This is a genomic window from Streptomyces morookaense (assembly GCF_013030945.1).
Lineage (GTDB): Bacteria > Actinomycetota > Actinomycetes > Streptomycetales > Streptomycetaceae > Streptomyces > Streptomyces morookaensis.
On the sequence record NZ_JABBXF010000021.1, the window covers coordinates 113314 to 165328 of the forward strand.

The following is a 52015-nucleotide window of genomic DNA, read 5'->3' on the forward strand; positions in this document are numbered from 1 at the left end:
TCCACGAGGTGGGCCTGGGGTACGTGCGGCTCGGCCAGTCCGCGCCCACGCTGTCCGGCGGCGAGGCGCAGCGCGTCAAGCTCGCGAGCGAGCTGCAGAAGCGTTCGACGGGCCGCACGGTCTACGTGCTCGACGAGCCGACGACGGGCCTGCACTTCGAGGACATCAGCAAGCTCATCTCGGTGCTGTCCGGCCTGGTCGACAAGGGCAACAGCGTGATCGTCATCGAGCACAACCTCGATGTGATCAAGACTGCCGACTGGGTGATCGACATGGGTCCCGAGGGCGGCAGCGGCGGCGGCCTGGTCATCGCCGAGGGCACCCCGGAGGAGGTGGCCGCCATCCCGGCGAGCCACACGGGCAAGTTCCTGCGGGAGATGCTGGGGAACCGCGTCAGCGATGCGGCTCCGGCGCGGACCAGGAAGAAGGCGGCTTCGGCCAAGGCGGTTGCCGCCAAGGCGGCGCCGGCCAAGCGCACCGTCTCCGCGAAGACGGGTGCCGCCAAGAAGACGGCGCGGGCGCGCCGCGCCTGACACCCCGGCCCGTCCACCCGATCGATGCGGGTGGGCGGGTCCCCGTCGGCGGGCCGGGGGAGCCCCAGTATCGTCGGTCCGACAGCACCGCCGTACCCCCTGGAGCCCCCATGACCAGCCAGTCCGCATCCCGTCGCACCGTGCTCCTCAGCGGAGCGGCACTGGCCGGGGCCGCGGGGCTCGGCGTCACCGGCTGCGACCCCTCCAGCGCCGGGGCCAAGGGCCCCGCCACGCCGACCGCTCCGGTGGACCTCGGCGCGGCGGGTGACGTGCCGGTCGGCGGCGCCAAGCTCTACCGCGAGCAGAAGCTGGTCGTCGCGCAGCCCGCCAAGGGCGAGTACAAGGCGTTCAGCGCGGTGTGCACGCACGCGGGCTGCGTGGTCGACAAGGTCGAGGACGGCAAGGTCAGCTGCCCGTGCCACGGCAGCAAGTTCGACGCGCAGACCGGCAAGGTCCTCCAGGGCCCGGCGGGCGCACCGCTGCCCGCCGTCCCGGTCAAGGAGTCCGGCGGCAAGCTCGTCGCCGGCCCGGAGTCCTGACCCGTCGGTCGTGACCGTCGGGTCAGGACCGACCGTCACGACCAGTCCCAGGCGATCCCCAGGATCCCCGGCCGCACCGCCTGTTCGGCCAGGTGTACGCCGTGGTGCCGCCCCGAGAGCGTCAGCTCCTGCTGCCCGGTGCGCGGCGAGGATGCCGACGCCTGGACGAAGCGGCGGCAGCGCACCGGCAGCGCGGCCTCGTCGAAGCGGACCTGCAGCACATACTGCCCGGCCGCGAAGCTGAAACCGCGCACGTACTCGGTGCTCGGCCCCGCGGTGCCGTCCTCGAAGCCGTAGCCGAAGACATGGGTCTCCCCGGCGCGCAGCCGCACGTCGAAGAGCAGCTCGGCGACGAGCACCCCGGCCGCGGTGTGCCAACGGACGCGCCCCACCCGGCAGTTCTCGTCCGCCCGGACGGTCACCCGCTCCGGGTCGCAGCCCGGGTCCCCGTGGTGGATGGCCAGGTAGCGGTCCACCCCGTCGCGGTGCGCCCGCACCACGTGGTGCGAGGCGCGCCCGCGCAGCTCGCGGCCCGCGCCGATGCGGACGTGCTCCAGGTGGCAGACCGTGTGCAGCCCGCCGTCGGCCGGTGACTCCAGCTCGGCCAGCAGCCGTTCGAGGGCCCGCGACTCCTCCACCAGCGAGCGGAACGACCGGCCGGCGGGCCGGCCCGGGTCCGTCCGCGGCACGGGTTCGAGCAGCCGGGTGAGCGCCTGCGCGGGCAGCTCCAGGACCTCCTCCAGCATTCGCACCGCCCTGAGCGACTCGGGCCGCCGCGGCCGCCGGGCTCCCTGCTGCCAGTAACTCAGGCTTGTCACCCCGACCTTGACGCCCCGCTGGGCCAGCCGGTGCTGGACCCGGTGCAGGGCCAGTCCGCGCGCCGACAGCGCGGTGCGCAGTGCGAGGTGGAACGGTCCCGTCCGCAGGGCCTGGGCCAGTTCGGCCTCGGCGGTCCCGGTGCCGGTGGGTGTACGTGCCATCCGCCGCTCCTCTGTGAATATTCACAACGGTGGCAGAGGGGCCGGCGGACAGGAGCGCCGCATTCCTCCTGGGCGGGCACAGGCTGTTCACAGGCAACGCCGTCTGTTCACACCGCGGTTTCACAGAGCATTGAAGCCTGTTGACCAGCACCCGACAACACTTGATGCTCCTCAGCAGCGTCCGGACGCGCTCCTCCACCACAACCCCCCGCCACGGGAGGAACGCCATGACCCGTGCCTCGGCATCGGCACCATCAGCACAGCACTCCAGACCTCGGATACGCGGCAGAAGGCTGTCCGTCGCGGCCCTGATCGCCTCCGCACTGCTCGCCGTCCCCACCACGGCGAGCGCGGCGAGCGACAGTCACCCCGCTCTGCTCGCGTCCAAGCAGCTCAACATCAGCATGCAGGCCCAGCAGAAGAGCAACTGGTGCTGGGCGGGCTCCGGCAACACCATCGCGACCTGGTTCGGGCGCAACTACAGCCAGAACCAGTTCTGCAACGCCGCCTTCAACCGCCAGCAGGGCACCACGTGCCCCAACAACCAGGCCACGCTGGGCAATGTGCAGAACGCCCTCGACTGGGCCGGCATCAACTCCGGTTCGTACGTGAGCGGCTGGCTGCGCTACTCGACCGTGCAGACGGAGATCGACAACAACCGTCCGATCGAGACGCGCATCCAGTGGTCGTCGGGCGGCGGGCACATGCACGTCCTCTACGGCTATGACGACAGCAACAGCTGGGTCTACTGGGGCGACCCGTGGCCGTCCAACGACCGCTACAACTGGGCCTCGCACGACTGGTACGTCAACAACGACCAGTTCTCCTGGACCCACTCGCTCTACCGGATCGGAGCGTGAGGGCGATGACCGATCACACGTACCCCCGCAGGAACGTCATGCGCGCAGCGGCCGCCGGCGCCCTCACCGCCGGACTGTTCTGCCTGACGCCCCTCGCCCAGGCCGCCCAGGCCCCGGCCCCGCCGCCGGCCGCCGGGATCGCCGCCGCGCACAACGCCGCCGCGGCGCCCTCGACGCTCGACACGCTCTCCCGCTTCTTCACCCGCGACGGTGCGCACAGCGCAGTCGCCAGGAGTGCGGTACAGCCGAGGATCGAAGGCGCGACCGTGCCGGTGTACACGCTGTCCCCGGAGTTCGTGGCGGGCAAGGCGGATGCGCCGGTGGCCAAACTCGAGTACCTCGCCAGCACGGCCGTGTCGTCGGACGGGCAGAAGGCCTCGGTGTGGACGGTGCGCAGCGGCGGCAGCTGGAAGGTCGTCAACATCGCCACCGGTGACGACGAGACGCGCTACGCGGCCGAGGGGGCGAAGAAGCTCAGCGGCGGCACGGTCTTCCGCGAGCCGCAGATCAACGCGTGGTACGTCCAGCGCGGCGACCGGGTGCTGCCGCTCGACCAGGACGCCGTGCGCGCCGTGGGCACGGGCGGTACCACGGTGGCCGCCTATCGGGACCGGGTCCACAAGGCCTATGGCGACAAGCTGCCGGGTTCCGCCTACGCGGAGAAGGGGTTTGCCGGTGGGTACGGCGAGGCTGCGGCGCCGGCCGCCGCGGAGCGCGGCTCCTCGTCGCCGGGCCTCGCTCCCGTCGCGGCCGCCGGCGGGGCGGCGCTGGTGCTCGGGCTCGGTGCGGTGACGGTGCGCAGGGTTCGTCGTCGGCCGCCGGTTGTGCGTGGCTGATCGCGCAGTTCCCCGCGCCCCTCACGGGGCGCGGGGATACGGGGCGTGGGGAACCGGCGCCCCCGATTGTCGGTGCCCGCAAGTAGGGTTGGTGGCATGGCCGACCCCAGCAGCTACCGACCCAAGCCGGGACAGATCCCCGACTCGCCGGGGGTCTACAGATTCCGGGACGAGCACGGCCGCGTGATCTACGTCGGGAAGGCGAAGAGCCTGCGCCAGCGGCTCTCCTCGTACTTCCAGGATCTCGCGGGCCTGCACCCGCGCACCCGCACCATGGTCACCACGGCCGCCTCCGTCGAGTGGACCGTGGTCTCCACCGAGGTCGAGGCGCTGCAGCTGGAGTACTCCTGGATCAAGGAGTACGACCCCCGGTTCAACGTCAAGTACCGCGACGACAAGAGCTACCCGTCCCTGGCGGTCACGCTCAACGAGGAGTTCCCGCGCGTGCAGGTCATGCGCGGCCCCAAGAAGAAGGGCGTCCGCTACTTCGGCCCGTACGCCCATGCCTGGGCGATCCGCGAGACCGTCGACCTGATGCTGCGGGTCTTCCCCGTCCGCACCTGCTCCGCAGGCGTGTTCAAGCGCTCGCACCAGATCGGCCGCCCCTGCCTCCTCGGCTACATCGGCAAGTGCTCCGCCCCCTGCGTCGGCCGCGTCAGCCCCGAGGAGCACCGCGAACTCGCCGAGGAATTCTGCGACTTCATGGCCGGGCGCACCGGTGCGTACATCCGCCGTCTGGAACGGCAGATGCACGAGGCCGCCGAGGAGATGGAGTACGAGAAGGCCGCCCGGCTGCGCGACGACATAGAGGCGCTCAAGCGCGCCATGGAGAAGAACGCCGTCGTCCTCGCCGACGCCACCGACGCCGACCTCATCGCGGTCGCCGAGGACGAACTCGAGGCGGCCGTGCAGATCTTCCACGTCCGCGGCGGCCGGGTGCGCGGCCAGCGCGGCTGGGTCACGGACAAGGTCGAGGCCGTCGACACCGCGGGCCTCGTCGAGCACGCCCTGCAGCAGCTCTACGGCGAGGAGCGGGGCGACGCGGTGCCCAAGGAGGTCCTCGTCCCCGCCCTGCCCGAGCCCGTCGGGCCCGTCCAGCAGTGGCTCACGGAGCGCCGCGGCGCGGCCGTCAGCCTGCGCATCCCGCAGCGCGGCGACAAGAAGGACCTGATGGCCACGGTCCAGCGCAACGCCCAGCAGGCGCTCGTGCTCCACAAGACCAGGCGCGCCTCCGACCTGACGACCCGTTCGCGCGCCCTGGAGGAGATCGCCGGGGCCCTCGGTCTGGACTCGGCGCCGCTGCGCATCGAGTGCTTCGACATCTCCCACCTCCAGGGGCAGGACGTGGTGGCGTCGATGGTCGTCTTCGAGGACGGCCTGGCGCGCAAGAGCGAGTACCGGCGCTTCCAGATAAAGGGCTTCGAGGGACAGGACGACGTCCGGTCGATGCACGAGGTCATCGGCCGCCGCTTCCGCCGCTATCTGCAGGAGAAGCAGAAGGAAGGGGAGTGGTCCGAGGAGAACGCGGTGGAGGCGGAGGACAGCCGCCTCGACGACGACGGCCGCCCCAAGCGCTTCGCCTACCCGCCGCAGCTCGTCGTCGTCGACGGCGGGCAGCCGCAGGTGGCGGCGGCCCGGCGCGCGCTCGACGAGCTCGGGGTCGACGACGTGGCCGTGTGCGGCCTCGCCAAGCGGCTGGAGGAGGTCTGGCTGCCGGGCGAGGACGACCCGGTCGTCCTGCCCCGCACCAGCGAGGGCCTCTACCTGCTGCAGCGCGTCCGCGACGAGGCCCACCGTTTCGCCATCTCCTACCAGCGCGGCAAGCGCTCGAAGACGATGAAGGCCGGCGCGCTGGACGCGGTCCCCGGCCTGGGGGAGACCCGCAGGAAGGCGCTGCTCAAGCACTTCGGCTCGGTGAAACGGCTGCGCGCCGCCACGGTCGAGGAACTGTGCGCCGCGCCCGGTATCGGCCGCAAGACCGCCGAGACGATCGCCGCGGCCCTGGCGGCGGCCCCGGCCCCCGCCCCCGCGGTCAACATGGCAACTGGCGAGATCATGGACGACACAGAGGAATGATGGGGGCGTGGCGTACGCCGGTCCATGCCGCGCACGCCGCGAGACCGCAGTATGGAAGACGTGACCGCACCTGCGGCGCGTCAGGGAAACGGGGGAAGACGGCATGAACGGCACCGAACGGGACGGAGCACAGGTGAGTACGGGCACGACGGCGGATGCGACCGCTGAGGCGGCGGGCATCCCCGAGCTGGTGATCATCTCCGGTATGTCGGGGGCGGGCCGCAGCACCGCCGCCAAGTGTCTGGAGGACCTCGGCTGGTTCGTCGTCGACAACCTGCCGCCCGCCCTGATCCCCACCATGGTGGACCTGGGCGCCCGCTCGCAGGGCAATGTCGCCCGCATCGCCGTCGTCGTGGACGTCCGCGGCCGGCGCTTCTTCGACAACCTCCGCGAGTCCCTCGCGGACCTGGAGGCGAAGAAGGTCAAGCGGCGGGTGATCTTCCTGGAGGCCTCCGACGACGCCCTGGTCCGCCGCTTCGAGTCCGTGCGCCGCCCGCACCCCCTGCAGGGCTCGGGCCGCATCGTCGACGGCATCGCCGCCGAGCGCGACCTGCTGCGCGAGCTGCGCGGCGACGCCGACCTCGTCATCGACACCTCCAGCCTCAACGTCCACGAGCTGCGCGCCAAGCTGGACGCCCAGTTCGCCGGCGAGGAGGAGCCGGAGCTGCGCGCCACCGTGATGTCCTTCGGGTTCAAGTACGGCCTGCCCGTCGACGCCGACCTCGTCGTCGACTGCCGCTTCCTGCCCAACCCCCACTGGGTCCCCGAGCTGCGCCCCTTCACCGGGCTCAACGAGGAGGTCTCCGGCTACGTCTTCAACCAGCCGGGCGCCAAGGAGTTCCTCGACCGCTACACCGAGCTGCTCCAGCTCATCGCCGCGGGCTACCGCCGCGAGGGCAAGCGCTACGTGACCATCGCCGTCGGCTGCACCGGCGGCAAGCACCGCTCCGTCGCGATGTCCGAGAAGCTCGCCCACCGCCTGGTCTCCGAGGGCGTCGAGACCGTCGTCGTGCACCGCGACATGGGGCGCGAGTGACCGGCCGCACCTTCCGGCTCCGCCGCGTACGGGTCCCCGGCCGGCCCCGCGGCGGCTCCGGCGCGCAGCCCAAGGTCGTCGCCCTCGGCGGCGGCCACGGGCTGTCCGCCTCCCTGGCCGCCCTCCGCCGGATCACCGGCGACCTGACGGCCGTCGTGACCGTCGCCGACGACGGCGGCTCCAGCGGCCGGCTGCGCGACGAGCTCGGCGTGCTGCCCCCCGGCGACCTGCGCAAGGCCCTCGCCGCCCTCTGCGGCGACGACGACTGGGGCCAGACCTGGTCCCGGGTCATCCAGCACCGCTTCGAGAGCCGCGGCGAGTTGCACGGCCACGCCGTCGGCAACCTGCTGATCGTCGCCCTCTGGGAGCAGCTCGGCGACCACGTCCAGGCCCTGGACCTGGTCGGCAAGCTGCTCGGCGCGCACGGCCGGGTGCTGCCCATGTCCGCGGTCCCGCTGGAGCTCCAGGCCCTCGTCAAGGGCCACGACCCGGCCGCGCCCGAGGAGATCGGCACCGTCCGCGGCCAGGCCACCGTGGCGCTCACCCCGGGCGAGGTGCAGTCCGTGCACGTCGTCCCCGAGGACCCGCCCGCGGTGCCCGAGGCCGTCGAGGCCGTGCTCGACGCCGACTGGGTCGTGCTCGGCCCCGGCTCCTGGTTCTCCTCCGTCATCCCCCACCTGCTCGTGCCCGAGCTGCTGCAGGCCCTGCAGGAGACGAAGGCCCGGCGCGTCCTGTCGTTGAACCTCGCGCCGCAGCCCGGGGAAACCGATGGCTTCTCACCGCAGCGTCATTTGGAGGTTTTGGCCCGACACGCCCCTAAACTCGCCCTGGACGTGGTGCTGGCCGACGAGGCCGCCGTGCCCGACCGCGAGAGCCTGACCGACGCCGCCAAGCGGCTCGGGGCCGCGGTGGAGCTGGCGGCGGTCGCCGCGCCCGGCAGTTCGGCGGTGCACGACCCCGAGCTGCTGGCCGCCGCGTACGACCGTATTTTTCGGATGCATGGAAGGATCGGCCCATGGCGATGACGGCAGCGGTGAAGGACGAAATCTCCCGGCTCCCCGTCACCCGGACCTGCTGCCGGAAAGCGGAGGTCTCGGCCATCCTGCGGTTCGCCGGCGGGCTGCACCTGGTCAGCGGCCGCATCGTGATCGAGGCCGAGCTGGACACCGGCATCGCCGCACGGCGGCTGCGCAAGGACATCCTGGAGATCTTCGGACACGCTTCCGACCTGGTGGTGATGGCCCCCGGCGGGCTGCGCCGCGGCAGCCGGTACGTGGTGCGGGTGGTGGCGGGCGGTGACCAGCTGGCGCGCCAGACCGGCCTGGTCGACGGCCGCGGCCGGCCGATCCGCGGGCTGCCCCCGCAGGTCGTCTCGGGTGCCACCTGCGATGCGGAGGCCGCCTGGAGAGGCGCCTTCCTGGCCCACGGTTCCCTCACCGAGCCCGGCCGCTCCTCCTCCCTGGAGGTGACCTGCCCCGGCCCGGAGGCGGCCCTCGCCCTGGTCGGCGCGGCCCGCAGGCTGCAGATCGCGGCCAAGGCGCGCGAGGTGCGCGGGGTCGACCGCGTGGTCGTCCGCGACGGCGACGCGATCGGCGCCCTGCTGACCCGGCTCGGTGCGCACGAGTCCGTGCTGGCCTGGGAGGAGCGGCGGATGCGCCGCGAGGTGCGGGCCACCGCCAACCGCCTGGCCAACTTCGACGACGCCAACCTGCGCCGCTCGGCACGGGCGGCCGTCGCCGCGGGCGCCCGTGTGCAGCGCGCGCTGGAGATCCTCGGCGAGGAGGTCCCCGAGCACCTCGCGGCCGCCGGCCGGCTGCGCATGGAGCACAAGCAGGCCTCCCTGGAGGAGCTGGGCGCCCTCGCCGACCCGCCGCTCACCAAGGACGCGGTCGCCGGCCGGATCCGCCGGCTGCTCGCCATGGCGGACAAGCGCGCCCAGGACCTGGGCATCCCCGGCACCGAGTCGAACCTCGCCGAGCTGACCGAGGAGATGGCCGAGGGCATGGTCGGCTGACCGTCCCCCGTTCTTCCGAGCCGCCCCCGCACCGGTCCGACCGGGCGGGGGCGCTTCAATGTCGGTTACAGGCAAGGGAGTTGGGGCGATCAGGGGCCGCATCGCCCCCTGTCGTCACTGTGCGTGATGATGAGCCGATTCATACGCCTCGCGCGAGTGAGCAGACCCATGCACAAACGGGCTCCAAGCCGCTTTGTCAAGGGTTACGGGACGAGCGATGCCAATGTCACGTCCCCGCCCTGTTGGAGGTAGGGTCGGTGGTGGTCGGGGACATCCCAATACACCGCCGGCGGACAGCCCGGCACACCAACGAGGAGATCGGTTCGTGACGATCCGCGTAGGCATCAACGGCTTTGGCCGTATCGGTCGTAACTACTTCCGCGCGCTCCTGGAGCAGGGTGCGGACATCGAGATCGTCGGTGTCAACGACCTGACCGACAACGCCACCCTGGTGCACCTGCTGAAGTACGACTCGATCCTGGGTCGTCTGCAGCAGGAGGTCAGCCACACCGACGACACGATCACCGTCGGTGACATGACCTTCAAGACGATGGCCGAGCGCGACCCGGCCGCCCTCCCGTGGGGCGAGCTCGGTGCCGACATCGTCATCGAGTCCACCGGTATCTTCACCAAGCGCGAGGACGCCGCCAAGCACCTCGCCGCCGGCGCCAAGAAGGTCCTGATCTCCGCCCCCGCCAAGGGCGAGGACATCACCATCGTGATGGGCGTCAACCAGGACAAGTACGACGCGGCCAACCACCACGTCATCTCCAACGCCTCCTGCACCACCAACTGCGTGGCGCCGATGGCCAAGGTCCTCGACGAGAACTTCGGCATCGTCAAGGGCATGATGACGACGGTCCACGCGTACACCAACGACCAGCGCATCCTGGACTTCCCGCACTCCGACCTGCGCCGCGCCCGCGCCGCCGCGGAGAACATCATCCCGACCTCGACCGGTGCCGCCAAGGCCACCGCCCTGGTCCTCCCGCAGCTCAAGGGCAAGCTGGACGGCATCGCCATGCGCGTCCCGGTCCCGACCGGCTCGGTCACCGACCTGGTCCTGGAGCTGGACCGCGAGGTCACCAAGGACGAGATCAACGGCGCCTTCCAGAAGGCCGCCGAGGGCCAGCTCAAGGGCATCCTCGAGTACACCGAGGACCCGATCGTCTCCTCCGACATCGTCAACTGGCCGGCCTCCTGCACCTTCGACTCGCAGCTGACGATGGTCCAGGGCAAGCAGGTCAAGGTCGTCGGCTGGTACGACAATGAGTGGGGCTACTCCAACCGCCTGGTGGACCTGACCGTCTTCGTCGGCGGCCAGCTCTGATCCGAGCGATGTAAAGGACGGGGCTCGTACGGCGCACTGGCGCGCAGTACGGGCCCTGTCGCATGGCTGTTACTCACGGAAGTCACCGGAGTCACCGTATGAAGACGATCGACGAACTCATCGAGGGCGGCGTCGAGGGCAAGCGGATCTTCGTCCGCGCCGACCTCAACGTTCCCCTGGAGGGCACGACCATCACCGACGACGGCCGCATCCGCGCCGTCGCGCCCACGATCGCCAAGCTCGCCGAGGCGGGCGCCAAGGTGATCGTCGCCTCCCACCTGGGCCGTCCCAAGGGCGCCCCGGACCCGCAGTTCTCCCTGGCCCCGGCCGCGAAGCGGCTCGGCGAGATCCTGGGCAAGAACGTCTCGTTCGCCGCCGACACGGTCGGCGACAGCGCGAAGGCCACCGTTGCCGCTCTGGCGAACGGCGAGGTCACGCTGCTGGAGAACCTCCGTTTCAACGCGGGCGAGACGAGCAAGGACGACGCGGAGCGCGGCGCCTTCGCCGACGCCCTCGCGTCGCTGGCCGACCTCTACGTCGGCGACGGCTTCGGTGCCGTGCACCGCAAGCACGCCTCGGTCTTCGACCTCCCCAAGCGGCTCCCGCACGCCGCCGGCGACCTGATCGCCACCGAGGTCGGCGTCCTGAAGAAGCTCACCGAGGACGTCAAGCGCCCGTACGTGGTCGTGCTGGGCGGCGCCAAGGTCTCCGACAAGCTGGGTGTCATCGACAACCTGCTGGAGAAGGCCGACCGCATCCTCATCGGCGGCGGCATGTCCTACACCTTCCTGGCCGCCAAGGGCCACGAGGTCGGCATCTCGCTGCTGCAGAAGGACCAGATCCCCGTCTGCCAGGAGTACCTGGCCCGGGCCGAGGCGCGCGGCGTGGAGTTCCTGCTCCCCCTCGACGTCCTGGTCTCCGCCGACTTCCCGGACCTGAAGACCAAGGCTCCGGCCAACCCCGAGCTCGTCGCCTCGGACGCCATCCCGGCGGACAAGGAGGGCCTGGACATCGGCCCGAAGACGCGGGAGCTGTACGCCTCGAAGCTGGCCGACGCGGGCACCGTCTTCTGGAACGGTCCGATGGGCGTCTTCGAGCACCCCGACTACGCCAACGGCACCAAGGCCGTGGCCCAGGGCCTGCTGGACTCGCCCGGCTTCACCGTCGTGGGCGGTGGCGACTCGGCCGCGGCCGTGCGCATCCTGGGCTTCGACGAGAACGCCTTCGGCCACATCTCGACCGGTGGCGGCGCGAGCCTCGAGTACCTCGAGGGCAAGACGCTCCCCGGCCTCGCCGCACTGGAGGACTGAACCGCTGTGACTGCACGCACCCCGCTGATGGCGGGCAACTGGAAGATGAACCTCAACCACCTCGAGGCCATCGCACACGTCCAGAAGCTCGCCTTCGCGCTCGCCGACAAGGACTTCGAGGCCGTCGAGGTCGCGGTCCTGCCCCCCTTCACCGACCTGCGCTCGGTGCAGACGCTGGTCGACGGCGACAAGCTGAAGATCAAGTACGGTGCCCAGGACATCTCGGCGCACGACTCCGGTGCCTACACCGGCGAGATCTCCGGCACCATGCTGGCCAAGCTCAAGTGCAGCTACGTGGCCGTCGGCCACTCCGAGCGCCGCCAGTACCACGGCGAGTCGGACGAGCTCTGCAACGCCAAGGTCAAGGCCGCCTTCCAGCACGGCATCACGCCGATCCTGTGCGTCGGCGAGGGTCTGGACGTCCGCAAGGCGGGCAACCAGGTCGCGCACACCCTGGCCCAGGTCGACGGCGGCCTGAAGGACGTCCCGGCCGCACAGGCCGAGTCCGTCGTCATCGCCTACGAGCCCGTCTGGGCCATCGGCACCGGCGAGGTCGCCACCCCCGAGGACGCCCAGGAGGTCTGCGGGGCCATCCGCCGCCGTCTGGCCGAGCTGTACGGGCAGGAGACGGCCGACAAGGTCCGTATCCAGTACGGCGGTTCCGTCAAGGCCGGCAACATCGCGGCGATCATGGCGCAGCCCGACGTGGACGGCGCGCTGGTCGGCGGTGCCTCGCTGGACGCGGACGAGTTCGTCAAGATCGTCCGCTTCCGCGATCAGTAGCGACTAGGACGAGGGGCGGCCCTCGTCGTACCCTGTCGGGGCCGGGACCGGCGTATCTGCGCCCCCGGCCCCGTGTCGTATTCAGTCCGAGAGAGTTGGTCCAGCCGTGGTCATCGGGTTCTCGATCGCCCTCATCGTCTTCAGCCTGCTGATGATGATGCTGGTGCTCATGCACAAGGGGAAGGGCGGCGGCCTGTCCGACATGTTCGGTGGCGGCATGCAGTCCTCCGTCGGCGGCTCCTCGGTCGCCGAGCGCAACCTCGACCGGATCACCATCGTGGTCGGTCTGCTGTGGTTCGCGTGCATCGTCGCGCTGGGTGTCCTGATGAAGCTCAAGAGCTGACGTACCGTCGTATCAGCGGCCTATGATGGAGACTCGCGTCTTCGCGGCCGGGCTGTAACTCCTGCCACTGGACGCGCGTTGGGCCTTACGTAGACTGGGGCGCCCGCAGCGGAGTGGACTGTCACGCTCCGCGGCACCATCACGCAGGGAGTTACGACCGTGGCAAGTGGCAACGCGATCCGGGGGAGCCGGGTCGGGGCGGGGCCGATGGGGGAGGCCGAGCGGGGCGAGTCCGCGCCGCGTCTCCGCATCTCCTTCTGGTGCTCGAACGGGCACGAAACACAGCCGAGCTTCGCCAGCGACGCACAGGTCCCGGACACCTGGGACTGCCCGCGCTGCGGCTTCCCGGCCGGCCAGGACCGGGACAACCCGCCGGACCCCCCGCGCACCGAGCCGTACAAGACGCACCTGGCGTACGTCCGCGAGCGGCGCAGCGACGCGGACGGCGAGGCCATCCTCGCCGAGGCGCTCGCCAAGCTGCGCGGCGAGATCTGAGCCGGAACCCTTGACCGACGGCCCGTCCGTACTCCCCTGCGGGGGTGTGCGGACGGGCCGCTCGCGTTGGTCGGCTAGGTTGGTGCATACCGCAGCGAGAAGGAGAAATGGGCTGAGATGAACGTCGATCAGATGCCTGAGTGGAATGCGCTGGCCAAGCACCGGGACGAGCTGGGGGAGGTGCAGCTGCGCAGGCTCTTCGCCGACGACCCGCGCCGGGCGGAGAAGTACACGCTCTCCGTCGGCGACCTGCATCTCGACTACTCCAAGCACCTCGTGACCGACGAGACCCTGCGCCTGTTGCGCGAACTCGCGGCGGCCCGGGGCGTGGCGGAGCTGCGCGACGCCATGTTCCGCGGCGAGAAGATCAACACCACCGAGGGCCGCGCCGTGCTGCACACCGCGCTGCGTGCCCCCGAGTCGGCCGTCGTCGAGGTCGACGGGGAGAACGTCGTCCCCGCCGTGCACGCCGTCCTGCGCAAGATGCAGGTCTTCTCCGACCGCGTCCGTTCGGGTGATTGGAAGGGCCACACCGGCAAGCGCATCCGTAACGTCGTCAACATCGGTATCGGCGGCTCCGATCTCGGTCCGGCGATGGCGTACGAGGCGCTGCGCGCCTTCACCCACCGCGAACTGACGTTCCGTTTCGTCTCCAACGTCGACGGCGCGGACCTGCACGAGGCCGTGCGCGACCTGGACCCGGCCGAGACGCTGTTCATCGTCGCCTCGAAGACGTTCACGACGATCGAGACCATCACCAACGCCACCTCGGCGCGGAACTGGCTGCTGGCCGGTCTGGGGGCCGGCGAGGAGGCCGTCGCACGGCACTTCGTCGCCCTGTCGACGAACGAGGAGAAGGTCGCCGAGTTCGGCATCGACACGGCCAACATGTTCGAGTTCTGGGACTGGGTCGGCGGCCGCTACTCCTACGACTCGGCCATCGGCCTCTCCCTGATGGTCGCCATCGGCCCGGACCGCTTCCGCGAGATGCTGGCGGGCTTCCACCTGGTCGACGAGCACTTCCGCACGGCCCCGCCGGAGCAGAACGCACCGCTGCTGCTGGGCCTGCTGGGCATCTGGTACGGCAACTTCCACGACGCGCAGTCGCACGCGGTGCTGCCCTACAGCCACTACCTGTCGAAGTTCGCGGCCTATCTGCAGCAGCTGGACATGGAGTCCAACGGCAAGTCGGTCGACCGCGACGGCAACCGCGTCAACTGGCAGACGGGCCCGGTGGTCTGGGGCACGCCCGGCACGAACGGGCAGCACGCGTACTACCAGTTGATCCACCAGGGCACCAAGCTGATCCCCGCGGACCTGCTCGGCTTCGCCAAGCCGGTGGACGACCTGGAGCCGGGGCTGGTGGCCCAGCACGACCTGCTGATGGCCAACCTGTTCGCCCAGGGCCAGGCGCTCGCCTTCGGCAAGACCCCGGAGGAGGTCGCGGCGGAGGGCGTCCCGCAGGAGCTGATCCCGCACAAGACGTTCCGCGGCAACCACCCGACGACGACGATCCTGGCGAGCGAGCTGACTCCGTCGGTTCTGGGCCAGCTGATCGCGCTGTACGAGCACAAGGTGTTCGTACAGGGGGCGGTGTGGAACATCGACTCGTTCGACCAGTGGGGTGTCGAGCTGGGGAAGGTCCTCGCGAAGCGGGTCGAGCCGGCCTTGACGGCCGGCTCTGAGGTGCCGGGACTCGATGCGTCGACCGCTGCGCTCGTGCGCCGGTACCGCGAGCTGCGGGGGCGGTAGCCCCGACCCGCGCCCCGACAGGGGCGCGGGGAACTGCGCGACCAGCCACGACGCGCCCGCAGCCGGCGTACCCGGGGCTCCGCCCCCGGACCCGGCAGTGCGCCGCCTGCGGGCTCCTCGGTGGCTGATCGCGCAGTTCCCCGCGCCCCTTACGGGGCGTACGGCAATGGCCCGGTCCCCTTCCCAGGGGACCGGGCCATTGCCGTGAGGCACCGTCAGGCCGAAGCCGGGGGGTACAGCCCCCGCGGCAGCTGCGCGGCAGCGCTCTGGTCCAGCAGCCACAGGGTGCGGCGCCGCCCGTACGCCCCGGCCGCCGGGGCCTGTACCTCCCCGGCACCCCCGAGCGCGAGTGCAACGGCCCCGGCCTTGTCCTCGCCCGCGGCGAGGAGCCAGACCTCCTGGGCCGCCCGGATCGCCGGCAGGGTCAGCGAGACCCTGGTCGGCGGCGGCTTCGGCGCGCCGTGCACGCCGACGACCGTGCGCTCGGTCTCCCGCACGCCCGGCAGCTCGGGGAAGAGCGAGGCCACGTGCGTGTCGGGGCCGACGCCCAGCAGCAGGACGTCGAAGGACGGCACGGAGCCATGGTCCTCGGGCCGGGCGGCGGCGGCCAGTTCGGCCGCGTACGCCTCGGCCGCCGCATCCGCGTCGTTGCCGTGCGCCCCGCCCGAGGGCGGCATCGCATGGACCCGCGCCGGGTCCAGGTCCACCGCGTCCAGCAGGGCCTCGCGGGCCTGCGTCTCGTTGCGGTCGGGGTGGCCCTCCGGCAGGAACCGCTCGTCGCCCCACCACAGGTCGAGCCGCGACCAGTCGACGGCATCCCGCGCGGGAGCCGTGGCCAGGGCCGCGAGCAGGCCGTTGCCGTTGCGTCCGCCGGTGAGCACCACCGAGGCGGAGCCGCGGGCGGCCTGCGCGTCCACGATGCGGGTGATCAGCCGGGCGGCCGCGGCCTGGGCCATCAGCTCCTTGTCCCGGTGGACGACGACCTGGGGCGTGCTCACTTGGCCGCTGCCTTCTTGCTCGTGGCGGCGGCCTTCTTCGCCGGAGCCGGAGCCGGCTTCTCCTCGGCGGCCTCGGCGGCGGGAGCCGCCGCACCCGGCGTGCCGAGCCTGGCCACCCCGTACTTCAGCGCGGACGCGTACGTGTCGTCCGGGTCGAGCCGGCGCAGCTCCTCGGCCATCAGCTCCGAGGTGTCGCGGCGCTTGAGCGCGACCGCACGGTCCGGCTGGCCCTGCATGGTGAGCGTGGCCAGCGAGCCGTCGACGCGGTCGAGCACAATCGGCCCGTTCGCGGTCTCCAGGCGGACGGCCGTGAGGCCGGGGCCGTTGGAGACGGAACGCGTCACCGGCACGCCGAGGCGGTCGGCGAGCCACATGGCGAGCAGCTCGGCGCTCGGGTTGTAGGCCTCGCCCGCGACCTCGGCCGCGGTGATCCGGACGCCCGGCTGCTGGTCCAGCGCCGCCGCCAGCATCGAGCGCCAGGGGGTGATGCGGGTCCAGGCCATGTCGGTGTCGCCGGGGGCGTAGGTGGCCGCGCGCCGCTCGAGCTCGGCGACCGGGTCCTCACAGGCGTAGGTGTCGGTGACACGGCGCTGCGCGAGGGCACCCAGCGGGTCCTTGGCCGGGTCGGCCGGGGCGCCCACCGGCCACCAGACCACCACGGGGGCGTCCGGCAGCAGCAGCGGCAGCACGACCGACTGGGCGTGGTCTATGACCTCGCCGTGCAGGCGCAGCACCACCGTCTCGCCGGTGCCCGCGTCGCCGCCGACGCGGACCTCGGCGTCCAGGCGGGCCTTGGCGCGGTCGCGGGGCGAGCGGCTGACCCGCTTGATGACGACGAGCTTGCGCGAGGGGTGCTCGCGGGAGGCGTCGTCCGCCGCCTTGAGCGCGTCGTAGGCGTGCTCCTCGTCGGTGACGATGACCAGGGTGAGGACCATGCCGACGGCGGGGGCGCCGAGGGCCCGGCGCCCCTGGACCAGGGCGTTGTTGATCTTGCTCGCCGTGGTGTCCGTGAGATCGATCTTCATGGCCGGCGCCAGCTCCGTCCGTCTCGTGCCAGCATCGCGTCAGCCTCGGCCGGACCCCAGGTGCCGGCCGGGTACTGCGCGGGCTTGCCGTGCTTGTCCCAGTACTCCTCGATCGGGTCGAGGATCTCCCAGGAGAGCTCGACCTCCTTGAGGCGCGGGAAGAGGTTCGACTCGCCGAGCAGCACGTCGAGGATGAGCCGCTCGTACGCCTCGGGGCTCGACTCGGTGAAGGACTCGCCGTAGGCGAAGTCCATCGACACGTCCCGGACCTCCATCTGGGTGCCGGGCACCTTGGAGCCGAACCGCACGGTGACGCCTTCGTCCGGCTGCACCCGGATGACCAGGGCGTTCTGCCCCAGCTCCTCGGTGGCCGTGTGGTCGAAGGGCGAGTGCGGGGCGCGCTGGAAGACGACCGCGATCTCGGTGACGCGGCGGCCGAGCCGCTTGCCGGTGCGCAGGTAGAAGGGGACGCCCGCCCAGCGGCGGTTGTCGATCTCCAGCTTGACCGCGGCGTAGGTGTCGGTCTTCGACTTGGGGTCGATGCCCTCTTCCTCGAGGTACCCGACGACCTGCTCGCCGCCCTGCCAGCCGTGCGCGTACTGGGCGCGCACGGTCTCCTTGCCGAGGTCCTTGGGCAGCCGGACGGCGCCCAGCACCTTGGTCTTCTCGGCCGCCACCGCGTCCGCGTCGAAGGAGGCGGGCTCCTCCATGGCGGTCAGCGCGAGCAACTGCAGCAGGTGGTTCTGGATGACGTCGCGCGCGGCGCCGATGCCGTCGTAGTAGCCGGCCCGGCCGCCGATGCCGATGTCCTCGGCCATCGTGATCTGCACATGGTCGACGTACGAACGGTTCCAGAGCGGCTCGAACATCTGGTTGGCGAAGCGCAGCGCCAGGATGTTCTGGACCGTCTCCTTGCCCAGGTAGTGGTCGATCCGGAAGACCTCTTCGGCCGGGAAGACCTCGTGGACGATCCGGTTGAGCTCCTGGGCGCTCTTCAGGTCGTGGCCGAAGGGCTTCTCGATGACGGCACGCCGCCAGGAGCCCTCGGACTGCTCGGCCAGGCCGTGCTTCTTCAGCTGCTGGACGACGGTGGGGAAGAACTTCGGCGGCACCGACAGGTAGAAGGCGAAGTTGCCGCCCGTGCCCTGGGCCTTGTCGAGCTCCTCGATGGTGTCCTTGAGGGTCTCGAAGGCCTCGTCGTCGCCGAAGTCGCCCTGGACGAACCGGCAGCCCTGCACCAGCTGCTGCCAGACCTCCTCGCGGAACGGCGTGCGCGCGTGCTCCTTGACCGCGTCGTGCACTATCTGCGCGAAGTCCTCGTCCGCCCAGTCGCGGCGGGCGAATCCGATGAGCGAGAAGCCCGGCGGCAGCAGACCCCGGTTGGCGAGGTCGTAGACCGCCGGCATCAGCTTCTTTCGTGACAAATCGCCCGTGACGCCGAAGATCACCAGGCCCGACGGCCCCGCGATGCGCGGGAGCCGTCGGTCCGAAGCGTCACGCAGCGGATTGCTGCTGGTCAACTCACGCCTCCGGTGCGAGGCGCTTGAGCTCCGCCTCCGTGGACTTGAGCAGGTCGTTCCACGACTGCTCGAACTTGTCGACGCCCTCGTCCTCGAGCAGCTGGACGACCTCGTCGTAGGAGACCCCGAGCTTGGCGAGGGCGTCGAGCTCGGCCTTGGCCTGCTCGTAGGTGCCGCGCACCGTGTCGCCGGTGATCTGCCCGTGGTCCGCGGTGGCCTCCAGCGTGGCCTCCGGCATGGTGTTCACCGTGTTCGGGGCGACCAGGTCGTCCACGTACAGGGTGTCCTTGTAGGCCGGGTCCTTGACGCCGGTCGACGCCCACAGCGGACGCTGCTTGTTGGCGCCGGCCTTCTCCAGGGCCAGCCAGCGGTCCGAGGAGAAGACCTCCTCGTACGCCTGGTACGCCAGACGGGCGTTGGCGAGGGCGGCCTTGCCGCGCAGCGCCTTGGCCTCCTCGGTGCCCAGGGCGTCCAGCCGCTTGTCGATCTCGGTGTCCACGCGGGACACGAAGAAGGACGCGACCGAGTGGATCAGCGACAGGTCCAGGCCGGCGGCCTTGGCCTTCTCCAGACCGGTCAGGTAGGCGTCCATCACGGCGCGGTAGCGCTCGAGGGAGAAGATCAGCGTGACATTGACGCTGATGCCCTTGCCGATGACCTGGGCGATGGCCGGCAGGCCCGCCTTCGTCGCCGGGATCTTGATCAGCGTGTTCGGGCGGTCCACCAGCCACGCCAGCTGCTTGGCCTCGGCCACCGTCGCCACGGTGTCGTGGGCCAGCCGCGGGTCGACCTCGATGGAGACCCGGCCGTCCTGGCCGTCGGTGGCGTCGAAGACCGGGCGCAGGATGTCGGCCGCGTCACGGACGTCCGCCGTGGTGATCATGCGGATGGCTTCCTCGACGGTCACCTTGCGGGCCGCGAGGTCGGTGAGCTGCTGCTCGTAGCCGTCGCCGCCGGAGATCGCCTTCTGGAAGATCGACGGGTTCGTCGTGACGCCCACGACGTGGCTCTGGTCGATCAGCTCGGACAGGTTGCCCGACGTGATGCGCTTGCGGGACAGGTCGTCCAGCCAGATCGCGACGCCTTCGTCGGAGAGGCGCTTGAGTGCGTCTGTCATGGGTCTTGCATCTCCTACAGATAGATAAAGGGGCGTCAGCGGCGGGCGGTGTCGGCGAGCGACTCGCGGGCGGCCTCGACCACGGCCTCGGAGGTCAGGCCGAACTCGCGGTAGAGCACCTTGTAGTCGGCGGAGGCGCCGAAGTGCTCCAGCGAGACGATGCGGCCGGCCTCGCCGACGTAGCGGTGCCAGGTCAGGCCGATGCCCGCCTCGACCGCGACCCGGGCCTTGACGTCGGGCAGCAGCACGCCGTCGCGGTAGGCCTGGTCCTGCTCCTCGAACCACTCGACGGAGGGCATGGAGACCACACGGGTCGGGATGCCCTCGGCCTGCAGCGCCTCGCGGGCCTCGACGGCCAGCTGGACCTCGGAGCCGGTGCCGATCAGGATCACCTGCGGACGGCCGCCCTCGGCCTCGAACAGGACGTAACCGCCCTTGGCCGTGCCCTCGTTGGCCTCGTACGTCGGGACGTTCTGGCGGGTGAGGGCCAGACCGTGCGGCGCGGGCTTGGTGGCGTGGCGCTTGGTGATCTCGCGCCAGGCGATGGCGGTCTCGTTGGCGTCGGCCGGGCGGACCATGTTCAGGCCCGGGATGGCGCGCAGCGCGGCCATGTGCTCGACCGGCTGGTGCGTCGGGCCGTCCTCGCCGAGGCCGATGGAGTCGTGCGTCCACACGTAGGTGACCGGCAGCTTCATCAGTGCGGCCAGGCGCACGGCCGGGCGCATGTAGTCGGAGAACACCAGGAAGGTGCCGCCGTAGACACGGGTGTTGCCGTGCAGCGCGATGCCGTTCATGGTCGAACCCATGGCGTGCTCGCGGATGCCGAAGTGGATGGTGCGGCCGTAGGGGTTGGCCTCCGGCAGCGGGTTGCCCTTCGGCAGGAAGGACGACGACGCGTCGATCGTGGTGTTGTTCGAGCCGGCCAGGTCGGCGGAGCCGCCCCACAGCTCGGGGATCACGCCGCCCAGCGCCTTGAGGACCTCGCCGGACGCCTTGCGGGTCGCGACGTCCTTGCCCGCCGGGAAGACCGGAACGGCCTTCTCCCAGCCGTCGGGCAGCTCGCCCGCGACGATGCGGTCGAACTCGGCGGCGCGCTCCGGGTTGGCCTCGCGCCACTGCAGGATGCGCTTGTCCCAGTTCGCGTGGGCCTCGCGGCCGCGGTCGACGACCTTGCGGACGTGCGCGAAGACCTCGTCCTCGACCTGGAAGTGCTGCTCGGGGTCGAAGCCCATGACCTTCTTGGTCGCGGCGACCTCCTCGGCACCCAGCGCCGAGCCGTGCGAGGCCTCGGTGTTCTGGGCGTTCGGGGCGGGCCAGGCGATGATCGTGCGGGCCGCGATGATCGACGGACGCTCGGTCTCCTCCTGAGCGGCCTTCAGCGCCGCGTACAGGGCGTGGATGTCGAAGTCGCCGTTGGGGGCCTGCTCGATGCGCTGGACGTGCCAGCCGTAGGCCTCGTAGCGCTTGAGGACGTCCTCGGAGAAGGCCGTCTCGGTGTCGCCCTCGATCGAGATGTGGTTGTCGTCGTACAGCGCGACGATGTTGCCCAGCTTCTGGTGCCCGGCCAGCGAGGACGCCTCGGCGGAGATGCCCTCCTCCAGGTCGCCGTCGGAGACGATCGCCCAGATGGTGTGGTCGAACGGCGACTCGCCCTGCGGGGCCTCCGGGTCGAACAGACCGCGCTCGTAGCGGGCGGCCATGGCCATGCCCACCGCGTTGGCGATGCCCTGGCCCAGCGGGCCGGTGGTGGTCTCGACGCCGCGGGTGTGACCGTGCTCGGGGTGGCCGGGGGTCTTGCTGTCCCAGGTGCGGAACGCCTTGAGGTCCGCCAGCTCCAGGCCGTAGCCCGCCATGAACAGCTGGATGTACAGCGTCAGGCTGGTGTGGCCGGGGGAGAGCACGAACCGGTCACGGCCGGTCCAGCCGGCGTCGTTCGGGTCGTGCCGCATCATCTTCTGGAACAGCAGGTAGGCGGCCGGAGCAAGGCTCATGGCCGTGCCCGGATGGCCGTTGCCGACCTTCTGCACGGAGTCCATGGCCAGGACTCGGGCGGTATCAACGGCCCGCTGGTCCAGTTCGGTCCATTCGAGGTCTGTGGTGGTCGGCTTGTTGCTCACCCTCGGTCAGGGCTCCTCTCCACATGTTCTGTTTGCCGGGGGCGGTATTCCGCCACGACGCGGCGCTGTCGAGCCTACCCCCGTCGGGACGCGCATCTTTTCGACGTGCAGTCGGCTGCCCGGCACTCGCTCCCCGCAACCGGATGACGCGGGCGGACATTCCCGTCGGGCGAGACCGTCCACTGTTTCCAGCCTGACGGGTGCGCGACGGGCCCGCCTCCCGAACGAGACCGTTCTGTCATGTTCCGCCGCCCCGCCAACACGAGCCCACCCCGGCGGAGGCCGCGGTATCGCCTGCGTCTAAAGTGGCGTGGTACGCGCAAGTCTTTACGGGGTTTCCTGCCCGGATGTGCTTGCTGGCCTTATCTCTGTCAGGGGTGTGCGTGACGGCCGTCGAATCCCGTCCGGCGGGGGTGCTTTCTGAGAGTCCTGTGCGCAGGCCCTTCGGGGCTCGCGTCAAGGGCTTCGTGGCACTGACGAAGCCGCGCGTCATCGAGCTGTTGCTGATGACGACGGTGCCGGTGATGTTCCTCGCCGCACAGGGCGTTCCGGACCTCGGTCTGGTCCTGGCCACGTGCATCGGCGGTTACCTCTCGGCCGGCGGCGCGGGCGCGTTCAACATGTACTACGACCGGGACATCGACGCCTTGATGGACCGGACGTCCCAGCGCCCGCTCGTCACCGGCATGGTCTCGCCCCGCGAGTGCCTGGTGTTCGCCACGGCGCTCACCGTCGTGTCGACCGTGTGGTTCTGGTTCCTGGTCAACCCGCTGTCGGCGATGCTCTCCCTCGGCGCGTCGCTCTTCTACACCGTCGTCTACACGATGATCCTCAAGCGCCGTACCGCGCAGAACATCGTGTGGGGCGGCATCGCGGGCTGCCTGCCGGTCATCATCGGCTGGTCCGCGGTGCGGAACGAGGTCTCCTGGGCCTCGCTGATCCTCTTCCTGGTCATCTTCTTCTGGACGCCGCCGCACTACTGGCCGCTGTCGATGAAGGTGAAGGACGACTACGAGCGGGCCAACGTGCCGATGCTGCCCGTGGTGGCCGGCAACAAGGCCGTGGCGCGGCAGATCGTCCTGTACAGCTGGGTGATGGTGGGCGTGTCCCTGCTGCTCCAGCCGCTGGGCTACACGGGCTGGTTCTACACGGCCGTGGCGGTGCTGTGCGGCGGCTTCTGGCTGAAGGAGGCGCATGCGCTTCAGGCTCGCGCCAAGGCCGGGATCACCGGGGCGAAGCTGAAGGAGATGCGGCTGTTCCACTGGTCGATCACCTATGTGTCGCTCCTGTTCACTGCGGTGGCGATCGACCCGTTCCTCAGGTAGTTCTTCGGCTGAAGGCCGGTTTGGGCTGGTCGCGCAGTTCCCCGCGCCCCTATCGGGGCGCCCTACTCGCCGGTAGCATCCAGTCCATGGCAGACACCAAGCAGGCACAGCGCCAAGCGTCCCGCCTCGCGAAGCAGATCACCGCGTTCGCCAAAGCCCACGGCGGGAGCGCGGAGGGGCAGCTGGCGCACATAGGGCGGGGCACCACCCGGATCGCGCTCGTGGGCGCCGACGGCGCCTGGGGCACCCTCGTCGCGCGCTCCTACGACACGGCCCAGCAGGCCGCCGAGGCCGCCGGGCTGGCGTTGCAGGACACCTTCGACGGCGAGCTCGCCGCCAAGGTCCGCACCGGTCCGTACGAGTGGTCCCGGATGGCCGGCATCCAGCTCGGCGGTCCCGCCAATAACTGACGCCGCCCTTCACCCGTTAGAAGCGACGGGAGGGGAGGGCGCGCATGGACGGCATACCGCCGCTCGTGGACCAGTACAGCCGTGGCGCCGTCCACGGCGAACTGGGGATCGGGGTGTTCGAGCGGCATCTGGCGGAGGCTGCCGGGTCCACCGGGCCGGCCCCGCCCGGCACCAGCTTCTTCGACAGCCGCGCCGGCCTCGCCGTGCGCCGCTGGTGCCCGCCGCTGCTGGGCCTGGAGCCCCACTGCCCGCCCGTCCACTACCTGGCCCGGCGCCGCGAGCTGGGCGCCTACCGGTCCGGGCAGCTGCTGCTGCGTGGTGCCGGGATCGGTACGTTCCTGCTGGAGTCCGGCCGTCCGGGTGAAATCACCTCGCCCGCCGAGCTCGCCTGCGCGGCGGAAGGCCGCGCCCACGAGGTCGTCCGGCTCGAACAGCTGGCCGCCCGGATCGCGGACAGCTGTGAGGGCGCCGACGCCTTCCTCGCCCGCACGGCCGAGGCGCTCCACGCGGCTGCCCGCACCGCCACCGCGTTCGCCTCCGGTGCCGCGGGCTGCGACGGGAGCCCGCCCGGCGCCGCCGAGGTGCGCGATGCGGCGGGGAACTGGCTGCGGACACGTCGCAGGGGCGCGCCGCCGGCCGGCCAGATCCTGGCCCGGCATCTGCTGTGGAGTGCGGTGGCCGTCGGCCTGCCCGTCCAGCTGCACTGCCCCGACCCGCAGCGGCTGACCGGCTTCCTGCGGGCCACCGCGGGTACGGGCACTGATCTGGTGCTGCTGCCCGACCCCTGGCGGCACCGCCAGGCGGCCCGGCTGGCCGCCGTCTTCCCGCATGTCTACGCGGACGTGGGCACGCGCCCCGAAGAGACCCTGCGCGAAGCGCCGTTCGGCAAACTGCTGTTCTCGACCGGCGCCCGCGCCCTGGCGGAGCTGTACGTGGTGGCCGCGCGGCTGTTCGTGCGGGCCATGGAGAAGCTGATGGGCGACTGGGTCGCGGACGGCTGGTGCCGGCTGGCCGAGGCGGGGCGGATCGTCTCGCTCGTGGCGGCCGGCACCGCCCGCCGGGTCTACCGGCTGGACGTGGCCGCGGGCTGACCGGCGTCCGCGTCCGCCACGGGCGCGGACGGCGCCGGCACCGCGGCCGCCTCGCCGCGCTCGCGCAGCGACAGGGCGACGCGCAGCGCGGCGATCCAGACCAGGCAGGAGCCCAACATGTGGACGCCGACGACGACTTCGGGCGAGTCGTTGAAGTACTGCACGTAGCCCACGACGCCCTGCAGCATCAGGACCGCGAACAGCTCCACCACACGGCGGCGCGGCCCCTCGGGCGCCTGCACGGCGCGCAGGGTGAACCACAGGGCGACCGTCAGGCCGATCACGATGTAGACGAAGTCCACGTGCAGCTGGGTGATTTCGTGCCAGTCCAGCGGGATGCGGCGCACACCGGCCGAGGCGTCGCCCGCGTGCTTGCCCGCGCCGGTGACCACGGTGCCGACCACGATCAGCAGCAGGGTGGCGGCCACCAGCACCCGGCTGAGCTCCCGGACCGGACGGGCCACCAGGTCGCGCGGCTCGTCGTCGCCCTCGCAGGAGCGCTGCCAGGTCAGCACGGCCACCGTCAGCAGGGCGGTCGACAGCAGGAAGTGCGCGCTGACGATGTACGGGTTCAGACCCGTCAGCACGGTGACGCCGCCGACCACGGCGTTGCCCATGACGACCCAGAACTGCGCCCAGCCGAGCCGGGTGAGGGAGCGGCGCCACGGGGCACGCGCGCGTGCCGCGATGATCACCACGCCGACGACCGCGCACAGCACATACGTCAGCATGCGGTTGCTGAACTCGATCACGCCGTTGATGCCCATCGCCGGGGTCGGCGTGAGGCTCTGGTCCGTGCACGTCGGCCAGGTCGGGCAGCCGAGCCCGGACTGGGTGAGCCGGACCGCGCCGCCCGTCACGACGATGATCACGGCCATGACGACGGAGGTCAGTGCGGCCTGCCGGACGAAGCGTGCGGAGGGCTGCCAGCGGTCGGCGATGATCTGGAGGGGATTCGGCATGTTCGGCACGAGCTCATCGTAGAGGCCTGCTTGTGCACGGATTCACGAGGGCCCCGGTTGTGGCGTCGCTCCCGGCCGTCGCTCCCGGCCGTCACTCCCAGCGGAAGAGCCGTCCCGCCGCGCCCAGGCCCAGGACCGCCCAGCCCGCGAGGATGCCGAGGTCGGCCCACGGCATGCCCGCGCCGTCGCGCAGGACGTCCCGCAGCCCGCCCGACAGGGCCGACACGGGCAGCAGCCGGAGGACCTCCTGGGCGGCACCGAACTTCTCCAGCGGCACGATCACACCGCCGCCGACGAGCAGCAGCAGGAAGACCAGATTGGCCGCGGCCAGCGTCGCCTCGGCCTTGAGCGTGCCGGCCATCAGCAGGCCGAGGCCGGAGAACGCGGCCGTGCCGAGGACGAGCAGCAGCAGGACGGCCAGCGGGTTGCCGTGCGGCGACCAGCCGAGCGCGAAGGCGATCGCGGTCAGCAGGACGATCTGCAGGACCTCGGTGACGAGCACCGAGCAGGTCTTCGCCGTCATCAGCGCCCAGCGCGGCAGCGGCGACGTGCCGAGCCGCTTGAGCACGCCGTACCGCCGCTCGAAGCCGGTCGCGATGGCCTGGCCGGTGAAGGCCGTGGACATCACGGCCAGCGCGAGGATGCCGGGGGCGAGGAAGTCGACGGACCTGCCCTTGCCGGTGTCGACGATGTCCACGCTGCTGAAGAGCGTCAGCAGGAGGGTGGGGATGACCACGGTGAGCAGCAGCTGCTCGCCGTTGCGCAGCAGCATCCGCGTCTCCAGCGCCGCCTGCGCCCGGATCATCCGGGGGAGCGGGGCGGCGCCGGGCTTCGGGGCGAAGGTTCCGGTGGCGGTCACTTGCGCAGCTCCTTGCCGGTCAGCTCCATGAAGACGTCCTCCAGCGTGTGCCGTTCCACCGTTATGCGGTCCGGCATGACGCCGTGCTGGGCGCACCAGGTGGTCACGGTGGCCAGGAGCTGGGGGCCGACCTCGCCGCTGACGCGGTAGCTGCCGGGGGTCAGTTCGACGGCGGCGGACTCGGCGGGCAGGGCCTTGAGGAGGCCGGCCAGGTCCAGGCCGGGGCGGCCGTTGAAGCGCAGGGTGTTCTCGGCGCCGCCGCGGCACAGCTCCTCGGGGCTGCCCTGGGCGACGACCCGGCCGCCGTCGACGATCGCGACGTCGCGGGCCAGCGCCTCGGCCTCCTCCATGTGGTGCGTGGTCAGCACGACCGTCACACCGTCCGCGCACAGGTCCCGCACCAGGTCCCAGGTGGCGTGCCGGGCCTGCGGATCCAGGCCCGCGGTCGGCTCGTCGAGGAAGACCAGTTCGGGCCGGCCGACGACGGCCATGGCGAGGGAGAGCCGCTGCTGCTGCCCGCCGGACAGCCGCCGGTAGGGGGTGCGGCCGCAGGAGCCGAGGCCCAGGCGCTCGGCCAGGGCGTCCACGTCCAGCGGGTGGGCGTGCAGCGACGCCATGTGCCGCAGCATCTCGTCCGCACGGGCGCCCGCGTAGATCCCGCCGCTCTGCAGCATCACACCCACGCGCGGGCGCAGGGCGGCCGCGTCGGCGACGGGGTCGAGGCCCAGGACGCGGACGGTGCCGGCGTCGGGGCGGCGGTAGCCCTCGCACATCTCGATGGTGGTGGTCTTCCCGGCCCCGTTGGGGCCGAGGACGGCGGTGAGGCCGCCGGCCGCGACGGTCAGGTCGAGCCCGTCCACGGCGGTCTTCGTCCCGTACCGCTTGACGAGGCCGCGGACCTCGACGGCGGGCTCTGAGCTGGCGCTGCGCATGGCGGGAAGTCTACGAACCCGGAGCCGCCGCGGACCCCGCCGGGGTGTGCGGAACCCGCCTCCGCAGTGATCCACATCGGTGCTGGTTAGGTGACCCTTAGTGATCGAGACCACCGCCGGGTCCCCCGGACGCCGCTTGTCGCCGTCCCGGCAATTACGCAACAATGGTGTTGTGAAATACGCGGGCAAGGCTCCTCACAGCCCCGTGGCCAGGCCGGACGGCCCGGCCGCCGGGCAGGGCATGCCCGTACCCGCACGCGACGTACCCCGCGTCCATGCTCTCGACGAGCAGCGCGGCACGCGGAACCGCGTCGCCCGGTCCATCCTCGACCACGGCCCGTCCACCGCGGCCGAGCTGGCGGTGCGCCTGGAGCTCACCCCTGCGGCCGTCCGCCGCCACCTCGACACCCTCCTCGCCGAGGGCGTCGTCGAGGCCCGGGACAAGCGGGTCTACGGAGCGCGCGGACGCGGCCGCCCCGCCAAGGTCTTCGCGCTCACCGACTGCGGGCGCGACGCCTTCGACCAGGCCTACGACAAGCTCGCGCAGGACGCCCTGCGCTGGATCGCCCAGTCCGCGGGCGGCGGGGCCAGGGGCGAGGCCGCCGTGGCCGCCTTCGCCCGCGCGCGACTGGCCGCGCAGGCGGAGAACTGGCAGGCCGCCCTGGCGGCGGCCGGCCCCGAGGACCGCGCACAGGTCCTGGCCGGGGCATTGACCGCGGACGGGTACGCTGCTACGGCGCGCAGCGCACCGGTCGGCGAACAGCTCTGCCAGCACCACTGCCCGGTCGCCCATGTCGCCGAGCAGTACCCGCAGCTGTGCGAGGCGGAGACCGAGGTCTTCTCCCGCCTGCTCGGGACTCATGTGCAGCGTCTGGCCACCATCGCCCACGGCGACGGAGTGTGCACGACGTTCATTCCCAAGAGCAGCACCCCCAAGACCACCGAAGCATCCACCAGCACGGCCGGGAGGAACCCCGCATGACTCTCCCCACGGAGACTGCCCACCCCGAACTCGAGGGCCTGGGCACCTACGAATACGGCTGGGCCGACTCCGACGAGGCCGGTGCCGCGGCGAAGCGCGGCCTTTCCGAGGAGGTCGTCCGCGACATCTCGGCGAAGAAGTCCGAGCCCGAGTGGATGCTCAAGCTGCGTCTCAAGGGCCTGCGGCTCTTCGACAAGAAGCCCATGCCGACCTGGGGCTCCGACCTCTCCGGCATCGACTTCGACAACATCAAGTACTTCGTGCGCTCCACGGAGAAGCAGGCCGCCACCTGGGAGGACCTGCCCCAGGACATCAAGAACACCTACGACAAGCTGGGCATCCCCGAGGCGGAGAAGCAGCGCCTGGTCGCCGGTGTCGCCGCGCAGTACGAGTCCGAGGTCGTCTACCACCAGATCCGCGAGGACCTGGAGGAGCAGGGCGTCATCTTCCTGGACACCGACACCGCCCTGAAGGAGCACCCGGAGCTCTTCCAGGAGTACTTCGGCACGGTCATCCCGGTCGGTGACAACAAGTTCGCCTCGCTGAACACCGCCGTGTGGTCCGGCGGCTCCTTCATCTACGTCCCGCCGGGCGTCCACGTCGACATCCCGCTGCAGGCCTACTTCCGTATCAACACGGAGAACATGGGCCAGTTCGAGCGGACCCTGATCATCGTCGACGAGAACGCCTATGTGCACTACGTCGAGGGCTGCACCGCCCCGATCTACTCCTCGGACTCGCTGCACAGCGCCGTCGTCGAGATCATCGTCAAGAAGGGCGGCCGCTGCCGCTACACGACGATCCAGAACTGGTCGAACAACGTCTACAACCTGGTCACCAAGCGCGCCGTGGCCTACGAGGGCGCGACCATGGAGTGGGTCGACGGCAACATCGGCTCCAAGGTGACCATGAAGTACCCCGCGGTCTACCTGATGGGCGAGCACGCCAAGGGCGAGACCCTGTCCATCGCCTTCTCCGGCGAGGGCCAGCACCAGGACGCCGGCGCCAAGATGGTCCACATGGCGCCGAACACCTCCTCCAACATCGTCTCCAAGTCGGTGGCGCGAGGCGGCGGCCGCACCTCCTACCGCGGTCTGATCGAGATCGGCGAGGGCGCCAAGGGCGCCAAGTCCAACGTGCTGTGCGACGCCCTGCTGGTGGACACCATCTCCCGCTCGGACACCTACCCCTACGTCGACGTCCGCGAGGACGACGTCTCCATGGGCCACGAGGCGACCGTCTCCAAGGTCAGCGAGGACCAGCTCTTCTACCTGATGAGCCGCGGTCTCTCCGAGGACGAGGCCATGGCGATGATCGTGCGCGGCTTCGTCGAGCCGATCGCCCGCGAGCTCCCCATGGAGTACGCGCTGGAGCTCAACCGGCTGATCGAGCTGCAGATGGAAGGCGCGGTCGGCTAGCCCCGGCGCACCTCCCGGACCGCAGCGAACCCTTTGTGACAGGAAGAGAGCACGACGACAGCCATGGCTGACAACACTCCCGCCGGCAGCACGACCGACGGCGCCATCCAGGTGGGCGGCCCCCGCCAGCCCATCGACGCCCGGGTCAGCGCCCCCGCCTCGTACGACGTCGCGGACTTCCCCGTGCCGCACGGCCGCGAGGAGGAGTGGCGGTTCACCCCGCTGGAGCGCCTGCGCGGTCTGCACGACGGCACGGCCGTGGCGGACGGCGGCGTCAAGGTCGAGGTGGAGGCCCCCGAGGGCGTCACCGTCGAGACCGTCGGCCGGGACGACGCCCGCCTCGGCAGGGCCGGCAAGCCGGTCGACCGGGTCGCCGCCCAGGCCTACAGCTCCTTCGAGAAGGCCTCGGTCGTCTCCGTCCCGAAGGAGACGGTGCTCACCGAGCCCGTCCGCATCTCCGTGCACGGAGAGGGCGGGGTCGCCTTCGGCCACCAGGTCGTCGAGGTCGGCGCGTTCGCCGAGGCCGTCGTCGTCATCGACCACACCGGTGACGCCACCCTCGCCGCCAACGTCGAGTTCCTGATCGGCGACGGCGCCAAGCTCACGGTCGTCTCCGTCCAGGACTGGGACGGCACCGCGGTGCACGCCGGCCAGCACACCGCGCTCGTCGGCCGCGACGCCTCCTTCAAGTCCGTGATCGTCACCTTCGGCGGCGACCTGGTCCGGCTGCACCCCCGCGTCGTCTACGGCGCCCCGGGCGGCGAGGCCGAGCTCTACGGTCTGTACTTCACCGACCAGGGCCAGCACCAGGAGCACCGCCTCTTCGTCGACCACGACACCCCGCACTGCCGCAGCAACGTCGCCTACAAGGGCGCGCTGCAGGGCAAGGACGCCCACGCGGTCTGGATCGGCGACGTGCTGATCCGCGCCGAGGCCGAGGGCACCGACACCTACGAGCTCAACCGGAACCTCGTCCTCACCGACGGCGCCCGCGTCGACTCCGTGCCCAACCTGGAGATCGAGACGGGCGAGATCGTCGGGGCCGGCCACGCCTCGGCCACCGGCCGCTTCGACGACGAGCAGCTGTTCTACCTGATGGCCCGCGGCATCCCGGCCGACGAGGCCCGCCGTCTGGTGGTCCGCGGCTTCTTCGCCGAGCTTGTGCAGCAGATCGGCATCCCCGACCTGGAGGAGCGCCTCCTCGCCAAGATCGAGACGGAGCTGGAGGCGTCGGTCGCATGAACGACTTCGTCCGCGCCTGTGGTCTGAGCGAGCTCGAGGAGGACACTCCGAAGCGGGTCGAGCTCGGCGGCACCCCGGTCGCCGTCGTCCGCACCGAGGGCGAGGTGTTCGCGGTCAACGACATCTGCTCGCACGCGAACGTCTCCCTCTCCGAGGGCGAGGTGGAGAACTGCCACATCGAGTGCTGGCTGCACGGCTCCAGCTTCGACCTGCGCACCGGCAAGCCAGATTGCCTCCCCGCGACGCAGCCCATCCCCGTATACCCCGTCAAGATCGAAGGGGACGACGTGCTCGTCTCCGTCACCCAGGAGTCCTGAGTTCCCCATGGCAACGCTTGAGATTCACGACCTGCACGTCTCCGTCGACGCCGAAAACGGCCCCCGGGAGATCCTGCGTGGCGTCGACCTGACCGTGAAGCAGGGCGAGACCCACGCCATCATGGGCCCCAACGGCTCCGGCAAGTCCACCCTGGCCTACTCGCTGGCCGGTCACCCCAAGTACACGATCACCGGCGGTACCGTCACCCTCGACGGCGAGGACGTCCTGGAGATGTCCGTCGACGAGCGCGCCCGCGCCGGCGTCTTCCTCGCCATGCAGTACCCGGTCGAGGTCCCCGGCGTCTCGGTCTCCAACTTCCTGCGCACCTCCGCCACCGCCGTCCGCGGCGAGGCCCCCAAGCTGCGCACCTGGGTGAAGGAGGTCAAGGAGGCCATGCAGCGGCTCCAGATGGACCCCGCCTTCGCCGAGCGCAACGTCAACGAGGGCTTCTCCGGCGGTGAGAAGAAGCGCCACGAGATCCTCCAGCTGGAGCTCCTCAAGCCGAAGATCGCGATCCTCGACGAGACCGACTCCGGTCTCGACGTCGACGCCCTGCGCATCGTCTCCGAGGGCGTCAACCGGGTCCGTGAGACCGGCGAGGTCGGCACCCTGCTGATCACCCACTACACGCGCATCCTGCGCTACATCAAGCCCGACTTCGTGCACGTCTTCGCCGGCGGCAAGATCGTCGAGTCCGGCGGCGCCGAGCTCGCCGACAAGCTGGAGAACGAGGGCTACGAGGCGTACGTGAAGGGTGGCGTAACGGCGTGACCATACTGCTGCCGGGCCTGCTCGACACCGACGCGATCCGCAAGGACTTCCCCATCCTGGACCGCACGGTCCACGGCGGGAAGAAGCTCGTCTACCTGGACAACGCGGCCACCTCCCAGAAGCCGCGCCAGGTGCTCGACGTGCTCAACGAGCACTACGAGCAGCACAACGCCAATGTCCACCGCGGTGTGCACGTCCTCGCCGAGGAGGCCACGGCGCTGTACGAGGGCGCGCGCGACAAGATCGCCGCGTTCATCAACGCGCCGAGCCGCGACGAGGTGATCTTCACCAAGAACGCCTCGGAGTCCCTCAACCTCGTGGCCAACATGCTCGGCTGGGCCGACGAGCCCTACCGGGTCGACCACGACACCGAGATCGTCATCACGGAGATGGAGCACCACTCCAACATCGTTCCCTGGCAGCTGCTCTCGCAGCGCACGGGCGCGAAGCTGAAGTGGTTCGGCCTCACCGACGACGGCCGCCTGGACCTGTCCAACATCGACGAGATCATCACGGAGAAGACCAAGGTCGTCTCCTTCGTGCTGGTCTCCAACATCCTGGGCACGCTCAACCCGGTCGAGGCGATCGTGCGCCGCGCCCAGCAGGTCGGCGCGCTCGTCGTCGTCGACGCCTCGCAGGCCGCGCCGCACATGCCGCTGGACGTCCAGGCGCTCCAGGCCGACTTCGTGGCCTTCACCGGCCACAAGATGTGCGGCCCGGACGGCATCGGTGTGCTGTGGGGCCGCCAGGAGCTGCTGGAGGACCTCCCGCCGTTCCTCGGCGGCGGCGAGATGATCGAGACCGTCTCGATGCACTCCTCCACCTACGCCCCCGCGCCGCACAAGTTCGAGGCCGGTACGCCCCCGATCGCCCAGGCCGTCGGCCTCGGCGCCGCGGTGGACTACCTCACCTCGATCGGCATGGAGCGCATCGCGCGCCACGAGCACGCGATCACCGAGTACGCCATCCAGCGCCTGCAGGAGATCCCCGACCTGCGGATCATCGGCCCCGTCACGGCCGAGGACCGCGGTGCCGCGATCTCCTTCACGCTCGGCGACATCCACCCGCACGACGTGGGCCAGGTCCTCGACGAGCAGGGCATCGCGGTCCGGGTCGGCCACCACTGTGCCCGCCCCGTCTGCCTGCGGTACGGAATTCCTGCGACCACGCGGGCGTCGTTCTACCTGTACTCCACGCCTGCCGAGGTCGACGCGCTGGTCGAGGGCCTGGAGCACGTCCGGAACTTCTTCGGCTGACGAATGGGCGCTCACTGTGAAGCTTGATTCGATGTACCAGGACGTCATCCTGGACCACTACAAGAACCCGCACGGCCGGGGTCTGCGGGATGGCGACGCCGAGGTGCACCACGTCAACCCGACGTGCGGCGACGAGATCACGCTGCGCGTCCGGCTGGCGGGCGAGAAGATCGAGGACGTCTCGTACGAGGGCCAGGGCTGCTCCATCAGCCAGGCCAGCGCCTCCGTGCTCAACGAGTTGCTCGTGGGCAAGGAGCTCGCCGAGGCGCAGCGGATCCAGGAGACCTTCCTGGAACTGATGCAGTCCAAGGGCCGCATCGAGCCGGACGACGCGATGGAGGAGGTCCTGGAGGACGCCGTCGCGTTCGCGGGCGTCTCCAAGTACCCCGCCCGGGTGAAGTGTGCTCTGCTGAGCTGGATGGCGTGGAAGGACGCGACGGCGAAGGCGCTGTCCGAAGGGAAGACCGCATGAGCGAGAACGTGACCGACGCCGCGGCGGAGTCCGCCCCGGCGACGACCAAGCCGGCCACGGAGGAGGAGGTCCGAGAGGCCCTCTACGACGTGGTCGACCCCGAGCTGGGCATCGACGTCGTCAACCTCGGCCTGATCTACGGCATCCACATCGACGACGCCAATATCGCCACCCTCGACATGACCCTGACGTCCGCGGCCTGCCCGCTGACCGATGTCATCGAGGACCAGGCGAAGTCGGCGACCGAGGGCATCGTCAACGAGCTCCGCATCAACTGGGTGTGGATGCCGCCGTGGGGCCCCGACAAGATCACCGACGACGGCCGCGAGCAGCTGCGGGCGCTCGGGTTCAACGTCTGAGTCCGTCCGGTACGCGTACAGCCCGTCCCCTGGTCCAGGGGACGGGCTGTTGCCGTGTACGCGGGTGTCACGCCATCCAGAAGAAGACCGCCGTCATCCGCTTCTCCTCCAGCGTGCCGCCCCAGTAACCCGTCGCGCTGTGCATCATGTTGGCGGTGTAGAGCAGCAGCCGGTTGTAGCGGTGCGGTACGCGCACGTCCTCGGTGAAGGAGTCCGGCGGGACGAAGCGGGTGCCCAGGGCGTCGACCAGGTTGTTGTGGGGCGCCGTGACCATGTTGCCGCCGAGCCGGCCGCCGGGGAGGCTCTGGCGGTAGAAGCTGGTGCCGCAGTCCTTGGGCACGTGCGGGTTGAGGTAGAGCACGGCGGCGTAGCGGCACAGCGCCCGCGAGTCGGTGTGCGGGCGCAGTTCGGACTCGCCCTCGCCGACGACCTGGATGCAGTTGTGGTTGAGGGTGCCGCCGTTGGGCGTGCTCTCCACCCACAGCCTGCGCGCCCCGGTCGCCTTCCGCACCTGCCGTTCGACGCAGGCCAGTTCGTCGGGTTCGAGCCCGGGCATGGTCCGCAGGCCCGGCCAGCTCTCGGGCTTGTGCGGATAGCCCTCGACCCAGTCGTCCTTGGCCAGGCAGCGGGCCCGCACGGAGTCCGGGTCGGGCAGGACGTCGTCGAGGATCCAGTAGTCCCGCCCCCGGGTGGGCTTGCGGTAGGGGAGGACGGGGAGCGCGGGTGCCATGCGGCCGACCATACATTCGGGGTTCGTCAGCGTTGTCCGGTGAGTTGGTCAACCTTGCGTCAATGATGCGGAGCGGCGCGCGGCCGGGCGGATCCCGCCGCGGAGCGGCAGCCGGTTCGCCTTGAGCGGCCCCGTCCGGTTAGGTTTTCGGGCATGACCGATGCTGTTGCCCCCCGCACCACCGGCGCCGTTGCCGCCGGCCTCGCCACGATCACCGACGACGGGACCGTCCTCGACACCTGGTACCCGGCCCCCGAGCTGCTCGATGTCCCCGGCCCGGCCGGCACCACCGTGCTGAGCGCCGAGCTCACCGCCGAGCTGCTGGGCGAGGAGGCCCTCGCCGCCGTCGGTCCGGACCCGCGGCGCGGCGTCGGCGTCGTGGCCGTCAAGACGGTCATCGCCTCGCTCGACGACAAGCCCCTGGACGCGCACGACGCCTACCTGCGGCTGCACCTGCTCTCGCACCGCCTGGTCAAGCCGCACGGCCAGAGCCTCGACGGCATCTTCGGCCTGCTCGCCAACGTCGCCTGGACCTCGCTCGGCCCCGTCGCCGTCGACCAGGTCGAGACCGTCCGCCTGAAGGCCCGCGCCGCGGGGCTGCACCTCCAGGTCACCAGCATCGACAAGTTCCCGCGCATGACGGACTACGTGGCCCCGTCCGGCGTCCGCATCGCCGACGCCGACCGCGTCCGCCTCGGCGCCCACCTCGCCCCCGGCACCACCGTCATGCACGAGGGCTTCGTCAACTTCAACGCCGGCACCCTGGGCACCTCCATGGTCGAGGGCCGCATCAGCGCGGGCGTAGTCGTCGGCGACGGCTCCGACATCGGCGGCGGCGCCTCCACCATGGGCACCCTCTCCGGCGGCGGCAAGCAGATCATCTCCATCGGCGAGCGCTGCCTGCTCGGCGCCGAGTCCGGCATCGGCATCGCCCTCGGCAACGAGTGCGTCGTCGAGGCGGGCCTCTATGTCACCGCGGGCACCCGCGTGACCATGCCCGACGGCGAGGTCGTCAAGGCCCTGGAGCTCTCCGGCGCCGACAACATCCTCTTCCGCCGCAACTCCACCAGCGGCGCCGTCGAGGCGCGCCCCTACAAGTCCAACTGGGGCGGCCTCAACGAGGTTCTGCACAGCCACAACTGAGCCACTCTGGCGCTTACCCGGCGTACTGCGCCACCATGGACGGGTCCGGCATCCACCGGAAGCGGATGCCGGAACCGGACAAACGGGAGGCGTCATGAGGCTCGGCAAGGCACTCGCCGTGGGGTTTGCCGAAGAGGCGGAGGAGGACGTGGTTCCGGCTGCGGAAGAGGTCGCTGCGGAGACCGCCCCCGCCGAGGTCCCGGCTCCCGAGGTGCTCGCCGGGCGATGAGGCTGAGGCTTCCGCAGGAACGTCCCGCCGCGCCGCCCACCGGCTACAAGATCGCCTACCCGGTGCTCTCGCACGACGGCACCCGGGCCGGCTTCACGGGGGTCTCCCTCGGCGGCGGCTCCCCGTACGGCGTGCTGGACGACGCCCGTTGTGCGTACGGGCGGCGGCATCGCAGCCCGGCGCGCTTCTGCGACTGCGGCTTCCACTGCCTGCACTCGCCGGCCGAGGCGCTCGGCCTGACGTGCACCGGGGCGCACCGGCGGGCCGTGCTGCTCGAAGTCACCGTGCTGGGCGCCTACATCCGCTACGAGCGCGGGCTGCGCTACGCGCGCCAGCGGGTGCGCACCGTGCGCGTCGGGCCGTGCGGCTGCGGCCGGACCGCCATCCGGCTCTCCGACGCGGGGTGGGGGCGGCCCGGCTGGTGGACGGCGGCCGCCGACTGCGGCGGCTGCGGGGCCGGGCTGGGGCGGCCGAGCGTGACGTTCGCGGAGTTCGCCGAGCGGGCCGGTTCGGTGACGGTGGTCACCGAACCGGGGGTTCGGGATGCGGCGCCGGCGAGCGTCACCGAGCTGATGGCGGAGGCCGCGCTGTTGCAGGCGCGACTGGACTGGTTCCAGGGGCGGTTGGCGCGGGTGGAGGGCTGGGGGAACTGACGTCCCTTACGGGGCGCGGCCCATGACGGGGCGCTACCCCCTACGGGGCGCCGACCGCCCCCTCGTACGCCCGTACCAGCCCCGCCACCCGCTCCGCCCCCGCCCCGCGCAGCGGCGCCCGTACCGGGCCCGCCGGCAGGCCGAGTGTGGTCAGCAGGGCCTTCGCCGTCACCGTGCCCGGCAGGCCCGCCGCCATCATCGCCTCCACCAGCGGGAGCACCCGCTGGTGGCAGCGCAGCGCCTCCGCATGCGCACCCCGGTCGAACGCGTCGAGTGCCGCCGCCAGCAGCGGGCCCGCCACATTGGCGACCGTGCTCACATAGCCCGTGCCGCCCACCGAGCGCAGCGGGAGGTTCAGCTCCTCGCACCCCGAGTAGTACGCAAGTCCCGTCTGCGCGATCACCTTTGAGCTGCCCAGCAGGTCGTATGCGCAGTCCTTCACGCCCGCGATCCGCGGGTGCCCGGCCAGCCGCAGCATCGTCGCGGGTTCGATGCGCGTCCCCGTACGCCCGGGGATGTCGTACAGCATGACCGGCAGGCCGACCGCGTCGGCCACCGTCAGGAAGTGCTCCGCGATGTCCTCCTGCGGCGGGCGGTTGTAGTACGGCGTCACCACCAGCACCCCGTGCGCGCCCGCCGCTTCGGCCGCCCGCGCGAGCTCCACCGTGTGCCGGGTGTCGGGCGAGCCGACCCCGGCCGTGATGCGCGCCCGGTCGCCGACGGCCTCGGCGACGGCGCGGATCAGGGCGCTCTTCTCCGCGTCGCTGGTGGTCGGCGACTCACCGGTGGTGCCGCTGAGGACGAGCCCGTCGCAGCCGCCCTCTCCGACGAGATGGTCGGCGAGGCGCTGCGCCCCGTCGAGATCGAGGGCCCCGTCCGCGGTGAAGGGGGTGACCATGGCACAGACGGTGCGGCCGAAGGGAGGGACGGGAGGGACGGTGGGTGCGGTCATCGCGGCGCACTCCTGACGTGGGAGGAATCGAGGGCGGTGCGTCGATTCTGGGCACCCCGGCCGTGCAGGTCCATTGAAATGTTCTCCACTGATTGCTTAGCGACGCTACAGCGGGCGGAGCAGGTCGAAACCCGTCTAGGCTGGGGCACTGTGCGTCCGGTCCACGACGGCCCGTGACGCTGTTCCGCACGAGCGAGGAGACAGCCCCCTGATGTCCGGAGACCGCCCGACCATGCCGCCGGTGCGGCTCCCCTCCGACGCGGAGCTCGCGCGGGACGCGCTGTCCGCGCCGCTGTTCTCCCGCGCCGTGCAGCTCGCACGCTGGGCCGGGGAGGGCACGCCGGTCGGTGCGGGCGGGGAGCTGCTGTCCGGTCAACTCGCCGAGGCCGCCGGGCTGTTGGGGATGGCGGACGAGGAGGACGGGCCCGCGTACGCCGCCGAGGCCTGGCAGCTGGCGCTGGACACGGGGCTCGTCGAGTTCACCGAGGACGAGAAGGCGGAGGAGGCCGGTTCCGACGAGCCCTCCGGTACCGCCGTCGCGGGCGAGGAGCTCGCCACGGTCACCTCCGGCAGCCCGCAGGACATTCTCGACCTGTGGCTCGGCGGTCTGGAGACCGTCCTGGCCGACGCCGCCGCGCCCGACTTGGCCGACCTCGTCGACCAGCTCTCCGAGGACGGCGAGCTCGACCTGGACGCGCTCGACTGGAACCCCGAGGAGGAGGCCGACTTCCTCGACGGCGTCCTCGGCAACCTCTACCTGCTGACCGCGCTCGGCGAGGGCGCGGCCGAGCGGCCCGTGCCGCTGCCGGCGCTCGCCGCCTCCATGATCGTCCCGGACGACATGGACGAGCCCACGGACGACGTCCTCGAAGAGGTCTCCGACGCGATGATGCGGCTCGACGACCAGTTCCGGATGCTCGCGCCGACCGGGCTCGTCGAGTACCAGCCGGTCGACGAGGCGCTCATCGAGGAGGTCGACGGCGAGGGCCACATCCGCGAGTCCGTCGACGGCATCGCCTCCGAGCTGCCCGAGGAGGAGGACGTCACGCGCTACGGCATGGTCGCCCTGACCCCGCTCGGCCTTTTCGGTGTGCGGGCCCGGATGCTGGACGCGGGCGTGGACGCCCCGGCCGTCGGCGACCTCGCCGAGGAGGACGCGGCCACCCTGCTCGCCGCCCTTCCCGGCCACCCCGCGCACGCCACCCGCACGGAGGCCGAACTCTGGCTCGCCCGGCGGGAACCGGCGGGTGCGGCACGCGAACTGCTCGCCGCCGCCCACGGCGACGACGAGGACGCGCCGTCCCGGCGCCTGGCCTGCCAGCAGACCCTCGCCCTGCTGGACACCGAGGCGGAGCCCGCGCTGCGCGAGGTCCTCGACGACCCGCAACTGGGCGGCCTGGCCCGCGTCTGGCTGGCCGAGCATGGCGCGACGGACGTCCCGGAGCCGGGCGAGGAGATGGTCTTCTGGCTGACGATCGACACGATCGCGGCACAGCTGGCGGCCGACGGCGACTCCGAGGAGCTGCGCGCGCTCGTGGAGGGCCTGGTCGGCCGGCACAGCGGCTTCTTCGACGCGGCGTGGCGGGTGGACCACCCGGCGACGGCGGACGTCCTGGAGGCGATGGGCCGCCTGCACCCGGACAAGAAGGCGGCAAAGGAAGCCCGCAAGGCGGCGTTCAAGGCCCGTTCACGCCACTGAGCGCTCCGCGGGGAGTGCGGGGCGTCAACTGCGGGCTTCGTCGTGGCTGGTCGCGCAGTTCCCCGCGCCCCTTACGGGGCGCGATCGCATAGTGGAGTGCCCCCAGCGGTAGCTGGGGGAGGAACTGCGCGACCAGCCAAAGCCGGCCCGCAGCTGAGACGAACCGCACTCCCCGCCATGGCGCGCTACAGCGCCATGGCGGCCGGCTTCACCATGTCCCGCACAGTCCTCGCCTTCACATACTCGCCGACGGCAGTCATCTCCCACTCGCCCGAGAACTGCCGGACGAACTTGCACATCAGGACACCGGTCTTCGGCTCCGAGCCGGTCAGGTCGAAGCGGACCAGCTCCTCGCCGGTCTGCGCGTCGAGCAGCCGGCAGTACGCCTTCGCGACGTCGGTGAACTTCTGGCCGTTGTACGAACTGACCGTGAAGACAAGGCCGGTGACCTCCGGCGGCAGGCCGCCAAGGTGGACGGTGATGCTCTCGTCGTCGCCGGAGCCCTCGCCGGTGAGGTTGTCGCCGGAGTGCTGGACGGCGCCGTTCAGGATCATCAGACGGCCGAAGTAGCAGGCGTCGATCATGTTGCGGTCGGGACCGTAGGCGATGACCGAGGCGTCCAGGTCGATCGCCCGGCGGTGGAACGCGGGCTCCCAGCCGAGGCCCATGTCGACCGAACGCTGCAGCGGCTGCCCGCCCTTGACGAGGGACACCGACTGGTTCTTCTGCAGGTTCACCCGGCCCTTGTCCAGGCTGACCTTGCCGGCTGCGGGAGGCGTCGGCGGCATCGGCGGCACGGGCGGCGCCGCGGGCACCGGCGCCGCGGGCGCCGCCGGCTGCGGTGCGGGCTCCTCCACGCTCACCCCGAAGTCCGTGGCGATGCCTGCCAGTCCGTCCGCATACCCCTGGCCCACCGCCCGGACCTTCCAGGCGCCGTTGCGCCGGTAGACCTCCACGACGACCAGCGCCGTCTCCGTGCCCAGCTGCGGCGGTGTGAACACGGCCAGCACGGAGCCGTCGTCCGCGCTGCGCACCGTCGCGGTCGGCTCGGTGCCGGCGAAGGTGGCGCCCGGTGCGTCGAGGCTCGCGGTGACGACGACCTTGTCGATGTCCGCCGGGACGGCCGCGGTGTCGACGGTGATGGCGTCGGGCGTGCCGGCGGCCGCGGCGCGGTGGGTCACGCCCGGTCCCGCGGGCTGGTTGTAGAAGACGAAGTCGGCGTCCGAGCGCACCTTGCCGTCGGGAGTGAGCAGCAGGCCCGAGACGTCGAGCCGCACCGGGGCGGTGACGTCCACCGTCACGCGCGGGACGGAGAGCGGGATGTTCGAGCCGGGTGTCATAGCGGTCATGCACTGCCAACGACCGGCCGGGCTTTACGGTTCCATGACCTGAAGTCCGAAGGTGGCCGGGAATATTCGAACCTGTGGCTGATGCTGCATCCCCCGTCACAAGATCGATTCTGTACAGGGGGGCTCATGTCCAACGGGACGAATACGCCGGAAAGTCTCGCCCAGGGCACCGTGGCCGAGGGCTACGAGGGGGTGCGCGAGGTGTTCGAGGAGACGCTCGCCGAGGAGCGCGCCGGGCACTCCGCCCAGCTCGCGGCCTACGTCGACGGCCGCCGCGTCGTGGACCTGTGGGGCGGACCGGGCATCACCGGGGAATCGCTCGTGGGCGTCTACTCCGCCATCAAGGGCGCCGCCCACCTCGTCGTCGCGCTCCTCGTCCAGGAGGGCGTCCTGGAGCTGGACGAGAAAGTCGCCCACTACTGGCCCGAGTTCGGCAGCGCGGGCAAGGAGGACATCACGCTGCGCGAGCTCATGGCCCACCGGGCCGGCGTGATCGGCGTCGAGGGCGGTTTCACGCCGGAGGAGATGGCGGACGACCGTGCGATCGCCGCCCGGCTGGCCGGACAGCGCCCCTTCTGGCACCCGGGCAGCGCCTTCGGCTACCACGGCCTCGTGATCGCCGCCCTGACCGGCGAGGTCGTCCTGCGTGCGACCGGCCGGACCCTGCACGAGCTCTACGAGTCCCGGATCCGCGCCCCGTACGGCCTCGACCTCTACATGCGCCTGCCCGAGGAGCAGGAGCACCGCTTCCTCACCACCCAGCCCATGGACCCGACCCCGGAGCAGAAGGCGCTGCTGCTGCAGCAGGGGGCGGCCGGGCCGGACAGCCTGACCGGCGTCGCCGGCAACCGCAACCACCCCGTGCACCCCACCGACATCCAGACCTTCCCCAACTCCCGTGCCGTGCGCGCGGGCGGGAACGCCTCCGCGGCGGGTGTGGGCTCCGCCCGCGGTCTGGCCCGGATGTACGCGGCCGCCATCGGCGAGGTCGACGGGCGGGCGCCGCTGCTCACGCCGGAGACCGCGGCACGGTTCGCGCAGGTCCAGTCCACGGGCCGCGACCTGGTGTTCCGTGAGCACTACTCCTTCGGCGTGGGCTTCATCGCCATGGCGGACATGCTGCCGTTCCTCGGCGCGCGGTCCTTCGGGCACGGCGGCGCCCCCGGTTCGCAGGCCTTCGCCGACCCGAGCGCCCGCCTCGGCTTCGGCTACACGCGCCGCCGCTTCGGCTTCCCGGCGACGTCCCGTGCCCAGTCGAAGCGGCTGGCCGAGGCCGTGCGCCGGGCCGCCGTCAGCGTGGGCTGACGAAACCGCACTCGTAGGCGGCGATGACGGCCTGGGTGCGGTCCCGCACCCCCAACTTGGCCAGAATCGCCGCCACATGCGACTTGACCGTCGCTGCGCCGACGGTCAGCCGCTCCGCGATCTCGGCGTTCGACAGCCCGGCTGCCATCAGCCGCAGCACCTCGGCCTCCCGCTCGGACAGCCGCTCGCGCAGCCGTTCCGCGGCGCCGCGCCCGGCCCGTCCGTCCATATGGGCCGCGGCCAGGGCGCGGACGGCCGCGGGGAAGAGCAGCGAGTCGCTGCGCGCCACCATCCGCACGGCCTGGACGAGTTCGTCGGCACCGGAGCGCTTGAGGAGGAAGCCGGAGGCGCCGACGCGGAGCGCGTCGTAGACATAGCTGTCGTTCTCGAAGGTGGTGAGGACGACGATCCGGGGCGGCTCGTCCATGCCGGCCAGGATGCGCTCGGTGGCACGGAGTCCGTCGACCTCGGGCATGCGCACGTCCATGAGGACGACGTCGGGGCGCAGTTCACGCACCACCGCCACGGCCTCGGCCCCCGTGGCGGCCTCGCCGACGACCTCCATGCCGCCCTCCGCGCCGAGAACGGCACGGAGGGCGGTGCGGACCAGGCGTTCGTCGTCGGCGAGGACGATGCGTATGGGTGACATGAGGTCAGCGTAGGGCGCCGCACCCGGGGCCTCACCCTCCGCCCAGCGGCAGCCGCGCCGACAGCCGCCACACCCCCTCCCGTTCGCCCCACTCCGCGCTGCCGCGCAGCAGCCGCGCCCGTTCCGCGATGCCCGGCAGACCGCGGCCGCCCCCGGTGCGCCGCGCCGCACGCTCCGCCACCGGGTTCTCCACCGTGACGCACAACACCTCCTCGTCCAGCGCGAGATGCAGGCTCACCGGCACATGTCCCGCATGCCGCAGTGCATTCGTCAGGCCCTCCTGCACCATGCGGTACGCCTCGCGCGAGACGACCGGCGGCACCGCTTCCAGCGACGGCGGATCCGGCGCGGCGAGCGTCACCGTGCTGCCCGCCGCGCGGGTGCGTTCCACGAGGGCCCCCAGGGCGGCGAGGGTGGGGGCCGGCGCCGTGGGCGCCGGGCCCTCCTCGCGCAACAGGCCCAGAACCGCGTCGAGTTCGCCGACCGCGTCCCGTGCCGTCTCCTCGATCGCGGCGAGCGCCTGGCGGGCGAACGCGGGGTCGCTGTCGAAGACCCTGCGGGCGGCACCCGCCTGGAGGGTCACCGCGCTCAGTGCGTGACCGACCGAGTCGTGCAGCTCGCGCGCGAGCCGGTTGCGCAGGGCGAGGCGCAGGGCGCGCTCCTCGGCCGCCGCGATCCGCTCGGCCGTCGACGGGCCCAGCAGCGCGGGCGCGCAGCGGGACAGCAGGGCCCCCGCGGCCCACGAAGTGGCGAGGACCAGCAGGAGCAGCGCCGCGCCGGCCAGGGGTGCCAGCCACGACCACGGTGTGTGTTCGAGCGGGCCGAGCCAGGTCCAGGGGGCGTGCACGCCGGTGACCGGCATGGTCATCAGGAACAGGGCGAACGGCGGAGCCGCCAGCGACATGCCGCTGACGACGCCTCCCGCCGCGAGGTGCAGGCCGTAGTAGGCGGCCGTGCGCCCGCGGGAGCCCCACGACCCGGCCGTGCCGGTGGCCAGTTCGGCCTCCGGCACCCGCAGCAGGGTGCGCGCCGCCGCGCACTCCAGCGGGCGGAGCTGGGGGAAGACCGCCGTCGAGACGGCGGCCAGGGGCAGCGCCACGGCGAAGGACAGGAACGTGGCGCCGGTCGAGGAGAAGATTCCCCGAGCGGTGATCAGGAACGACACCAGGACGTTGGCCAGCAGGTAGTACGGCATCAGCAGCGCGCCGCCGAGCAGCAGGTGGACCCAGCGCAGCCGGGCCCGCCCGCCGGTCAGTGCATTCATGATCACAGCGTAGAACCGCCGTGCTCGGTACGTCATTTGGTGGCGTGGTCGTCCTGAATCGAGTTCATACGTACAGAATTGATCTGGCCAAGGTCCGGCGCGTCGGCCTGACCGGCAGAGTCTCTCGGCCGCAGGGCGGAGACGGCCGGGCCGTGCCCCGTCCTCAGGACGGAGGACCGGATCCGCCCTCCGGCGCGCAACCCTTCGGCACCGGGTCGACGGTGATCGCCTGCGCGTGGCGCGGGCCTCGTACAGTGCACGTATGGACGCGAGTGCGGTGCTGCACATCAAGGGACGGATACTGGTCGGCCCGGACCCCCTGAGCGGGGTGCGTGACGAGATGTGGGTGGTCGGCGGACGGATCACCTTCGACCGGCCGACGGGGACGGCGGACGTCACGACGATCACCGGGTGGGTGCTGCCCGGACTGGTGGACGCACACTGCCACGTGGGGCTCGACGCGCACGGCGCGGTCGACGAATCGACCACGGAGAAGCAGGCGTTGACCGAACGGCACGCCGGGGCGCTGCTGCTGCGCGACGCCGGCTCGCCCTCCGACACCCGCTGGATCGACGACCGCGAGGACCTGCCGCGCATCATCCGCGCCGGCCGCCACATCGCCCGTACCCGCCGCTACATCCGCAACTACGCCCACGAGATCGAGCCGGAGGACCTCGTGGCCTACGTCGCGCGCGAGGCGCGGCGCGGGGACGGCTGGGTCAAGCTCGTCGGCGACTGGATCGACCGCGAGACCGGCGACCTCGGCGCCTGCTGGCCGCGGGGGGCGGTCGAGGCCGCGATCGCCGAGGCACACCGGCTGGGGGCGCGCGTCACCGCGCACTGCTTCGCGGAGGAGACGCTCGCGCCGCTGGTGGAGGCCGGGATCGACTGCATCGAGCACGCCACCGGGCTGACCGAGGAGACGATCCCGCTCTTCGCGGAGAAGGGCGTGGCGATCGTCCCCACGCTCGTCAACATCGCGACGTTCCCGCGGCTGGCGGAGGGCGGGGAGGCGAAGTTCCCGCGCTGGGCGGAGCACATGCGCGCCCTGCACGCGCGCCGCTACGCGACGGTGGGGGCGGCGTACGACGCGGGGATCCCGGTGTACGTGGGCACGGACGCGGGCGGTTCGCTGCCGCACGGGCTGGTGGCCCAGGAGGTCGCGGAACTGGTGAAGGCGGGGCTCCCTGCGGGGGCCGCGCTGGCGGCGGCGTCGTGGGGGGCGCGGGAGTGGCTGGGGCGGCCGGGGCTGGTGGAGGGGGCGCCCGCCGACTTCGTCGTGTACGAGGAGGATCCCCGCGCCGATGTACGGGTGTTGGGCGCTCCGCGCCGGGTGGTGTTGCGGGGGCGGGTGGTGGGGTAGGGGGTGCCCCCGGCGCCCCTTACGGGGCGCAGCATCCCTTACGGGGTCAGTGCCGACGACAGCGCCTCCGCGAAGCGGTCCGATGTCTCCCTGTCCCGCACCGCGACCCTGAGGTACTCCGGGCCCAGGCCCGGGAACGTGTCGCCGCGGCGTACGGCGAAACCCAGCCCCCGCAGGCGACCGCGGACCAGTGATGCGCCCGGCAGGCGCAGCAGCAGGAACGGGCCGGCCGCCGGGCCGCACACCGTCACGGACGGGAACTCGGTCAACCGGGCCTCCAGATAGGCCCGGTCCGCCGCGACCTCGCACGCCGCCCGCCCCGATTCCGCCACCGCCGCCGGCAGGCAGCACGCCTCGGCCGCCACCAGCGCCGGCGACGACACCGGCCACAGCGGCTGTGCCCGCTCCAGCGCGGCCACCGTGTCCGGCGCGGCGAGCACGTAGCCGATGCGCAGACCCGCCAGCCCCCACGTCTTCGTGAGGCTGCGCAGCACGACCAGCCCGGGCAGATCCGTCCGTGCCGCCAGCGACTCGCGCTCGCCCGGCACCGCGTCCATGAACGCCTCGTCCACGACCAGGGTCCGGCCCGGCCGGGCCAGCCGGGCCAGCGCCGACGCCGGGTGCAGCACGGACGTGGGGTTGGTGGGGTTGCCCACGACCACCAGGTCCGCGTCCCCCGGCACCGCCCGCGGGTCCAGGCGGAAACCGTCCGCCGCGTCGAGCACCACCCGCTCCACCGCGTGCCCGGCGTCCCGCAACGCCGCCTCCGGCTCGGTGAACTGCGGGTGCACGACGACGGCCCGGCGCACGCCGAGCGCCCGGGCCAGCAGGACGAACGCCTCGGCGGCGCCCGCCGTGAGCAGCACCCGCTCCTCCGGCAGCCCGTGCCGCGCGGCCACGGCGCGCCGCGCGGCACGCCCGTCGGGGTAGGCGGCCAGGCCCGTGAGGGAGTCGGCTATGCGCTCGCGCAGCCACTGCGGGGGCGTGCCGGAGCGCACGTTGACCGCGAGGTCGGTCAACCCGGCACCCGCGCCGCGTACTTCCGCGTCGCCGTGGTGCCGCAGATCGGGTTCGTGCATGGGGGCCTTCGGTGAGACGGGGCGGGGAGCGGCGACGGCCACGGCGCAGGTGGCCCGCGCCGACTTCCTTTTGCCGACCAGCAGGACGCCGTCGGGGCCTGAGGCCAGCAGCGCGGCGGCCTCGGCCACGGCCGGTGTCCCGGCGGCGGCGAGGACGGTCTGCGAGGGGTGCGGGGTCGCCTGCGCGGCGAGCTCGTCGGGGGAGTAGACGCGGAGCGGCACGCCGAGCCGCTCCGCGGCGGCGAGCATGCCGGGCTCGTCCGCCCTGGCCTCGACGGTGGCCAGGGCCGCGACGGTGCCGGCGGCGTCGCCGGCCTCGGCCAGGGTGCGCCCGGCGAGCGCGAGGATCTCGTCGGCCGTCGTGCCGCGGCGGGCGCCGACGCCGAGGTAGAGGGCGGTCATGCGCGGGCCGCCGCCTGCGCGACGAGGCGGTGGGCCATGGCCGGGGCGCCTGCCCAGTGGGTGTGCAGGTAGGAGGCGTGGACACCGGCGAGGGTGAAGCCCTCGACGCGGCGCGTGGTGGGGGTACCTCCCATGCCGTTCAGGCTATGGGGGAGGGTGAACCCCCACGCCGGGGTGTCGGCCGCGGCCGACGGTTCGACCACCGTGCGGTGGAACTCGTGTCCGCGGACGCGGGTGCCCGCGACGGCCAGGGAGTTGTCCGCGAGGGCGACGGCTTCGCGGTAGCCGAGGGTGAGGCGCTCGGACATCCGGGCGTCGGCGGGGAGGACGCCGCACATCTCCTTGCCGTCGAGGGTGCGGCAGAGGTAGAGGAGGCCGGCGCATTCGGCGACGACGGGCGCACCGGTCGCCGCGAGGGCGGCGACCTCCTTGCGGAGGGGGACGTTGGCGGACAGGTCCGCCACGTGGACCTCGGGGAAGCCGCCGCCGATCACCAGGGCGGCGGTGCCGGGGGGAAGGGACTCGTCCCGTAGGGGGTCGAAGGTGACGACTTCGGCTCCCGCCGCCGTCAGCAACTCCGCGTGCTCGGCGTACGAGAACGTGAACGCCGCACCGCCGGCGATCGCGATCACGGGGCGACCGCGCCCCGCAGGGGCGCTGGGGGCTCCCCCAGCGGTAGCTGGGGGAGGAACTGCGCGATCAGCCACGGACGGCCCGCAGCCGTCGGACCACGCCCCGCCCGGCACCGGCGGCGCGCTCCGCGCCAAGGCCAGCAACCCCTCCAGGTCGCACCCCTCCCGCACCTGCGCCGCCTGGGCCGCGACAGCGGAAACCGCCTCCGCCCGGCGTTCCGCCACCGGGATCAACCCCAGGTGCCGGCTCGGGGTGTTCAACCCCGCAACCCGGCGCAACGCGCCCAGCACCGGAACCCCGGACTCCGTCAACGCCTCGCGCAGCAGCGCCTCGTGGCGGTCCGAGCCGACCTTGTTGAGGATCACCCCGGCCACCCGGACCTCCGGGTCCCAGGCCGCGAAGCCGTGCACCAGCGCCGCCACCGACCGCGACTGCGACGACGCGTCCACCACCAGCACCACCGGCGCCTTCAGCAGCTTCGCCACATGCGCCGTCGACGCCAGCTCGCCCTGTCCGCTCGCCCCGTCGTACAGCCCCATCACGCCTTCGAGGACGGCGAGATCACAGCCCGCCGCCCCGTGCAGGAACAGCGGGGCGATCCGCTCCGGGCCGCACATGTACGCGTCCAGGTTGCGGCCCGGCCGGCCCGTGGCCAGCGCGTGGTAGCCGGGGTCGATGTAGTCCGGCCCCACCTTGTGCGGGGACACCCTGAGCCCGGCGTCCGCGAAGGCCCGCATCAGGCCGGTGGCCACGGTCGTCTTGCCGCTGCCGGACGACGGGGCGGCGATGACGAGCCGGGGGACGTTCACACTCACCACTCGATGCCCCGCTGGCCCTTCTGCCCCGCGTCCATCGGGTGCTTGATCTTGGACATGTCGGTGACCAGGTCGGCGAATTCGACCAGTTTCTCCGGGGCGTTGCGGCCCGTGACGACCACGTGCTGGGTGCCGGGACGGTCGCGCAGCACGGAGATCACCTCGTCGGTGTCGATCCAGCCCCAGTGCATCGGGTAGGCGAACTCGTCGAGCACGTACAGCTTGTACGTCTCCGCCGCGAGGTCCCGCTTGACCTGCTCCCAGCCCTCGCGCGCCGCCTCCTCGCTCGACGCGAGGTCGCGCTGCACCCAGGACCAGCCCTCGCCCATCTTGTGCCAGGCCACGGTGCCGCCCTCGCCCGAGTCGCCGAGCACGCGCAGCGCCCGCTCCTCGCCGACGCGCCACTTCGCGGACTTCACGAACTGGAACACCCCGATGGGCCATCCCTGGTTCCATGCGCGCAGCGCCAGGCCGAAGGCGGCGGTCGACTTGCCCTTGCCGGTGCCGGTGTGGACGAAGACCAGCGGCCGGTTGCGGCGCTGGCGCGTGGTGAGCCCGTCGTCGGGCACGACGGTCGGCTGTCCCTGCGGCATTACGCGGCCCTCCTGCTGTTGCTGTTGCGTACGGTCTTCACGAGCGCGGAGACATTGTCCGCGCGCAGTTCGTCGAGGGTGACCACCGGGCCGCCCAGGGTCCTGCCCAACTCGTCCGCCAGGCCGAGCCGGACGGGCCCGGACTCGCAGTCCACGACCACCGAGGCCGTGCCCCCGGCCGCGAGCAGCCCCGCCGCCCGCTGCGCCCGCGGCAGCGGCTCCGGGCCGCCCGTCGCGCGGCCGTCGGTCACCACGACCAGCAGCGGGCGCCGCGACGGATCGCGCATCCGCTCCACGCGCAGCACCTCGTGGGCCTGCAGCAGACCCGCGGCCAGCGGGGTGCGGCCGCCGGTCGGCAGCTTCTCCAGCCGGGCGGCGCCCGCCTCCACCGACGAGGTCGGGGGCAGCGCCACCTCGGCCTCCGCGCCGCGGAAGGTGATCATGCCGATCTTGTCGCGGCGCTGGTAGGCATCCAGCAGCAGCGAAAGCACCGCGCCCTTGACCGCGCCCATCCGCTTCCGGGCCGCCATCGAGCCGGAGGCGTCCACCACGAACAGCACCAGGTTGCCCTCGCGTCCCTCGCGCACTGCCTCCCGCAGGTCGTCGCGGCGGATCACCAGGCCCGGGCCGCTGCGCCCGCGCGCCCGCTGGTGCGGGGCGGCGGCCTGCATGGTCGCCGCCAGGTGCAGCCGGGACAGCGCACCGCGTGGGCGGCGCGCCCCTGTTGTCCTGCCGTGCGCGGTGAGCGCGCGCGAACGGCGCCCGTCGGCGCCCTCGCCGAGGCCGGGCACGTCGAACCGGCGGGTGCGGAACGGCTCCGCCGCGGCGACGGCGGGGGCCTCGGGGGCGGTGTCACTCTCGCCGGGTGCCGGTTCCGCGGCCGGTGCCGAACCCTCCTGCGGGGCGGGGGAGTTCTGCGGGGCGGACTCCTCCTGCCGCTGGGGCGGCACGTCCTGCGGGGGCTGCCCGCCGCCGTCGGGGCCGCCGTCGGGGCCGTTGTCCGGGCCGCCGCCGTCCGGGCCGCCGTCCTCGGGCCCGCCCTCCGGGCCCTCCGGCTCGGGGTCCGGTTCCTCGTCCTCGTCCTCGAACTGCCGCAGGATCTCGTCGAGTTTGTCCTCGTCCAGACCCGGCGCGTCGAACGGGTTGCGCCGCCTGCGGTGCGGCAGCGACAGCAGCGCCGCCCGGCGCACGTCCTCGGTCGTGACATCCGTGCGCCCCGCCCAGGCGGCCAGGGCCGTCGCGGTCCGCGCGGTCACGATGTCCGCACGCATGCCGTCCACCTCGAAGCCGGCGCACACGGCCGCGATCCGGCGCAGCGCGCCGTCCCCGAGCCGCACGTCCGGCAGCAGCGCCCGCGCGGCGGCGATGCGCTCGCGCAAGGCGTCCTCCTCCGCGGCCCACTTGGCGGCGAAGGCCGCCGGGTCCTCGTCGTACGCGAGGCGGCGGCGCACGACCTCGACGCGCTCGTCGGTCTCCCGGGAGGCCGCGACCTCGACCGTCAGCCCGAACCGGTCGAGCAACTGCGGGCGCAGTTCGCCCTCTTCGGGGTTCATGGTGCCGACGAGGAGGAAGCGGGACGCGTGGCGTACGGAGACGCCCTCGCGCTCGACGTAGGAGGCGCCCATGGCGGCGGCGTCGAGAAGGAGGTCGACCAGGTGGTCGTGGAGGAGGTTGACCTCGTCCACGTAGAGCACGCCGCGGTGCGCGTCGGCGAGCAGGCCGGGCTCGAACGACTTCACACCGTCGGACAGTGCGCGTTCGATGTCGAGGGCACCGACGAGACGGTCCTCGGAGGCGCCGACGGGCAGTTCGACCACCCGCGCGGGTCGGGTGCCCGCGGGGCCGGCCCCGTGCGGACCGTCCGGGCACCCGGCGTCGGGTGCCGCCGGGTCGCACGAGAAGCGGCAGCCGGTGACGACGTCGATCGCCGGCATCAGGGCCGCGACGCCGCGCACGGCCGTGGACTTGGCGGAGCCCTTCTCGCCGCGGACGAGGACGCCGCCGATGGACGGCGAGATGGCGTTGAGGAGGAGGCCGAGTCGCATGTCGTCCATGCCGACGATGGCGGTGAACGGGTAGGGCATCAGCTGGCGCTCCCTTCGGGGGCGTGGGGGCGGTTGTACGGACGGTGCGGGTCGTTCGGGGTCGCTCGCGCAGTTCCTCCCCCAGCTACCTCCCCCAGCTACCGCTGGGGGGACCCCCAGAGGTGCCCCCAGCGCCCCTGTCGGGGTGCTCACGGCGCCCCCGGCGGTATGAACGGGACCCCGACCGGAGCCCCCTTCTCGATGAGCCGCAGCAGCGCATCCGTGTCCGCGTGCTCCTCGATCAAGTCGCCCAGGCGGTCCAGCTGTTCCTCGCGCAGCGCAGCGAAACTCGTGTCCGGTGCCGGGGCGAAGTCCCGCCCCGCGGCGCGGGCGACCTCGCGGAGGAACGCGCGGCGGAAGCCGTCGCTCTCCAGCGAGCCGTGCCAGTGCGTACCCCACACCGACCCCACCCGACAGCCGTCCAAGAACGGTTCGCCGCCCAGCACTTCGGCGACGCCGTGGTGGATCTCGTAGCCCTCCACCCGCTCGCCCAGCGCCTCGCCCACCGGACGGGCCAGCGTCTTCTCGACGGCGAACCGCACCCGTACCGGCAGCAGGCCCAGGCCCTCGACCGTCCCGGCCTTCGACTCGACCTCGTCCTCGATGCGTTCGCCCAGCGCCTGGAAGCCGCCGCAGACGCCCAGCACCGGGCGGCCCTCCGCCGCCCGCCGGGCGAGGGCGTCGGCCAGGCCGCGCTCGCGCAGCCAGGCCAGCGCGCGCACCGTGCCGCGCGTGCCGGGCACCACGGCCAGGTCCGCGTCGGCGAGTTCCTCCGGGCGGTCGACGAAGCGGACGATCACGCCGGGTTCGGCCGCCAGCGCGTCCACGTCCGTGAAGTTGGACATCAGCGGGACCGCGCACACCGCGACCCGCAGCACGTCGCGCCCGTGCGGCGGCGCCACCACCGACTCCCGCACGGCTCCCCGCAGGGACACCCTCCCCCAGCTACCGCTGGGAGGTGCCCCCAGCCCGTCCTCCTCGTCGATGCCCAGCCCGTGCGCGAACGGCAGCA

49 protein-coding genes and 1 pseudogene (1 of these 50 cut by a window edge) are annotated in these 52015 nt (G+C 72.0%); 31 read left to right on the forward strand and 19 right to left on the reverse strand.

Features of this window, described 5'->3' with window-relative positions; all coding sequences use genetic code 11:
* On the forward strand, positions 1-533 hold the 3' end of the coding sequence (gene uvrA / locus HG542_RS11335; RefSeq protein ID WP_171080218.1) for an excinuclease ABC subunit UvrA. It extends 2449 nt beyond the left edge of the window; the window shows 533 of its 2982 coding nt (coding positions 2450-2982); the start codon falls outside the window, past its left edge; its stop codon occupies positions 531-533.
* A gap of 110 nt (positions 534-643) precedes the next feature.
* On the forward strand, positions 644-1072 hold the full coding sequence (locus HG542_RS11340; RefSeq protein ID WP_171080219.1) for a Rieske (2Fe-2S) protein: 429 nt from the start codon (positions 644-646) through the stop codon (positions 1070-1072).
* A gap of 35 nt (positions 1073-1107) precedes the next feature.
* On the opposite strand, the gene HG542_RS11345 is transcribed toward HG542_RS11340, so the two are convergent.
* Positions 1108-2052, reverse strand: a complete 945-nt coding sequence (locus tag HG542_RS11345; RefSeq protein WP_171080220.1) for a hypothetical protein — start codon at positions 2050-2052, stop codon at positions 1108-1110.
* A gap of 227 nt (positions 2053-2279) precedes the next feature.
* Here HG542_RS11345 and HG542_RS11350 point away from each other — a divergent pair, with 227 nt between their 5' ends.
* From HG542_RS11350 to pgi, 12 genes are all read left to right on the forward strand, one after another.
* Positions 2280-2912, forward strand: coding sequence for a papain-like cysteine protease family protein (locus HG542_RS11350; protein ID WP_229922687.1), 633 nt, complete (start codon positions 2280-2282; stop codon positions 2910-2912).
* A 5-nt stretch (positions 2913-2917) separates the two neighbouring features.
* Positions 2918-3748 (forward strand): hypothetical protein, encoded by an 831-nt coding sequence (locus HG542_RS11355; RefSeq protein WP_171080222.1) that lies wholly within the window; start codon positions 2918-2920, stop codon positions 3746-3748.
* Between the two features lie 96 nt (positions 3749-3844).
* On the forward strand, positions 3845-5824 hold the full coding sequence (gene uvrC / locus HG542_RS11360) for an excinuclease ABC subunit UvrC (RefSeq protein ID WP_171080223.1): 1980 nt from the start codon (positions 3845-3847) through the stop codon (positions 5822-5824).
* A gap of 103 nt (positions 5825-5927) precedes the next feature.
* A complete protein-coding gene (gene rapZ / locus HG542_RS11365) occupies positions 5928-6860 on the forward strand; it encodes an RNase adapter RapZ (protein ID WP_171080224.1) in 933 nt (310 codons plus the stop codon).
* Complete coding sequence (locus HG542_RS11370) at positions 6857-7885, forward strand: gluconeogenesis factor YvcK family protein (protein ID WP_171080225.1); 1029 nt, start codon at positions 6857-6859, stop codon at positions 7883-7885. Before rapZ ends, HG542_RS11370 begins: the two co-directional genes overlap by 4 nt.
* Complete coding sequence (gene whiA, locus HG542_RS11375; RefSeq protein ID WP_171080226.1) at positions 7876-8874, forward strand: DNA-binding protein WhiA; 999 nt, start codon at positions 7876-7878, stop codon at positions 8872-8874. The genes HG542_RS11370 and whiA overlap by 10 nt, the downstream gene beginning before the upstream one ends.
* A gap of 325 nt (positions 8875-9199) precedes the next feature.
* Positions 9200-10204, forward strand: coding sequence for a type I glyceraldehyde-3-phosphate dehydrogenase (gap, locus tag HG542_RS11380; RefSeq protein ID WP_171080227.1), 1005 nt, complete (start codon positions 9200-9202; stop codon positions 10202-10204).
* A gap of 98 nt (positions 10205-10302) precedes the next feature.
* Complete coding sequence (locus HG542_RS11385) at positions 10303-11514, forward strand: phosphoglycerate kinase (RefSeq protein WP_171080228.1); 1212 nt, start codon at positions 10303-10305, stop codon at positions 11512-11514.
* 6 nt (positions 11515-11520) lie between these two features.
* Complete coding sequence (gene tpiA, locus HG542_RS11390; RefSeq protein ID WP_171080229.1) at positions 11521-12297, forward strand: triose-phosphate isomerase; 777 nt, start codon at positions 11521-11523, stop codon at positions 12295-12297.
* A 106-nt stretch (positions 12298-12403) separates the two neighbouring features.
* Entirely contained in the window at positions 12404-12640 is a 237-nt protein-coding gene (gene secG, locus HG542_RS11395) for a preprotein translocase subunit SecG (RefSeq protein WP_171080231.1), read from the forward strand.
* A 159-nt stretch (positions 12641-12799) separates the two neighbouring features.
* Positions 12800-13135 (forward strand): RNA polymerase-binding protein RbpA, encoded by a 336-nt coding sequence (locus tag HG542_RS11400; protein WP_003957010.1) that lies wholly within the window; start codon positions 12800-12802, stop codon positions 13133-13135.
* A gap of 132 nt (positions 13136-13267) precedes the next feature.
* Positions 13268-14887 (forward strand): glucose-6-phosphate isomerase, encoded by a 1620-nt coding sequence (pgi, locus tag HG542_RS11405; protein WP_229922686.1) that lies wholly within the window; start codon positions 13268-13270, stop codon positions 14885-14887.
* Between the two features lie 215 nt (positions 14888-15102).
* Here the strand turns inward: pgi and pgl are convergent, their stop codons facing one another.
* From pgl to tkt, 5 genes are read right to left on the reverse strand one after another with little or no spacing between them, the layout of a single operon-like run.
* The gene (pgl, locus tag HG542_RS11410; RefSeq protein ID WP_171080234.1) at positions 15103-15885 is read right to left on the reverse strand and encodes a 6-phosphogluconolactonase; all 783 of its coding nucleotides are present in this window, start codon (positions 15883-15885) and stop codon (positions 15103-15105) included.
* A complete protein-coding gene (gene opcA, locus HG542_RS11415; RefSeq protein WP_171080235.1) occupies positions 15882-16910 on the reverse strand; it encodes a glucose-6-phosphate dehydrogenase assembly protein OpcA in 1029 nt (342 codons plus the stop codon). Before opcA ends, pgl begins: the two co-directional genes overlap by 4 nt.
* The gene (gene zwf / locus HG542_RS11420; RefSeq protein WP_171080237.1) at positions 16907-18430 is read right to left on the reverse strand and encodes a glucose-6-phosphate dehydrogenase; all 1524 of its coding nucleotides are present in this window, start codon (positions 18428-18430) and stop codon (positions 16907-16909) included. Before zwf ends, opcA begins: the two co-directional genes overlap by 4 nt.
* 1 nt (position 18431) lies before the next feature.
* Positions 18432-19547, reverse strand: coding sequence for a transaldolase (tal, locus tag HG542_RS11425; RefSeq protein WP_171080239.1), 1116 nt, complete (start codon positions 19545-19547; stop codon positions 18432-18434).
* Positions 19548-19582: 35 nt separating this feature from the next.
* Entirely contained in the window at positions 19583-21664 is a 2082-nt protein-coding gene (gene tkt, locus HG542_RS11430) for a transketolase (RefSeq protein WP_171080241.1), read from the reverse strand.
* 383 nt (positions 21665-22047) lie between these two features.
* Here tkt and HG542_RS11435 point away from each other — a divergent pair, with 383 nt between their 5' ends.
* The 3 genes from HG542_RS11435 (at position 22048) to HG542_RS11445 (ending at position 24490) form a co-directional block, all read left to right on the forward strand.
* Positions 22048-22989, forward strand: a complete 942-nt coding sequence (locus HG542_RS11435; RefSeq protein ID WP_171080243.1) for a heme o synthase — start codon at positions 22048-22050, stop codon at positions 22987-22989.
* A gap of 86 nt (positions 22990-23075) precedes the next feature.
* Positions 23076-23399, forward strand: a complete 324-nt coding sequence (locus HG542_RS11440; protein WP_171080245.1) for a hypothetical protein — start codon at positions 23076-23078, stop codon at positions 23397-23399.
* A gap of 44 nt (positions 23400-23443) precedes the next feature.
* Complete coding sequence (locus HG542_RS11445; RefSeq protein ID WP_171080247.1) at positions 23444-24490, forward strand: amidohydrolase; 1047 nt, start codon at positions 23444-23446, stop codon at positions 24488-24490.
* Here HG542_RS11445 and HG542_RS11450 read toward each other — a convergent pair.
* The 3 genes from HG542_RS11450 to HG542_RS11460 form a co-directional block, all read right to left on the reverse strand.
* Positions 24463-25461, reverse strand: a complete 999-nt coding sequence (locus HG542_RS11450) for a COX15/CtaA family protein (RefSeq protein ID WP_171080249.1) — start codon at positions 25459-25461, stop codon at positions 24463-24465. The genes HG542_RS11445 and HG542_RS11450 overlap by 28 nt on opposite strands.
* Before the next feature lie 82 nt (positions 25462-25543).
* On the reverse strand, positions 25544-26257 hold the full coding sequence (locus HG542_RS11455; RefSeq protein ID WP_171080304.1) for an ABC transporter permease: 714 nt from the start codon (positions 26255-26257) through the stop codon (positions 25544-25546).
* Positions 26258-26307: 50 nt separating this feature from the next.
* Complete coding sequence (locus HG542_RS11460; protein WP_171080251.1) at positions 26308-27243, reverse strand: ABC transporter ATP-binding protein; 936 nt, start codon at positions 27241-27243, stop codon at positions 26308-26310.
* Positions 27244-27415: 172 nt separating this feature from the next.
* Here HG542_RS11460 and HG542_RS11465 point away from each other — a divergent pair, with 172 nt between their 5' ends.
* From HG542_RS11465 to HG542_RS11500, 8 genes are all read left to right on the forward strand, one after another.
* The gene (locus HG542_RS11465) at positions 27416-28225 is read left to right on the forward strand and encodes a helix-turn-helix transcriptional regulator (protein WP_373313161.1); all 810 of its coding nucleotides are present in this window, start codon (positions 27416-27418) and stop codon (positions 28223-28225) included.
* Positions 28222-29643, forward strand: a complete 1422-nt coding sequence (gene sufB, locus HG542_RS11470; protein WP_171080252.1) for a Fe-S cluster assembly protein SufB — start codon at positions 28222-28224, stop codon at positions 29641-29643. The genes HG542_RS11465 and sufB overlap by 4 nt, the downstream gene beginning before the upstream one ends.
* A 63-nt stretch (positions 29644-29706) precedes the next feature.
* The gene (gene sufD / locus HG542_RS11475) at positions 29707-30885 is read left to right on the forward strand and encodes a Fe-S cluster assembly protein SufD (RefSeq protein ID WP_171080253.1); all 1179 of its coding nucleotides are present in this window, start codon (positions 29707-29709) and stop codon (positions 30883-30885) included.
* Entirely contained in the window at positions 30882-31202 is a 321-nt protein-coding gene (locus HG542_RS11480) for a non-heme iron oxygenase ferredoxin subunit (protein WP_171080254.1), read from the forward strand. Before sufD ends, HG542_RS11480 begins: the two co-directional genes overlap by 4 nt.
* 7 nt (positions 31203-31209) lie before the next feature.
* Positions 31210-31974 (forward strand): Fe-S cluster assembly ATPase SufC, encoded by a 765-nt coding sequence (gene sufC / locus HG542_RS11485; protein ID WP_171080255.1) that lies wholly within the window; start codon positions 31210-31212, stop codon positions 31972-31974.
* Between the two features lie 2 nt (positions 31975-31976).
* Positions 31977-33230, forward strand: a complete 1254-nt coding sequence (locus tag HG542_RS11490; RefSeq protein ID WP_171080307.1) for a cysteine desulfurase — start codon at positions 31977-31979, stop codon at positions 33228-33230.
* Positions 33231-33246: 16 nt separating this feature from the next.
* Complete coding sequence (gene sufU, locus HG542_RS11495) at positions 33247-33702, forward strand: Fe-S cluster assembly sulfur transfer protein SufU (protein WP_171080256.1); 456 nt, start codon at positions 33247-33249, stop codon at positions 33700-33702.
* On the forward strand, positions 33699-34061 hold the full coding sequence (locus HG542_RS11500) for a metal-sulfur cluster assembly factor (RefSeq protein ID WP_171080257.1): 363 nt from the start codon (positions 33699-33701) through the stop codon (positions 34059-34061). The genes sufU and HG542_RS11500 overlap by 4 nt, the downstream gene beginning before the upstream one ends.
* Positions 34062-34128: 67 nt before the next feature.
* Here the strand turns inward: HG542_RS11500 and HG542_RS11505 are convergent, their stop codons facing one another.
* The gene (locus tag HG542_RS11505) at positions 34129-34791 is read right to left on the reverse strand and encodes a DUF6445 family protein (protein WP_229922685.1); all 663 of its coding nucleotides are present in this window, start codon (positions 34789-34791) and stop codon (positions 34129-34131) included.
* Positions 34792-34944: 153 nt separating this feature from the next.
* On the opposite strand from HG542_RS11505, the gene dapD reads away from it, so the two are divergent.
* From dapD to HG542_RS11515, 3 genes are all read left to right on the forward strand, one after another.
* Positions 34945-35934 carry a 2,3,4,5-tetrahydropyridine-2,6-dicarboxylate N-succinyltransferase gene (gene dapD / locus HG542_RS11510; RefSeq protein ID WP_171080260.1) on the forward strand — a complete coding sequence of 330 codons (990 nt, stop codon included), beginning with the start codon at positions 34945-34947 and terminating at the stop codon, positions 35932-35934.
* A gap of 94 nt (positions 35935-36028) precedes the next feature.
* Positions 36029-36163 (forward strand): hypothetical protein, encoded by a 135-nt coding sequence (locus HG542_RS34935; RefSeq protein ID WP_255315884.1) that lies wholly within the window; start codon positions 36029-36031, stop codon positions 36161-36163.
* Positions 36160-36816: a hypothetical protein gene (locus tag HG542_RS11515; RefSeq protein ID WP_171080262.1), complete on the forward strand. Its 657-nt coding sequence runs from the start codon at positions 36160-36162 to the stop codon at positions 36814-36816. The genes HG542_RS34935 and HG542_RS11515 overlap by 4 nt, the downstream gene beginning before the upstream one ends.
* 40 nt (positions 36817-36856) lie before the next feature.
* Here HG542_RS11515 and dapA read toward each other — a convergent pair whose 3' ends face one another.
* Positions 36857-37768, reverse strand: coding sequence for a 4-hydroxy-tetrahydrodipicolinate synthase (gene dapA, locus HG542_RS11520; RefSeq protein WP_171080264.1), 912 nt, complete (start codon positions 37766-37768; stop codon positions 36857-36859).
* Positions 37769-37979: 211 nt separating this feature from the next.
* On the opposite strand from dapA, the gene HG542_RS11525 reads away from it, so the two are divergent.
* A complete protein-coding gene (locus HG542_RS11525) occupies positions 37980-39467 on the forward strand; it encodes a hypothetical protein (RefSeq protein WP_171080266.1) in 1488 nt (495 codons plus the stop codon).
* 185 nt (positions 39468-39652) lie between these two features.
* Here the strand turns inward: HG542_RS11525 and HG542_RS11530 are convergent, their stop codons facing one another.
* Positions 39653-40807 (reverse strand): TerD family protein, encoded by a 1155-nt coding sequence (locus HG542_RS11530; protein WP_171080309.1) that lies wholly within the window; start codon positions 40805-40807, stop codon positions 39653-39655.
* 135 nt (positions 40808-40942) lie between these two features.
* On the opposite strand from HG542_RS11530, the gene HG542_RS11535 reads away from it, so the two are divergent.
* Entirely contained in the window at positions 40943-42121 is a 1179-nt protein-coding gene (locus tag HG542_RS11535; RefSeq protein WP_171080268.1) for a serine hydrolase domain-containing protein, read from the forward strand.
* Here the strand turns inward: HG542_RS11535 and HG542_RS11540 are convergent.
* Both HG542_RS11540 and HG542_RS11545 read right to left on the reverse strand, forming a co-directional pair.
* Entirely contained in the window at positions 42108-42770 is a 663-nt protein-coding gene (locus tag HG542_RS11540; RefSeq protein WP_171080270.1) for a response regulator transcription factor, read from the reverse strand. The two genes, HG542_RS11535 and HG542_RS11540, sit on opposite strands and share 14 nt — an antisense overlap.
* 31 nt (positions 42771-42801) lie before the next feature.
* The gene (locus tag HG542_RS11545; RefSeq protein ID WP_171080271.1) at positions 42802-44034 is read right to left on the reverse strand and encodes a sensor histidine kinase; all 1233 of its coding nucleotides are present in this window, start codon (positions 44032-44034) and stop codon (positions 42802-42804) included.
* A gap of 262 nt (positions 44035-44296) precedes the next feature.
* Between HG542_RS11545 and HG542_RS11550 the strand changes: the two genes are divergently transcribed.
* Positions 44297-45397: an amidohydrolase family protein gene (locus HG542_RS11550; RefSeq protein ID WP_171080273.1), complete on the forward strand. Its 1101-nt coding sequence runs from the start codon at positions 44297-44299 to the stop codon at positions 45395-45397.
* Positions 45398-45435: 38 nt separating this feature from the next.
* Here the strand turns inward: HG542_RS11550 and cobC are convergent, their stop codons facing one another.
* The 5 genes and pseudogenes from cobC to HG542_RS11575 all read right to left on the reverse strand — a co-directional run.
* Positions 45436-46878, reverse strand: a complete 1443-nt coding sequence (gene cobC / locus HG542_RS11555) for an Rv2231c family histidinol phosphate aminotransferase CobC (RefSeq protein WP_171080275.1) — start codon at positions 46876-46878, stop codon at positions 45436-45438.
* Positions 46875-48326: a cobyrinic acid a,c-diamide synthase CobB gene (locus HG542_RS11560; protein WP_171080277.1), complete on the reverse strand. Its 1452-nt coding sequence runs from the start codon at positions 48324-48326 to the stop codon at positions 46875-46877. Before HG542_RS11560 ends, cobC begins: the two co-directional genes overlap by 4 nt.
* Positions 48323-48919 carry a cob(I)yrinic acid a,c-diamide adenosyltransferase gene (gene cobO / locus HG542_RS11565; protein ID WP_171080279.1) on the reverse strand — a complete coding sequence of 199 codons (597 nt, stop codon included), beginning with the start codon at positions 48917-48919 and terminating at the stop codon, positions 48323-48325. Before cobO ends, HG542_RS11560 begins: the two co-directional genes overlap by 4 nt.
* Positions 48919-51003, reverse strand: a complete 2085-nt coding sequence (locus HG542_RS11570; protein WP_171080282.1) for a putative cobaltochelatase — start codon at positions 51001-51003, stop codon at positions 48919-48921. Before HG542_RS11570 ends, cobO begins: the two co-directional genes overlap by 1 nt.
* Before the next feature lie 149 nt (positions 51004-51152).
* A pseudogene (locus HG542_RS11575) lies at positions 51153-52015 on the reverse strand (cobyric acid synthase); the annotation flags it as partial.

Coding starts and splice junctions, on each gene's coding strand:
- HG542_RS11340 (WP_171080219.1), top strand. CDS start 644: ATGACCAGCCAGTCCGCATCCCGTCGCACCGTGCTCCTCAGCGGAGCG.
- HG542_RS11345 (WP_171080220.1), bottom strand. CDS start 2,052: ATGGCACGTACACCCACCGGCACCGGGACCGCCGAGGCCGAACTGGCC.
- HG542_RS11350 (WP_229922687.1), top strand. CDS start 2,280: ATGACCCGTGCCTCGGCATCGGCACCATCAGCACAGCACTCCAGACCT.
- HG542_RS11355 (WP_171080222.1), top strand. CDS start 2,918: ATGACCGATCACACGTACCCCCGCAGGAACGTCATGCGCGCAGCGGCC.
- uvrC (WP_171080223.1), top strand. CDS start 3,845: ATGGCCGACCCCAGCAGCTACCGACCCAAGCCGGGACAGATCCCCGAC.
- rapZ (WP_171080224.1), top strand. CDS start 5,928: ATGAACGGCACCGAACGGGACGGAGCACAGGTGAGTACGGGCACGACG.
- whiA (WP_171080226.1), top strand. CDS start 7,876: ATGGCGATGACGGCAGCGGTGAAGGACGAAATCTCCCGGCTCCCCGTC.
- HG542_RS11385 (WP_171080228.1), top strand. CDS start 10,303: ATGAAGACGATCGACGAACTCATCGAGGGCGGCGTCGAGGGCAAGCGG.
- pgi (WP_229922686.1), top strand. CDS start 13,268: ATGCCTGAGTGGAATGCGCTGGCCAAGCACCGGGACGAGCTGGGGGAG.
- opcA (WP_171080235.1), bottom strand. CDS start 16,910: ATGAAGATCGATCTCACGGACACCACGGCGAGCAAGATCAACAACGCC.
- tal (WP_171080239.1), bottom strand. CDS start 19,547: ATGACAGACGCACTCAAGCGCCTCTCCGACGAAGGCGTCGCGATCTGG.
- HG542_RS11440 (WP_171080245.1), top strand. CDS start 23,076: ATGGCAGACACCAAGCAGGCACAGCGCCAAGCGTCCCGCCTCGCGAAG.
- HG542_RS11445 (WP_171080247.1), top strand. CDS start 23,444: ATGGACGGCATACCGCCGCTCGTGGACCAGTACAGCCGTGGCGCCGTC.
- HG542_RS11455 (WP_171080304.1), bottom strand. CDS start 26,257: ATGATCCGGGCGCAGGCGGCGCTGGAGACGCGGATGCTGCTGCGCAAC.
- HG542_RS11460 (WP_171080251.1), bottom strand. CDS start 27,243: ATGCGCAGCGCCAGCTCAGAGCCCGCCGTCGAGGTCCGCGGCCTCGTC.
- sufB (WP_171080252.1), top strand. CDS start 28,222: ATGACTCTCCCCACGGAGACTGCCCACCCCGAACTCGAGGGCCTGGGC.
- sufD (WP_171080253.1), top strand. CDS start 29,707: ATGGCTGACAACACTCCCGCCGGCAGCACGACCGACGGCGCCATCCAG.
- HG542_RS11480 (WP_171080254.1), top strand. CDS start 30,882: ATGAACGACTTCGTCCGCGCCTGTGGTCTGAGCGAGCTCGAGGAGGAC.
- sufC (WP_171080255.1), top strand. CDS start 31,210: ATGGCAACGCTTGAGATTCACGACCTGCACGTCTCCGTCGACGCCGAA.
- HG542_RS11500 (WP_171080257.1), top strand. CDS start 33,699: ATGAGCGAGAACGTGACCGACGCCGCGGCGGAGTCCGCCCCGGCGACG.
- HG542_RS11505 (WP_229922685.1), bottom strand. CDS start 34,791: ATGGCACCCGCGCTCCCCGTCCTCCCCTACCGCAAGCCCACCCGGGGG.
- dapD (WP_171080260.1), top strand. CDS start 34,945: ATGACCGATGCTGTTGCCCCCCGCACCACCGGCGCCGTTGCCGCCGGC.
- HG542_RS34935 (WP_255315884.1), top strand. CDS start 36,029: ATGAGGCTCGGCAAGGCACTCGCCGTGGGGTTTGCCGAAGAGGCGGAG.
- HG542_RS11515 (WP_171080262.1), top strand. CDS start 36,160: ATGAGGCTGAGGCTTCCGCAGGAACGTCCCGCCGCGCCGCCCACCGGC.
- dapA (WP_171080264.1), bottom strand. CDS start 37,768: ATGACCGCACCCACCGTCCCTCCCGTCCCTCCCTTCGGCCGCACCGTC.
- HG542_RS11525 (WP_171080266.1), top strand. CDS start 37,980: ATGTCCGGAGACCGCCCGACCATGCCGCCGGTGCGGCTCCCCTCCGAC.
- HG542_RS11530 (WP_171080309.1), bottom strand. CDS start 40,807: ATGACACCCGGCTCGAACATCCCGCTCTCCGTCCCGCGCGTGACGGTG.
- HG542_RS11535 (WP_171080268.1), top strand. CDS start 40,943: ATGTCCAACGGGACGAATACGCCGGAAAGTCTCGCCCAGGGCACCGTG.
- HG542_RS11540 (WP_171080270.1), bottom strand. CDS start 42,770: ATGTCACCCATACGCATCGTCCTCGCCGACGACGAACGCCTGGTCCGC.
- HG542_RS11545 (WP_171080271.1), bottom strand. CDS start 44,034: ATGAATGCACTGACCGGCGGGCGGGCCCGGCTGCGCTGGGTCCACCTG.
- HG542_RS11550 (WP_171080273.1), top strand. CDS start 44,297: ATGGACGCGAGTGCGGTGCTGCACATCAAGGGACGGATACTGGTCGGC.
- cobC (WP_171080275.1), bottom strand. CDS start 46,878: ATGACCGCCCTCTACCTCGGCGTCGGCGCCCGCCGCGGCACGACGGCC.
- cobO (WP_171080279.1), bottom strand. CDS start 48,919: ATGCCGCAGGGACAGCCGACCGTCGTGCCCGACGACGGGCTCACCACG.
- HG542_RS11570 (WP_171080282.1), bottom strand. CDS start 51,003: ATGCCCTACCCGTTCACCGCCATCGTCGGCATGGACGACATGCGACTC.